Genomic DNA, 55749 nt, shown 5'->3' on the forward strand with positions numbered 1-55749 from the left:
TGGTTTGACCGCCACCCTGCACGATCTGGATGGAGTCGACGGTGCCGTACATGGCGGACTCAGGCTGGTTGGCCGGGTAATATTGTTGTGACTGGGTAGGGCCGGTGGCGCAACCGCTGAGTACGGCGGTGGCGGCGAGCATCAGTGCAGCCAAGGTGGCGTTGGTTTTCATTTTATTCTCCTGACGAGGTGAGGGTGTAGTGCCATCTTAGTCACGCCCCTGTCCTTGGTCTGTACGCTGCCGCACGCACTTATTTGCGGTCGAACTGGCATTGTGGGCTCGAGCGATCCAGCAAAACGTTGTTATTTCTCCCTGTCTGCCTTCTGCTTTCAAAATAAATTACTTGTGTACGGCAGCGTACAGAAGAGCGGCGACTATCCACGTAAAACGGTAGTCATGCCAAGCAGACATGCTTGGTGCCACCAGGGAGAAATACAATATGAACAAGAATAAGCTCTTCACCGCCATCGTCGTCAGCCTGGCATGCGCCGCCTGGGGCGGCCAGGCCGTGGCCGCCACGCCGGAAGCGAAAGCAGCCTACAAGGCAGCCAATGAACAGGCGGGCCTGAATTACAAGCTGGCGCATGCCGAGTGCGAAAAAATCACGGGCAACCCGAAGGATGTTTGCATCGCCGAAGCGAAGGCCGTGCGCACCTACGATGAAGCGGTGGCTCAGGCGCAATATACGAATACCCTGCGTGCCTACACCAAGGCGCGTATCAAGATTGCCGATGCCAACTACGACGTCGACCTGGCGCGCTGCAATGCGCTGACGGGCAACGACAAGGATGTCTGCGTCAAGCTGGCCAAGTCCACCAAGGTGGCGGCCCTGGCTGACGCCAAGGCAGACAAGAAAGTCATCGAAGCGCGCAGCGATGCGCGCGAAGCAAAGAGAAAAGCCGAGTACAAGGTCGCGACAGAAAAATGCGATGCATTGGCCGGCGCAGCCAAGGATGACTGTATCAAGGCTGCAAAAACCCAGTTTGGTTACTGAGCGCCATCCAGCGCGCAGTCACCACACTGGTATAAGAAGCTCATTGTGAGCACATTGATTGACCACTTCTAAGGAAAAAACCATGAAATTCACTAAATCTATCGCTACTGGCCTGTTCATCGCTTCCCTGTTCGCCGTTGCAGGTTGCGCTTCGACCCCAACCAAAGAAGGCACGGGCGAGTACATCGACGACGCGGCCATCACCACCAAAGTGAAAGCCAGCATCTTCAATGAGCCTACCCTGAAATCGACGGAAATCAACGTTGAAACCTTCAAGGGCGTGGTTCAGCTGAGCGGCTTCGTTGCCCAGCCAGCCGATGCCGCCAAAGCGGGCGAAATTACCCGTGGCGTCAAGGGTGTGAAGTCGGTGAAAAACGACATCCGCGTCAAGTAATAGCCTGACCTGCCGCAGCGGCCAGCCCCAGGGCTGGTCCTGTGGCCCTCCACCGACCGTCGCGGGAATCGCATGCATATCCAGCCTACAGATACCCCGCCCGAGCCGGTGGCGGCTGTCTCCACCGAGCCTGCCGGGCCACCTCCCGGCATGCCAGGGGAGCACCTGGACGCATCCTTGCGTCTGCCGCTGCATGTCAATGCGCGCGGCCTGGCCCTGGGCATCATCGCCACCGTCAGCTTCATCTATGCGTTGCAATGGGCGCAGAAATTCCTCATTCCCGTCCTTTTCGGCATTTTTATTGCCTATACCCTCAATCCCGTCGTCGCCTGGCTGGAAAAGCTGCGCTTGCCGCGCGCCATCGGCGCTACCGCCGTGACGGCCCTGATCCTGTTCGGCTCTGTCGTCGTGATCGAGCGCGTGCAGGGCGAATTTGAATCCATCGTGGAAGAGTTGCCGGCCGCCACACAGAAACTGTCGCGGCTGATCGCCGAGAATACGGGTGGCAAGAACAGCACCTTCCAGAAGATGCAGGCCGTGGCCAATGCCATCGAGCAAGTGGCCGCTGGCGCCGAGGCCCGCCGCAACAACCGCCGCGCCGCCGCCGCCGAGGCGCCCAACTTCAAGATCATGGACTGGGTCTGGGCCGGTTCGCTGGGCCTGGTGGGCTTTCTCAGCCAGGCGACCATGGTCATCTTCCTCGTGTTTTTCCTGCTGCTGTCGGGCGACACCTTCAAGCGCAAGCTTGTCAAGCTGACGGGACCGTCGCTGAGCCGCAAGAAGGTCACCGTGCACATCCTGGAAGACATCAATACCTCGATCCAGAACTATATGTTCATGCTGCTCGTCACGAATGTCTTGCTGGCCGTCCTGATGTGGATCGCCCTGCGCGTGATTGGCCTGGAAAACGCGGGCGCCTGGGCCATCGTGGCCGGCTTGCTGCACATCATGCCGTATTTCGGTCCCTTGCTCATCACCATCGCCACTGGGCTGGTGGCTTTCTTACAGTTCGAATCGCTGGAAATGGTCTTGCTGGTGACGGGCACGTCGATGGCCATCGCCACCCTGGTGGGTACCTTTGTCACCACCTGGATGACGGGCCGCATTGCCCGCATGAATCCCACGGCCGTCTTCATCAGCCTGCTGTTCTGGGGCTGGCTGTGGGGCGTCTGGGGCTTGTTGCTGGGCGTGCCCATCATCGTCATCGTGAAGGTGGTGGCCGAACGTGTGCAAGGCATGGAAGCGGTGGCCGAGCTGCTGGGTGAGTAGTTTTCTAGAATGCAAACGGCGCCCGCGGGCGCCGTTTTTATATGCGTCAGCCTGCTCAGGACTGGTGGCGTTTCAATATCTTGACTTGCACATCGCCATCGTCCGTCTTCGGCATATCCTTCATGCTGCCCAGTTGCAGGGCGAACTGGCGCGTGAATTCGGCGCCCAGGAAGAAGATTTGCGCCGAGTAATACACCCACAGCAGCAGGGCCACCAGCGAACCGGCCGCGCCATAGCTGCTGGCCACGCCGCTATTGCCGATATACACGCCAATCGCATATTTTCCCAGTGAAAACATGAAGGCCGTGCCGATGGCGCCGATCAGCACGTCGCGCCAGGACAGGCGCACGCGCGGCAGCATTTTATAGATGACGGCAAACAGGCTGGCGATGACGGCAAAGCCGATCAGGTTCGACAAAATGGTAAACAGCACGGCCGTGTCTTTCCACACGCCTTCCCAGAAGTTGGCCAGAATGGCCATGGCGGCGTTGACTACCAGCGACACCATCAGCAGGAAGGCCAGTACCAGCACCAGGCCGAAGGACAGCAAACGCGTGCGCAGCATGTCCCAGGCGCCCGCTTCCTTCAGCGGTGGTACTTGCCAGATTTCATCGAGACTGGCTTTCAGTTCGGCAAACACGCTGGTGGCGCCAAACAGCAGAAGGGCGCTGGCGATAAGGGTGGCGATGCGGCCCTGATCATGGTTCTTCGCGCCGGCCAGCACCAGCTGGATGGCTTCGGCGCCTTGCGTGCCCAGCAAGCCTTGTAGTTGCCCCATCAGTTCACCGCGCGCGGCGGCCGGACCATAGAAAAAGCCGGCGATGGCAATCACCAGCACGAGGATGGGGGCGATGGAAAACAGGGTGTAGTAGGCGAGGGCAGCGCCCTTGCTCGAGGCGCGGTGTTCCAGCCATTCGGTGACGGAGCAGACGATGACACTGCGCATTTGCTTGCTGAACGGCACCAGGCCGGCCAGTCGGGGATAACGGGTAGAAAAATTCATGCTGGCTTTCAATGCAAAAAAGGGGCGCGAGCCCCTTTTTTTTATTCACAAGTGGCGTACCACTGTTAGCTTACTGCACGCGGCGTTCGATGGTGATTTGTTCCACTTCAACGCGGCGGTTTGGTTCCAGGCACTTGATCAGGTCGGCACGCTTCTTGTTATCGCAGGTGACGACAGGATTGGTGGAACCCTTGCCTTCGGCTGTCAGGCGGTTGGCGGCGACACCGTGGGCGACCAGGTATTCCTTGACTGCATCAGCGCGCTGCTGCGACAGTTTCAGGTTGTACTTGGGCGAACCGATGCGGTCGGCATAACCGCTGATGACGACGTTGTTGACGTCCGGTGCAGCGTTCAGCACGCGGGCGATTTCGTCGAGCTTGGTCTGTGTCGGGCCCAGCTTGGCGCTGTCGAACGCGAACAGTTCCGTTGCCGCCATCGTCACTTTTTCAAAGCGTGGTGGCGGTGGTGGCGGAGGTGGCGGCACGACCACGACGACTTCTTCACGCACTGGCGGCGGTGGTGGCGGTGGTGGCGGCGGTGCAGGTGGTTTGTCGAACGCGAAGTTCAGGCCCACAGTGACGTAGTAGTTGTTCGACTTGCTGCTTGGGTCGAAGGTATTGCCGCGCAGGAAACCGTGCACATTGCGTACGTCAGCCTGGAGGGACAATTGATCGGTGATGCTGGACTGGAAGCCCAGGCCCACGCTGGCGTATGGCGAACTCTTCGTGCGTTCACCGAAGGCGAAGCTGGTGTCCTTGTCGCGCTGCATGCCGGCACCGACCAGCAGGAAGGGACGGAAGGCTTTACGCGAGAACATGTACAGGCCGTCTACACCCAGCGTATTTTGCTGGTAGCGCTGACCGCCATCCTTGGAGCGGGCGTACGTGGTGCCCAGCTGGATATCCCAGTCCGGGGAAACAGGCTTACCGAAACGCAAGCCTGCGCCATAGCCGGTTTTATCCGTGGAAAAATCGGAATCTGGCTTGAGTGCGTTGATGCTAGGTTGAATGTACCAGGAGGGATTGATTTCCTGGGCCTGCGCGCCGAGGGCGGAGCACAGTACTGCGGCGGCAACGGCGATTTTTTTTAGATTATTCACAAGTAACTCCCAACGTTGATAAGAGATTTTCTCTGCTGCATCAATGCGACAACTGCCAGACATGCTATTGCTAGAGATAGACAACCATTCCAGGTGCGCTATCTTGCGATAAATGCACTGCTGTTGGACTAGAGAATACGATGGCAGGTTCGCAACGTCCGTGCGTTAGCGCACAAAGCATTGTGGTATATCAATGGTGTTGCGGATTCACGACAACTACTTTGCTGTTGAAAAAAACTAATTCGCCTCGGGAAAATTTTGCTATCACGGCCACTTCCGGGCGCCGCGACGCGAGGCAATCGTACGACTTGTTACTGGCATGCCACTGTATATTAGCAACAATGATGAGCTTGATAACTAATATTACATTGATGTTGTATTCCTGCCGCGTTCGCTTGCCTTGTGTTGCTTCCTCCAGGCAACTTTTGCGCGCCGCAGCCAGCTCCGCCACTTTTCATCAAGGAGTCTCCCGTGCCTGACCTGTCCCGTGTCGTTTCTTCCCCGCTATCTGGCAAACTGGGCCGGCTATGTCTGTCGCTGTCGCTGGGCCTGGCTATGCCGGCCTGGGCCGATAGCGGCGTGGCCCTGTTTTCACCGAGCGGCACGGTCAAGGCCGTGCGCCAGGTGCGGGCCCAGTTCGCCACTCCGATGGTGCCGTTCGGCGACATGGGCTTGCCCGCACCGTTCGCCATCGATTGCGGCAAGGCCGAGCCAGCCTTGGTGGCGGGCGCGGGACGCTGGGCCGACGAGCGTAACTGGAATTATGATTTCGAGCGCGACTTGCCGGCCGGCGTGGCCTGCAGTTTTAGCCTGAAGCCGGGGCTGAAGGATCTGGCAGGCAAGCCTTTGCAGGGGACGGCGTCGTACCGCTTTTCCACGGGCGGCCCGGCCATCGTCGAGGCCGTGCCGTATGACGGCCAGCCGTATATCGATGAAAACCAGATCTTCGTGCTGGGCCTCGATGCCGCGCCGAACGAGGCCAGCGTGGCCGCGAACGCGTATTGCCGCGCCGATGGCATCAATGAAAAGATTCCCGTACGTCTGTTCAAAGGCAAGGAACTGGAGCAGGTATTGACCCTGCGCAAGAGCTTCCTCGACCGCTACCTGACTGTCTACTTCAAGAAGCGGGGCACGGTCTGGAAAGTGGGCATGCCCGTCGCCAGCAAGGGCGCGCCGCCGCTGCCCGTCACCGTGCTGCAATGCAAGCGCAGCTTCCCCGCCAACGCCAAGGTGTCGCTCGTGTGGGGCGAGGGCATCGCCAGCGCCAGCGGCATTGCCACCGACAAGGCGCAAACCCTGCAGTACAAGACGCGCCCCGATTTCACGGCCAAATTCAGCTGCGAGCGCAGCAATCCGAAGGAACAGTGCATCCCCTTCCTGCCCATGCGCGTGCAGTTTTCCGCGCCCGTGAGCGCGGCGCAGGTGCGCGCCATGACCCTGAAGGGCGGCGGCAAGACGTATGCGCCGACGATTTCAAAAGACGAAGAAAAGGCGGAATTCCTGTATGGCGCTACCTTCAATGGCCCCTTCCCCGTGCAAGCCAGTTTCGTGCTGAACCTGCCACCGAAGCTGACGGATGACGCGGGCCGTGCCTTGCTCAACCGCGCGCGCTTTCCCATGACGGTGCGCACGGGTGAACAGCCGCCGCTGCTGAAGTTCCCGGCCCCGTTCGGCATCATCGAAGCGAAGGGCGACGGCTTGCTGCCCGTGACGGTGCGCAATATCGAGCCTGTGCTGTCGGGCAAGGAAGTCGCGCAAGCCTCGGCTGCCGCCACGGGCGCCACCTTGCGCGTGCCCGACAATGACGACAAGTTCATCATCGAGTGGATGCAGCGCCTGGCCGGCAATGGCGACGGCGGCGAATACTGGCAGCCTTACGCCCAGTATGCGGGCAACATGAGCAGATCCGTGCTGGCCGATGCGTCCGGTACGCGTCCCATCAGCCTGCCCCGTCCCGATGGCAAAAAAACCTTTGAAGTGATCGGTATTCCTTTGCTGAAACCGGGCTTTTATGTGGTCGAGCTGGCCAGCCCCATCCTCGGCAAGGTGCTGCTGAGCAAACCGACCACGGCCTACATCCGCACGGCCGCGCTGGTGACGAATCTGGCGGCCCACTTCAAGCATGGCGCGCAATCGTCGCTGGTGTGGGTGACGACCCTGGACAAGGGCGCGCCAGTTGCGAAAGCGCAAGTGGCCGTGCGCGACTGCGGCGGCAAGCTGCTGTGGCAAGGCGCCACAGGCAGCGACGGCGTGGCGCAGATTCCCGGCGAGCTGGCCGCTTCCAGTTGCAAGAACAATGGCCGCTACTTTATCAGTGCGCGCAGCGGCGGCGACATGACGTTCACCCTGTCGGACTGGGTGGGCGGCATCGAAGCCTGGCGTTTCAATTTGCCCACGGACGACACGCGCGCCGACAACACCTTGCTGGCCACGGTATTCGACCGCACCCTGCTGCGCGCAGGCGAAACCGTGCACATGAAGCATTTCATCCGCAAGCACACGGCCGAGGGCATGAGCCTGGTCGACAAGAACAACGGCCCCGGCAGCGCCACCTCCATCGTCATCACGCACCAGGGCAGCGACCAGAACTATCAGCTGCCCCTGCGCTGGTCCGCCAGCGGCACGGCGGAAAACGACTGGGTCATTCCCGCCGACGCCAAGCAGGGCGAATATAGCGTCACCATGGCGGGCCGCCCGTCCGGCAGCTTCCGCGTGGAAGCGTTCCGCGTGCCGACCATGAAAGCCGTGCTGCAGGGCCCGAAAGCACCCGCCGTGCAGGTGAAACAGCTGGCCCTCGATGCGCAAATCACGTATCTGGCCGGCGGCGCCGCCACGAATGCGCCCGTCAAGCTGCGCACGGTGCTGCAAGACAAGAGCGTGACGTTTGCCGACTATCCCGACTATAGCTTCAGCAATGGCGACGTGAAGGAAGGCCTGGTGAAACAGGGCACGGGCTACGACGACGACGAGGGCGAATGGCAGGACGAAGGCCATGGCGGACGTGTCGGCGCCGGCGCAGCTGCCGCGCGCACGCAAAGCTTGACCCTCGACAAGGCTGGCGGCGCGCGCATCGTCATCGACCAGCTGCCGCAGCTGTCCACGCCGCGCGACCTGGTGGCGGAAATGGCGTTCCAGGATGCAAATGGCGAGACAGCCTCGGTGGCCACGCGCGTACCGCTGTGGCCATCGAACTATGTGATCGGCATCAAGCCCGACGCCTGGGCCTTGAGCAAGGATGCCTTCAAGTTCACGGTGGCCGTGCTCGGCACCAATGGCAAGCCCGTGGCGAATGCCCCGGTTGCCGTCGATTTCTTCCAGCGCAACAGCTATTCGCACCGCCGCCGCCTGATCGGCGGCTTCTATGCGTATGAAAACAGCAGCGAAGTCGTCAAGCTGGGTCAGGCGTGTTCGGGCAAGACGGACAACAAGGGCCTGTTGATTTGCGACGTGAAGGCGCCCGCCAGCGGCAATCTGATACTGCGCGCGCGCACGCAGGATGCAGCCGGCAACGCGGCCGTCGCCAACCGCGAAACCTGGGTGGCCGGCAGCGGCGACTGGTGGTTCAACGCCAGCGACAACGACCGTATCGACGTGCTGCCGGAAAAGAAACGCTATGAACCGGGCCAGGAAGCAAGCTTGCAGGTGCGCATGCCGTTCCGTTCGGGCACGGCCTTGATCACGGTCGAGCGCGAAGGCATCCTCGACACCTATGTGCGCCAGCTCAATGGCCGGGAACCGGTGGTCAATATCCCTGTCAAAGCGAATTACGCGCCGAATGTGTACGTGTCCGTGTTTGTCGTGCGGGGGCGTGTCGATGGCGTGCAGCCGACGGCTTTGGTGGACCTGGGCAAGCCGGCCTACAAGATGGGCATCGCACCGCTGAACGTGGGGTGGCAGGCGCATGAGCTGAACGTCATGGTGGTGTCCGACAAGGAAGTGTATAAAACGCGCGACAAGGCGGAGGTATCGGTGCGCGTGCGCCGCGCCGACGGCAAACCGCTGCCAGCGGGCGCCGAAGTGGCGCTGGCGGCCGTCGACACGGGCTTGCTGGAACTGATGCCCAACGATAGCTGGAAATTGCTCGACACCATGATGGCGCAGCGCAGCCTGCAGGTGGAAACGGCGACGGCGCAGATGCAGGTGATCGGCAAGCGCCACTTTGGCCGCAAAGCCTTCCCGGCCGGCGGGGGCGGCGGCAAGGGCGCCAGCCGCGAGCTGTTCGACACCCTGCTGTTCTGGAAGGGCACCGTCAAGCTCGACGCCAAGGGCGAAGCGACGGTGCAAGTACCGCTCAACGATTCCTTGACGGGATTCCGCATCGTTGCGATTGCCAGTGCGGGCAAGGAATTGTTCGGCACGGGCAGCACGGACATCCGCAGCTCGCAAGACTTGATCCTGATGTCGGGCTTGCCGACGCTCGTGCGCGAAGGCGACCAGTTGCGTGCGGGCTTTACCGTGCGCAACACGTCGGCAGCGTCCTTGAACGTGGACCTCAATGCCAGCGCGGGCGGCAAGGCCTTGCCGCGCCAGAGTTTGACGTTGGCGGCGGGCGAAGCGCGCGAAGTGGGCTGGGATTACCAGGTGCCGCTCGGTGTGCAGAATATCGTGTGGGAGATAGGCGCGAAGGCGGGTAGCCATACCGATAAACTCAAAATCACGCAAAAGGTGGGCCAGGCCACGCCCGTGCGCACGTATCAAGCCACCTTGCTGCAGATCGACAAGCCCGTCAATATGTCCGTGCAAATGCCGGCCGGCGCCTTGCCGGGCAGGGGCGGCGTCCAGACCAGCTTTGTCGCCAGGCTGGGCGGCGAGCTGCCCGGCGTGCGCGAGTACATGGCTGCGTATCCATACACTTGTTTCGAGCAAAACACGTCGAAAGCCATCGCCCTGCAAGACCAGGAGGCGTGGAACAAGCTGGCCGCCAGCTTGCCCGCCTATCTGGATAGCGACGGCCTGCTGAAATATTTTCCCATCATGGAGCAGGGCAGCGACAGCCTGACGGCCTACGTGCTGTCGGCCACCAGGGAAGCGGGCTATGCGATTCCCGAACAGACGAAGAACCGCATGGAAGCAGCCTTGACGGCCTTCGTGCAGGGCCGCATCGTGCGCCATTCCGCGCTGGCCACCACCGACCTGGCCGTGCGCAAGCTTGCCGCGCTGGAAGCGCTGTCGCGCTCCAATAAAGTGCCGCCCGATGCGCTGGAGAGCATCAGCATCAGCCCTAACCTGTGGCCGACCTCGGCCGTCATCGACTGGAGCTTGTTGCTGCAACGCACGCCAAGCCTGGCGCGCCGCGATGCGCTGCTGGCCGAGGCGCAGCAGATCCTGCGCAGCCGTTTGAACTTCCAGGGCACGACCATGGGCTTTTCCACCGAGCGCAAGGATAACTGGTGGTGGCTGATGGTGTCCGGCGACGTCAACGCCAACCGCTTGTTGCTGGCCGTGATGGACGACCCGGCGTGGAAGGATGACATCGGCCGCCTGGTGCGCGGCAGCATGGGACGCCAGAAGAAGGGCCGTTGGGATACCACGGTGGCCAACGCCTGGGGCACGCTGGCCATCAGTAAGTTCTCGGCCAAGTTCGAATCCACGCCAGTGACGGGTGCCAGCGCCGTCAAGCTGGGCGGCGATACGCAAGCGCTCGTGTGGAATGGCGCGGCGAAAGTGGGACCCGTGCTGCAAGCGTGGCCGAAGGGCATGGACACCCTGGGCCTGGCGCACAGCGGCACCGGCAAACCGTGGGCCACCGTGCAAAGCCTGGCGGCCATCCCGCTCAAGGCGCCCGTCTCCAGCGGCTACACGATCAAGAAAACCATTACGCCAGTGGAACAGAAAACCACTGGCCACTGGTCGCGCGGCGATGTCTACCGCGTGCGCCTGGATTTGTCGGCGCAGGCGGACATGAGCTGGGTGGTGGTCGACGATCCGATCCCCGCCAGCGCCACGGTGCTGGGCAACGGCCTGGGCCGCGATTCGCAGCTGCTGACGGCCGGTGAAAAATCCACGGGCTGGGTCTGGCCCACGTTCGAGGAGCGGGCCTTCGACGCTTTCCGCGCGTATTACGCGTTTGTGCCAAAAGGCACGTGGAGCGTGGAATACACGGTGCGCCTGAACAATGCCGGGGATTTCAGCCTGCCGGCCACGCGCATCGAAGCCATGTATTCGCCCGAAATGTTTGGCGAGTCGCCGAACGCGAATGTGAAGGTGGCGCAGTGAAAGGGTTTGCTTTACTGATGGGCTGCCTGCTGGCCGGCCCGGCCGTCGCCGAAGCGATATTGACGCCGGCCCAGGTGCAAGCGGCCTACCGCAGTTCGGAAGCGCAGTTGCTGGACCGCAGCGGCGCGCCGCTGCAATCGTTACGCGTGGACATGAAGGTGCGGCGCTTGCCGTGGGTGCCGCTGGCGGACATATCACCGGCCGTGCAGCAGGCCGTGCTGCTGGCGGAAGACCAGCGCTTCTTGCGCCATGGCGGCGTGGATGTGTCCGCGCTGGCCACGGCCGCCTGGGACAATCTGTTTTCGAAAAAGCCCCGGGGTGCCTCGACCATTACCATGCAGCTGGCGGGCCAGCTCGATGCGGACTTGCAGGCATCCTCGGGCGGACGCAGCCTGCGCCAGAAATGGGACCAGATGCGCGCCGCGCAAGCCATCGAGGATAGCTGGAGCAAGGCGCAGATTTTTGAAGCGTATTTGAACCTGGTGTCGTTCCGCGGCGAGCTGCAAGGCATCGCGTCCGCCTCGTACAGCCTGTTCGGCAAGGCGCCGTCGGGCCTGAACCAGACGGACGGCATCATCCTGGCCAGCCTGGTGCGGGCACCGAATGCGCCGCCTGCCACCGTCACGCGCCGCGCCTGCGCGCTGGCCAAAGAGTGGCGCATGGACAGCAGTTGCCAGCTGATCGGCCAGCGCGTGCAGACGGCCTTGCAGCGCACGGCCCTGTACGCCGACCTCGCGCCGGCGCCGCAAGTGGCGCAGCAGCTGCTCAAGCAATCGGGCGCCTCCGTGCGTAGCACCCTCGACGGTCCCCTGCAGCGTTTCGCGCAGGAAAATCTGCGCCAGCAACTGGCGTCCTTGCGCGAGCGCAATGTCAACGATGGCGCCATCATCGTGCTCGACAACCGCAGCGGAGAAGTCCTTGCCTATGTCGGCAACGCGGGCGGCAACCACGTCGATGGTGTGACGGCCCTGCGCCAGGCCGGTTCCACCTTAAAACCTTTCCTGTATGAACTGGCCATCGAGCGCCGGCTGATGACGGCCGCCTCCGTCATGGACGACTCGCCGCTCGACGTTGCCACGGCGTCGGGCATGTATGCGCCGCAAAACTACGACCGCAATTTCAAGGGTTACGTCAGCGCCCGCACCAGCCTGGCCAGCTCGCTCAACATTCCCGCCGTGCGCACGGTGCTGCTGACGGGGCAGGACGGCTTTTACAACCGTCTGAAGGACGTGGGCCTGTCCAGCCTGACGGAACCGGCCGAATATTACGGCCCTTCGCTGGCCCTCGGCTCATCGGAAGTGACCTTGCTGGAACTGGCCAACGCCTACCGCGCGCTGGCCAATGGCGGCCTGTACAGCACGGCGAGCCTGCAGCCGGGGCAGGCGGGCAAGGAAAGGCGCCGCGTGATGGAAGCGGGCGCCGCCTTCATCGTGGGCGACATCCTGGCCGACCGCGCCGCGCGCAGCATGACCTTTGGCTTGCGCAACGAACTGGGGACGAATTTCTGGAGCGCCGTCAAGACGGGCACCAGCAAGGACATGCGCGACAACTGGTGCATGGGCTACTCGGCGCGCTACACGGTGGGCGTGTGGGTGGGCAATTTCGATGGCAAGCCGATGTGGGACGTGTCGGGTGTGACGGGCGCCGCGCCCGTGTGGCGCGACGTGATGGATTATCTGCACAAGAACGTGCCCAGCCATGCGCCGAAGGCACCGCCCGGCGTGCTGCAGCAGATGGTGGCGTACCAGCCCGCGTTGGAAGCGCCGCGCCGCGAATGGTTTATCGCTGGTACGGAAAGCCCCGTCATCGCCGTATTGGGCGACACCGTGAAGCCACCCGCCATCGTGTATCCGGCCGAGGACAGCATCCTCGCCATCGATCCCGACATCCCGCCCGCCCTGCAGCGCGTGTTCTTCCAGGCGCAAGGCAGCCATGCCTTGCGCTGGGTGCTCGACGGCAAGGATATGGGCGCGGCTCTTGATAGCATCAGCTGGCGTCCCGTGCCGGGCAAGCACGCGCTGGCTCTCGTCGACGTCGCTGGCAAGACGGTGGCGCAGGTGGCGTTTCAAGTGCGGGGAAATGCGCTGGCGTCGCTGAACTAGGCGGGGCGATCCGTGCCCTTGGCCAGCTTGCTGTCCGCCAGTGCCGGTGCGCCCCACAACAGGCCCATCCAGATGCAGAACGACAGGCCGCGGTGCAGCGATGTGAAACACAGGCCGAAAATCAGGCCGCGCGCGAACGGGTTCGTGTTTGGCACGTTGGCACTGTCGAGCAGGAACAGGGTAGCGACGGCGGCGACCGTCATGACGGGCAGCATGAACCACCATTTGCGTTCGATCGGCGACATAGTTTCCTGATAAGACGTGTGTCACCGATTCTAGCGCAATATTGTCAAAGTATTTATGGTGCGCTGAGGATATTCGTCAGTGCAATGCGATACGCCGGCTGCACCTCGCCATCCTGGTCCAGCTTGTCCGTCATGATTACGCCGTAGCCTTGCGCGTACCACACGTATTCGCCGCTTTTGCCCTTGCTCTTGCCACCGACGTCGCGCAGTTCGAACTTGCAGGCGTCGGGGAAGCGGCGCCCGCCCAGTTCCAGGCGTTCCCAGCCGAGGAAAGTGATCGAGAAATCGCGCTTGTCCGTACGCGTGGAGGTGGTGATCTTGTCGGACAGGCCCGCCAGCGGGTAGTGGGTGCTCGTTTGCGTGTCCGTGAACTGCACGCGCACTTCCTGGCCGGGGCGCATGGCGGCGGGGATGGCGGACTGCGGCGCGTAGACGTTCTTGCTGCGCACGCTGCCGTCTTCGTTGTAATGGACCGTGCCCGTCAGGAATACCTGGCCGTCGCGGATGTCCTGGTAGGACGTGGCCAGCAGGACGCCGCCATCGAGGATTAGCTGCGTACCCTTGAGTTTCTTGCCCTCGAAGGTTTCCTCGACGTTGACTTGGGCGTCACCATTGTTCTTGCTGAACTTGATGCCCGTCGTCAGTTCCATGCACTCGCCCACCGTGGGCGCCGCCTGTGCACCGGCGGCGGCCAGTACGCCTGCCGCAAGCATCGTTTGCCATGCTGCTTTCATTGCCATCCTTGTTATTTTGAATGATGCGATGATAGCGTGCGGCTACTGTTCATGAGTGCACGATTGCCTTATGCTCGAGATGCGGGCGGCATCAGGACCACCTGCGACTGGCATCAGCGGGCCGCGCGTTTCGCGGCATGGATTGTTGCAGGAGTTAGCCCATGACATTACGCTTATCGATATTGCTGTCCCTGCTGTGCGGCGCGCTCGCGCTGCCAGCCGCGCAGGCGGAAGATGCGCCCTATGCCATGCGCGCCGCTTCGCCGCCTGTGCCAGGCGCGCTGGATCTGGGCTTCATGAATGAGGCGCCCAACCGGAAATTCAAGCGGCGCGTGGACTTGTCCGCCATCACCCGTGCCGACGACCTGGCGGTCGTCAAGGCGGCCATCAATCCTGTCGTGGTTTTTTTTCAGGTAACAGGGGCGGTACGCCAGCCTGCGCATGCGATACGGATGGTGACGACCCGCAACGGCGAACTGGCCTTGATCAAGCCGCCGCGTATCGATGACTACAATTATCTTCTTGCGCGCCGCTTATGGAACTGGACCGTGCATGACGCACAGACCATCAGCTTGACGGTCGAGTTCGTGGGACTCAGTCATACTCAACCCCGCTATTCCAACACCTATGTCTTTGTCGAACGCTATGGCACCTGGCTTTTCGACCGCCACGTGCTGTAGTTCAGCGCGGTGTCGCTGGCGGCGAGGTGGCCGCTGCGCTGGCGGCCGGGGTGTCCGGCGTGGCCACGGGCTTGCCACTATATGGCTTGTCCACGTCATCCGCCGTGGGCTTGCCACGCCGCGTGCGCTTGTCCGTGCGCGCCTTGGCCGGCTTGGCGTCGTGCACCAGCTTGCCTTTGTTGTCGAGTTTGTCTGACTGGTCCGATTTCTGTCCCGGATCATTCGGGTTATTGGTGTGGTTGCCCGTCTGGTTGACATTCGTCGTCGACTGGGCTTGGACCCAGGCGCCGCCGACGGTCATCAGGGTGGCGGCCAGCAAGAGAGCGGCGGTTTTCATGGCAGTGTCCTGTGCAAGTGTTGATGTGAGCTGGCATTCTCACACAGGAGGCCGACCGCACGGGTAGGACGGCGCCGCATGGCTGTGTCGGCTATTTGCTTATGATTATCGAAATTGCTCCGTCGAGATATCAAATCGCTTGAGCTTGTCGTACAGGGTTTTCTTCGGGATATTCAAAGCAGCCGCCGCCTCGATGACGTTGCCATTGTGGCGGCGCAAGGCTTCCTCGATGATGGAAATCTCGAACGTGTCGACTTGCTCGGCCAGCGACGCTTCGCGGCAGCCGGCCGGACTCAGGGTATCGTCGAGCAGGCCCAGCACGAAGCGGTCGGCCACATTGTGCAGCTCGCGCACGTTGCCGGCCCAGCGCTGCGCCATCAGCGAGGCGATCAGTTCGCCGCTGACGAGGGCGGCCGGCTGGCCGTAGCGCAAGGCCGCCTGCAGCACGAAAAATTCGAACAGCAGCGGGATATCCTCGCGCCGGTTGCGCAGGGCGGGCAGGGTCAGGCTGGCCACGTTCAGGCGGTAATACAGGTCGGGCCGGAACTTGCCCTGTTCCGCCAGCACGCTCAAGTCTTCCTTGGCGGCGGCGATGACGCGAAAATTGACGGAAATGAGCTTGTTCGAGCCGAGGCGCTCCACTTGCCGTTCCTGCAGCACGCGCAGCAGTTTCACTTGCAGGGCCAGCGGCATGCTTTCGATTTCATCGAGGAACAGGGTGCCGCCATTCGCGTATTCGATCTTGCCGATGCGCTGGCGCTGCGCACCGGTAAATGCGCCTTCCTCGTGGCCGAACAGTTCCGATTCAAAAATCGATTCGGGCAGGGCGCCGCAGTTGATCGCCACGAAAGGGTGGTCGCGCCGCTCGCTGAAGTCGTGCAGGCAGCGCGCGATCAGTTCTTTTCCCGTGCCCGTTTCGCCGAGGATGATGATGTCGGCCGACTTCGGCGCCAGGTTCAGCACCAGCTGGCGCACCTTGGCCATGGCCGCGCTGCGGCCCACGATGCGCGCCTCGATGCCGACCCGTTGTTCGAGCTGGCGGCGCAAGTTCATGTTTTCCAGCACCAGGTGGCGTTTATCGAGCGCGCGGCGGCACACTTCCACCAGCAGATCTGCGGAAAACGGCTTTTCGATGAAATCGTAGGCGCCACGGCGCATGGCGCCCACGGCCATCGACACGTCGCCGTGGCCCGTGACGAGGATGACGGGCAGGCTGGCATCCTGTGCCACGGCGATATCTAGCAGTTTCAAGCCATCCATGCCGGGCAGCTTGATATCGCTCAATAAAATGCCGGCAAATTCGGGCACCAGCCAGGGCAGCGCTTCCTCGGCCGTGGCGACGGCCGTCACTTGCAGCCCTGCCAGTTCCAGCGATTGCCGGGCGCCCTTGCGCACGACGGCATCGTCTTCCACCAGCAGCACTTGCATGCCTTCAAAATTATTCTCATGCATCAGATGGTTCCTTCGTCTCTCTCCCCCGGGTCGCAGCTCAGGGTGATGGTAAATTGTGCGCCGCCCCCTTCCTGCGCGCTGCGGTTGCGTACGGCCAGTGCGCTGCCGGCCGCGCGCAGTATGCCTGCACTGATCGACAATCCCAAGCCCAGCCCGTGTTCCTTGGTGGTATAGAAGGGGTCGAAGATCTTGTCGAGCGAGGCCAGCGGGATGCCGGGGCCATTATCGGTGATATGCAGCACAGCAAGGCTACCTTCGCGGCGCACCTGGAACCATATCTGCACGGGCTCGCTTTCCGGCACGGCATCCATGGCGTTGGTGATCAGGTTGGTAAACACCTGTTCCAGGCCGATGGCGTTGCACAGCACGATGATGTCGTCCTCCTGCCAGCTTTCATGCAGGGTCAGGCGTTGCGAATGCTTGCGCGTGCGGATTTGCAGCATGGTTTGCGCAAACGCCTGGCGCACGCTGACGGGTTTGCGCGCATCGTCGCTGCGCCGCGCAAAGCCTTTCAGTTGCGAGGTGACATAGCCGAGACGCTTGACGAGGTCGGAAATGGTCGACAGGTTGTCGAGCGCGTCATCGATCTGGCCGCGTGCCAAAAAGACCTTGGCATTGTCGGAAAACGTTTGCAGGGCGGCCAGCGGCTGATTCAGCTCGTGCGTGACGCCGGCCGCCATCTGGCCGATGGCCGCCAGCTTGCCGCTTTGCACCAGTTCCGCCTGGGCATAGCGCAAGGTTTGCTCGGCCCGCTCGCGCTCGGCCACTTCCGCCTGCAGCCGGCCATTCGCGTGCACCAGGTCGGCCGTGCGCTGCTCGACCTTGATTTCCAGCTGTTCATAGGCGCGCGCCAGGGTTTGTTGCGCATTGAGTTTGTCGGCGATGCGGCGCCGGCGCTGGCGCGCATACATCAGCGCCAGCAGCAGCAAGGCCCAGCCCAGCGCGGCGGCCATGGCCGCGTTGCGCGCCGCCTCGTTGACCTGGTCGAGTTCGGCCAGCACGGTGATTTGCCATTGCAGCGGACCAAGAGCGCGGTTCACGGCCAGATAGTCCGCCTTGTCGGCGCTGCCGGACAGGGCCGGCGTGTCGCCCGACTGCTGGCGCTCCAGGGTCATCACGCTGGCGCCGTCGGCGAACTGGCGCAGCACCTTGTGCGGCAGGATGGGCAGGTTTTCCTGCAGGAACTGGCGCTGCGCGCTGATATCGTTCTTCGCGGCCGGCGACAGCGGGGCCAGGGTCTTGAACTTGAAGGCGGGTGTGGTGGCCAGGATGATCACGCCATTCGCATCCTTGACCCAGATCTGTTCGCCCGCACCGGGCGTGCGCCACGATTGCTCGATCCAGTCCAGGTTGACCTTGGCGGCGACGATGCCGATGATGCGTCCGTCGCGCTGCACGGGCTGGGAAATGAAATAGCCGGCCTCGAAGGTGGAGAAGCCGATGCCGTAGAAGCGGCCGATGCCGCCCGCAATCGCGTTCTTGAAATAGGGGCGGAAGCCGTAGTTGACGCCCACGTAGGAGCTGCGGGCTTGCCAGTTGCTCGATGCCAGGGTCGTGCCCTTGTCGTCGAGCACGTAAACGGCAAAGGCACCTGCGCGGCGGTTCATGTCGACCAGGTAGGCGTTGATCTGCGTGACTCTGTCGGCGCTGGGCTGCTCCAGCAGTTGCGCCACGGCATCGCTCTGGGCCACGGCCAGGGGCAGGAATTCGTATTTGTTCAGGGCGCCGCCGATGGACGCCGCATACAGTTCCGCGCGCGAATCCAAGGTGCGGTGCAATTCATCGAGCTGGCGCTGCTTGACCCAGGCATACGACGCCCACGTCAGCAGGACCAGCGACCCCACGGCCAGCAGGGGGGCGAATAGCCTTGGGGTCTGACCCGCCGGGTCAGACCCCAAATAAGTTTGCAGTCGCTTAATCAAGCTCCCTCAATCGGCGGTACTTGCCATCGTTTCGGCGTTGTGATGACGCTGCTGCTCTTCCATCACCATCTCGCCCAGCATGCGCTTGAGGTGGTTGAACTCGGGGGCGCTCGGGTCGCGTGGGCGGGGCAGGTCGATGGCCACGTCGCGCTTGATGGTGCCGGGACGGTAGGTCATGACGATGGTGCGGTCGGCCAGGTAGACCGATTCCTCGATCGAGTGCGTGACGAAGACGATGGTGGTGCCGAAGACTTTCCAGATTTTCAGCAATTCATCTTGCAGGTTGCGCCGCGTCAAGGCATCCAGCGCGCCGAACGGTTCATCCATCAGCATGATGGGCGAATCGAGGGCCAGCACGCGGGCGATGGCCACGCGCTGGCGCATGCCGCCGGACAAGTCTTTCGGGTAGCGGGCACGGAATTCCGTCAAGCCCAGCATGCTCAGCAGCATGTCGACTCGTTCCTTGATCTCGGCTGGCGTCTTGCCGGCGATTTCCAGGCCGAAAGCGATATTGCTCTCGATGGTCATCCACGGGAACAGCGCGTATTCCTGGAATACCATGCCGCGGTCGGGGCCGGGCTCGGTGATCAGCTTGCCGCCGGCCAGGATCTGGCCGGAAGTCGGCTGCGAGAAGCCGGCGATGGCGTTCAGGAGGGTCGACTTGCCGCAGCCGGACGGCCCCAGCAGGCAGATGAACTCGCCGCTGGCGATTTCCAGGTTGATGTCTTTCAAGGCGATGACGTCGGCGCCGCCCGTGGTGAAGATTTTATTGACTGCATTGATATTGATCGTGGTCATGACCGTTCCTCTCAGTGTTCCAGGCCGCGGTGCCACTGCAGCAAATGATTATTCAGGGCATTCATGGCCATATCGATGGCCAGGCCGAACAGGCCGATGGTAAACATGCCGGCGATAATCTTGTCAGACCAGAAGTATTCGCGCGCTTCCAGGATGCGGAAACCCAGGCCGCTGTTGACGGCGATCATTTCGGCCACGATCACGACGATGAAGGCCGTGCCCATGCCGATGCGCGCGCCGGCCAGAATATATGGCGTGGCCGCCGGCAGGATCACGCGGCGGAACATCGTCATCTGGCTGGCGCCCAGGTTGCGCGCGGCGCGAATGTAGATGCCGTCAACCTGGCGTACGCCGGCGATGGTATTCATCAGCACGGGGAAGAAGGAACCGATGCTGATCAGGAAGAAGGCGGGCGGGTTGCCCAGGCCGAACCACAAAATCGCCAGCGGGATGTAGGCGATTGGCGGAATCGGGCGCAGCACCTGCACCAGCGGGTCGAACAGTTTATAGATGGTCTTGTTGGTGCCCATCAGCAAGCCCAGCGGCAAGGCCAGGCCGGCGCCGATGGCGAAGCCGCCCAGCACGCGCGACAGGCTGGCCCAGGCGTCGTGCGGCAATTCGCCGGAGAACATCCACACCAGGTAATTGCCCGCTTCGGGCGTGTACGCTTGCATGGGGATCAGGTATTCATACCACTTCACGACCACGGCCACGGGCGAGGGCAGGATTTGCGGGTTGATCCAGCCGAACGTGGACAGTGCTTGCCAGAATAGCAGCACGACCACGGGCACGATGGCACCGTGCGCGAAGCGTTTCATCATTTGAATATTCATCGTGACACTTTCAGATTAGCGTGGAGCGTAGGTTTTCTTGGCTTTTTCCAGCAGGTCGAGCTTGACCCAGTCCTGAGCGGCAGGCGGCTTGGCCATGCGGCCCACGCCGAATTTCACCATGTAGTCGGTGGTCAGCTGCACGTGGCTCTGCGTGATGTCTTCCGTGAAGATGGCGTTGTCGATGGCATCGCGGTAATCGTCGGACGTGATCTGGTTCTTGAACATGGATTCGCGCACGTATTTTTCCGCCAGTTTCGGGTCGGCCAAAAACGCCCGGGTGGCGGCGACGAAGCAATCCATGAAGCGCTGGGCCACGGCCGGCTTTTCCTTGTACATCTTTTCCGTCATGACGAGGGCGCGTACGGGCTCGCCCAGCGGCGTGTCATACGGCTTGAGGATGGCTGCGCCGTATTTCTTGTGGATCGCCTGCGTGGAGTAGGGCTCGGACTGGCTCATCACATCGATGTCCTTGGTCAAGAGAGCCTGGTTCAGGTCCGGGTAGCCCATATACAGGATCTGCACGTCCTTGCCCGGCTTGTCGGACCAGGTCAGCTTGGCCTTGGAGAGTTCGGCAAACAGCAGGATTTCCTGCGGGCCGCCGCGCGTGACGCCGACTTTCTTGCCTTTCAGGTCGGCAATGCCCTTGATGTTCAGGTCGGGCCGCCCGACGATTTGCACGCCGCCCTTGGCGAAGCCGCCCACCAGGTACACGGGCAAGCCCGTGGCGCGGCCCGTGATGGCCGCTTCCAGCGCGCTGGCGGAGACGTCGATTTCGCCAGCGATCATGGCCGGCACGATGTCGAGGCCCTTGGCGAAGATGCGTTCCTCGATTTTCAGGTCGTATTTGGGTGCGATTTCCTTCATGTAGGCGACGGCGCCGTAATGGGCGAATTTCAGGTTGCCCAGGCGGACCAGGTCGGCCGCATGCGCGGCCAGCGGGAATTGCGCGGCCAGTGCGACGGCCACGGCCATTGCCTTGGTGTTCAGGAAGGACGAGATACGGAAGGTGCTTGCCATGCTGTTGTCTCCAAAAGGTAGATGGTTTTTATATTGGGTCAGGCTGCCGCTCTGGTGGCGGTTATGAAAATATAAAAGCATCTTCCGTGCCAGTGGAGCGCATTTTGGCGTTTATTGCAAGTGATTGTTTATAAAGGTTTAATTTGATTCTATTGAAAATGGGAAATATTGATATTCCGCCTTTCCGCACGGCGAGGGGAAAGCTTGTGCGGATTGCCGCATTCCGGGCGCGGCGCATGCGGGACGGCAGCGGGTGAACCTTCACGGCGCGGCCGACTCCAATCGTAAAAAAACGCGTTGCAAACAGGCTGGCAACGCGTAACTCCCCCGTGGAGTAGGGGCGGCGCCGCGCGGGCGCCTGATCGATCGCCAGTTGGCGGGTTTATTTCGGCGCCGTGGCGGGCGGCAGTGCCGGCGCGGTGGCTGGGTCGGTCAGCGGCGCGGGCGGCGTCACGTGGCCGGGACCGGCTTCCGGCATGGCCGGTGTGACGGGGGCGGGCATCACCTGCGGGGCGGAAGCGGGGTTCGGTGCCATTTCGGGCAGGGGCGCATCTGCCGGTTTTTTACAGGCGGACACAGTGACGAGCAAGGCGGCGGCCAACAGGGCAGGTATTTTCATGATGATTCCTTTGCAAGAGTCGAGGTATCGCGATGCGGGCGGCGGGCGCCGCGCGTGAAGCTTGAATTTATGGCAAGAATGCCGATGCTTCTGTTCGCCACTTCACCTTGAGCGCAGAAATGTCACTGCATGTAGATGCTTTTTAGAAATAATTCAGTGAGGAAATATTTTTCACTTTCTTGTTCCTAATGTTCGTTAACGCACAGACCAGGGAAGAGCAGGGTGGCATTCTGTGTCCAGACGCTCAGGATTCGTGGTGTTCTGGTATAAAAATTGCCAAGAACTTAACAATCCGGGCTACCGGCAATCGTTTAAAAGGAGTATTCAAATGCATGCAATGACTCAGTCTCACGTGAAGAGCGAATTAAAGGCAGCGCACCAGGAACTTCGTAGCCCCGAAAAAGGCTCGCAAATGGTAGAGCGCGCAGCACCCATCCCCCCGGAGCGCCTGAATCCCATTTCCATGGCACCGATCGAGCGCGTGCGTTCGACGTCGGCCACCCTGCGCCGCATCGAAAACATGCAAAAGCTGATCGGCGAATTGTCGCTGCACGAGATGCTGGCCGATGAAATCGCCTGGTTCCTCAAGTTTTCGCCATCGGGCGCCCGCAAATACATCCGCGACTTGCGCGAAGCGGGCGTGATCGAACTGGCCCGCTACATCGAAGGTACCGCCACCTACCTGGGCAAGGCAGTGTACCAGCTGACGCCAGACCCTGAGCGCGTGCGCGCATTCCTGGCCGCCATCGTCCAGCCGAAACGCGAAGGCGCGCCACCGCGCAAGGACCGTCCCGGCCTGCGCGAGCAAAGCATGGCAGGCAGCGGCCGCCACTTCCACATCCTGGCCGATGACACGCATTACGCCATCCGCGTCAATCGCGGTCCCGTGACGCGCGATCCGCTGGTCGCCGCCCTGTTTGGCGCCCCACAGCAAAAATCTGCCGAGTAACACCTGACCAAACCTCACGCGGCGTGCGGCCTGCGATGCTCACCGGCTCGGCGCCCCCGTACTAAAGTACGGTTGCGTTTCTTAGCCACAAATCATCGCCGCTCGCTACGGTTTTGGCAGGTGTTGTTATGTTGCAATGAAAGCCGGGTTACACCCGGCTTTTGGCGTTGCAGCTCGCCCTTTGATCCTGGCGGATTGAAAAGATGTTAATCAACCCCATGTGGGCTGGACTGCCCGCCCGTTCCGCTGCGGGTTCATTCGAAGGAGCTGTCCTTGTCTGCCTACACCGTCTCCCTTGGCCTCATTGCCATCGCTGTCCTGAAGCGGGCCGCCGCATGAATCCGCTGCTATGGATCGCCCTCGTCACGGTCGCTATCGTCTTGTCGCTGTGGTTTCCCCGCTGGCGCTTGAAGCGGGCCCTGTCCAGGCCCTTGCCGGCCGAAGGACTGGCCGTGCTGGAAAAGAATATTCCCGTCTATCCCCGCATGCCGGCCCCGTTGCAGGAGCAGTTGCGCCGGCTCGTCGTGCAATTTTTGTACCAGAAGAAATTCGTCGGTTGCGGCGGCCTGGAGATCACGGACGAGATGCGCTACACCATCGCCGGCCAGGCTTGTTTGCTGCTGCTGAATCGCCAGACCCAGGTGTATCCGGAACTCGATACCATCCTCGTGTATCCCACGGAATTCATCGTCACGCGCGATGAAGTGGGGCCGGGCGGCGTGGTCACGCCATCGGCCAACGGATTATTGGGTGAATCCTGGGGTGATGGCCGCGTGGTGCTGGCCTGGGACCATGTGCAGCGCGGCGCGGCCGACTGGACCGATGGCCACAATGTGGTGCTGCATGAATTCGCCCACCAGCTCGACAGCGAATCGGGCGCCGCGAATGGCGCGCCGTATTTGCCCAGCGTGTCGAGCTACCGCAGCTGGGCCACGGTGCTGTCGCGCGACTTCGACAACCTGCGCCATGACGCCATCTACCAGCAGCACAGCGTGATGGACCATTACGGCGCCACGAATCCCGCCGAATTCTTTGCCGTGGCCACGGAAACCTTCTTTGAGAAGCCCTACCAGATGGCCGAGCACCACGAAGAACTGTATGCGCAATTCTTGCAGTACTACAAGGTCGACCCGCGCGACTGGATGGCGCCGCCTGTCGAGCCCGAACACATGGCCTCGCCATTTTCCAACTTTGTCCAGCACTGGTAAGCGGGGACTTTAGCCCAGCAGCCGCTGTTTCAGCGCGGGATAGCTGCTGCGCGAGACGGGAATGCCCGTGCTGGTCTGCGTGTCGAGTGCGTATTTGCCACCCGCCGCGATCTGCAGCCGCTTGAAACCCAGGCTGTTGACGATGTAGGAGCGGTGCACGCGCAGGAAGTGTGGCGGCAGCAGGGCCATGAGCTTGTCGATGGCCAAGTCATGAAAGCACTGTTCGCCGCTGCGCAGCACGATGTTGCTGTAGTGGCCATCGGCCTGCACATGGTCGATATCGGCCAAGGCGATCCATTCCAGCGCGCCCCGTTTCTTGACGGCCAGCGAGGCCGCTTCCGTGTGCCGCCCCGTATAGCGTTGCAGCGCCTTGTGCAGCCGTTCGCGGCTGAACGGCTTGGCAACGAAGTCGAGCACGCCAAACTCGAAGGCCGTGATCGAGCGTTCCGCGTGGGCCGAGACGATGATGGTCTGGAACGGGGCGTTTTGGGCCAGGCGCAGCAAGTCATAGCCGTCCGCGCCGTGCAGGTGCAAATCCAGCAGCAGCAAGTCGACCTGCTTCTGTGCCAGGGAGGCCAGGGCTTGCGGCACATTGTCATGCAGCGCCAGCGCCGTCAGGCGCGCGCCGAAATGCGCGCGCACCTCGCGTTCGAGGCCTTGCGCGATCAGCGGTTCATCTTCCAGTATCAATATGTTCATGGCGCCACCGGCAAGGTAAAGGTGAGGCGCCAGCCTGTTTTCAGCTGCTCGCTGGCATAGCTGGCCATGTCGCCAAACACGGCGTGCAGGCTGGCGCGGATGTACTGTTCCCCCACGCCGCTACCCGCATGCGGGCGCGCTACGCCTTCGGGCAGGAGCAGGGTGAGCACTTGCGTTTGCGCATGTTGTGCGATGCGCAGGATAAAAGCTGCGCCGTGGCGGTAGCGGTTGTGGCTGAACGCATTTTCCAGCGCCGTCAGCAACATGGCGGGCGGCACGGTAATGCCCGCCGCCTCGCCATCGAGCTGCAGGCCGCACGGTTGCTGCAGCCGCGTGCCCATGATGCTCAGGTAATTCTGGCACAGGGCCAGTTCCTGCGTCAGGGCAATGCTGGGCTGCTGGGCAAACTCGTTGAGCATGCGCAACTCAGCGCCCAGCGCTTCGATGAAGGTTTCGGCCGCCTGCGGCGATTGCGTATTGAGTTCGCTGATCAGGCTCAGGGAATTCATCAGGAAATGCGGTTGCATGCTTTTGCGCAAGAGCTGGTTTTCCAGCTGCTGGGCGCGTGCCGCCTTGCCGCGTTCGCGCAGCAGCTGCGCCAGCAATTGTGCACACAGGGGCAGCAGCAGGAAGCACACGACGAGGGCGAAGCCGCCTTCGGCGAACTGGCTGCCCGTCAGCAGGAACAGGGCGCATGAAGCGAGCGCGATCAAGGTGCCGGCGCGGCTGCCCGGCAGGCGGCGCCACAGGGCGCCCAGGTTGAGCGCCAGGCTCGCTGCCAGGGCCGTCAGAAACATCCACCAGCAGCGCGCGTCGAAATGCGTGGGCAACGCGCCGGCCAGCGCGATGCACGCCAGCAGTACTGCCGCCGCCAGCGGCCAGCGTGGCAGGCGGTAAGCCGTATAGAAATACAGGGGCAGCAAGGCGGAAAACAGCCAGGTCAGGGTGCTGACGGCGTACAGGCGCGGCAAATGCATGGGGTAGGCATAACCGGCAAAGCTGCGCCAGAGTTCCACCACCAGCAGCAGCGCCGCCACCAGGCACAGCGCGGCAAACATGGCCCAGTGCCGCTGCCGCTGGTACAGCACCGTCAAGGCGAGAAACAGCAGGGCGACGGCGCCCAGCGCCCCGGCCAAGAGCAGCGGCGGCAGCCGGTACCAGGCCAGCGCCGCGCGATAGTCTTGCCGGTCGACCAGGTACAGCGCATAAAATGGCGACGCCAGGTGCGCCGGCACCTGCTGCGTCGACAACAGCAGGCGCAGGTGGTGCGTGCCCATGGCCAATTGTTGTGGCGTCAGGTGGATGGCGAAATCGATGTCGCCCGGCCTTTCATCGACAGCCTGGCGGGCAGGTTGGCCATTGCTGCCGATTAAGTCGCCATCGAGCCAGAGTTCGCTGGCGGCCAAGGCCGACAGCACCAGCAGCTGCGTTGACGAGGGCGTGGCGGCCAGGGTGACCTCGCGCTCCACGCATAGCAGCTGGCCCGGCTGGAGCAGATGGTGCAGCGCGGCGGCGGGCGCGGCGCTTGTTGTGCCGCAGGTGCGCCAGCCTTCGTCCAGCGATAACCTGTCCATGCCCATGGCGAAACAGGGCAAGGCCAGGCAGCACAGCAGAAGGTAGCGGAAGAAGGAGGGCATGGCGGGCATTGTAGCTGCTCATTTGCCAACCCTTTGCAACATTTTCATCGTCTTCGGTGCCGTTCGTGCGGGCCGCGTGCATTTCGTGCACCGCTCGCCAAAAGTGTGTGAAAGACAATTACCATGCATCAGCGCCGTGCTGTGCACACGGCCCTCACCATGGAATAATGACTATGCAAAGCAGCAAATACTACGCTTTCGCCGGCGCGCTGGCACTGCTGTGCGGCGTGGCGCAGGCCGCCTCCGCTCCCTCATCTGCTCCCTCCGCTGCGCTGGCCGCGCGCCTGGCGGACTTCGACGGCTGGGTGGCCCGGCGCATGGCCACGCAGCGCTTGCCGGGCGTCACCGTCGGTTTTAGCCAGGGCGAGGTGGAATGGGTCAAAGGCTATGGTTATGCCGACCTGGAAAACCGGGTGCCGGCCACGGCCCGGTCCAGCTACCGGCTGGCGTCCGTCACCAAGCCCATGACGGCGGTGGCCATCCTGCAACTGGTCGAACAGGGCAAGGTCGACCTGGATGCTCCCGTGCAAACCTATGTGCCGTATTTCCCCGTGAAGGCGTTTCCCATCACGGTGCGCCAGCTGCTGGGCCACCTGGGTGGCATCGATGCCTACCGCGACAGCCAGGTGGAACAGCACTTCAAGGAGCACAAGGATACGCGCCAATCCATCGCCGTCTTCGAGCAGTTCGACCTGATCGCCGAACCGGGCACGCGCTTCCGCTACACCAGCTATGGCTACAACTTGCTGGGCGCCGTCATCGAGGGCGCCTCGGGCGAAAGCTATGGCGGCTACATGCGGCGCCACGTATGGGGGCCGCTGGGCATGGACGCTACCGTGCTGGATGATCCGGATGCCGTGATCGCCCATCGCGTGCGCGGCTACCGGCTGGCCGGCAAGGAGTTGAAGAATTCGGAATTCGTCGACATCAGCAGCCGCTTTTCGGCTGGTGGCACGCGCGCCAGCGTGCCCGACATGCTCGCGTTCGGCAGGGGCGTCCACGCAGGCAAGATCCTGTCGGCAGCCAGCGTGGCCGCCATGGTGAAGCCGATGGCCACGCGTGCGGGCCGCTTGACGAATTACGGCATGGGCTGGGAAGTCCTGCCGACGGGTGGGCGCTACGCCATCGCCCACAGCGGCCAGCAGCCGGAAACCGTCACTTATCTGTACAGCTTTCCCTCGCGCAAGCTGACCATTGCCGTCGCCGCCAATCTCGAGCGCGTCAATCCCGAGGCCTTCGTACAGCGCCTGTTCGAGGTCGTCACGGGCGAGCCGTGGCAGCTCAATACGTATATCGCCGAGGCCGGCGCACAGCACGCTTATCAGGTGGCGCAAGGCCTGTTCGAGGAGGGCAGGGCGCATGCGGAGCGCACGCATGAAGCTTATGCGGATGCGGCCGCCACGCGCGAGGCCTTTACGCAAATCAACGGACAAGCGCTGGCACCGGACGCCAAGGCGGCGCGCGCTTTCATCGAGGTGGCTCGCCATCCCGCCGGCGGCCGCGTCTTCCTCACGGCCGGCGCCAGCATGGCCGCGGCGCTGCGCCAGTCGGGCATTGACCTGGACAAATACTCGCGCGGCGGTGCGCTGGCGTTTGCGCGCGACTATGTTTTGTTGTCGCAAGGCGCGGCGGCCGGAGCGCTGCCACGCTTCGATCCTGCCTTCGAGCAAGCCGTCGTGACCCTGGCCGCCAGCTGGGACCGCACGGCCGCCATCGCCTGGCCGGCCACACCCGCCTCCGCCTCCATCGCCGCACTCGATAGCCAGCTGCGCGCGGCCTTCCGCGACCAGCGCGCCTATCCCGATTTCGTGCCGGAACTGCTGGAGCTGGCGCAAGCGTCGGCCGCGCGCGGCGAGGCGGAATCGGCGCTGGCGGCCAGCCGCCTGGCCGTGGCGCTGTATCCGCTCAGCGACCGCGCGCATGCGCTGCAAGGCTTGATCTTGCTGCGCGCCGGCAAGGGGGAAGCTGGCCTCGCCGCCCTGCGCCTGGCGCTGGAGCGCGACCCGCTGGGCGCGGCCAGCCCGGCGGCGCTGAACCTGGAAGCGTATCGCCTGAAAGGCAGCGGCGCCGTGGCGCAAGGCATGGCTGTGTTGCAGGCGGCCGCCAGCCTGCATCCGCGCGATGCGAATCTGCACGACAGCCTGGCCGAGTTTTATGTGGAGCAAGGCTTGCGCCCGCAGGCCGTCGCGGCGTATCGGCAGGCGCTGCAGCTCGATCCCCGCTATCCGGGCGCCGTGGGCGCCAGGGCGGCGATCCTGCGCCTGGGCGGCGAGTCGAAGGCGCTGGTGCCTTAGATGAAATCTGCATAAACATGGGTGAAAAGATTCCTTTTTGGAAATAAGGGCGCTGCGGTCTAATGGCGGCATTCTTTATCCACCAGAGGAATCTCATGCAGACCCGCCTTCACTTCACCGCGCTTCTTTTCACCTCCATCGCCTTCACCCAGGTGGCGCAAGCGGACCAGCTGGCCGCCATCAAGGCGAAAGGCGAGCTGGTCTGCGGCACTCTGGGCACGGACGAACCAAACAGTTTCATCGACGCCAGGTCGCGCCAGCTGGTCGGCTATGAAGTGGACCTGTGCCGCGCCATCGCCCAGGGCCTCGGCGTCAAAGCGGTCGTGAAACAGCTGGCCGTGGCGGCCCGCATTCCCGAATTGCAGCAGGGGCGCATCGACATCCTGACGGCGTCCTTGACGCACAACAAGGAGCGCGAAGCGCTGATCGATTTTTCCCTGTCCACGTTTTACACGGGCCAGCGGGTGCTGGTCAAAAAAAGCAGCAATATCACGACGGTCGCGGGCCTGGCCGGCAAGAAAGTGCTGACCGTCAAGGGCGGCACGCAGGAACCGAACATCCGCAAGGCCGTGCCCGGCGTGGATGTGGTGACGTTCGAGACGGCGGGTCAGGCCTATCTGGGCTTGCAGCAAGGCAAGGGTGTCGGCTATGTCGACGATGAAGTCTCGCTGCTGAACAACTACGCCAAGCTGGGCGCCGCGCAAAAGGATTACCTTGTGCTGCCGCAAAACATCAGCCAGGAAGTGTTTGCCTTCGGTATCCGCAAGGGAGAGAAAGGCGTGAAAACAGCCGTCGACCAGGTGTTGCGCGGGCTGGAAAAATCGGGCGAGGCGGAAAAACTGTTTTTCAAATGGTATGGCCCGACGAGCAATGTGAAATTCCAGAAGCGCACTTTCAAGATCGAATCGGACAAGATCTACGCCTGAACCTTGCCTGACGCTTCCGCATGTTTGATCTGAACTTTTTGCTGTCCGGCGACTACCGCGACTGGCTGGTCTCCGGCTTGCTGCTGTCCCTGCAACTGATGGGCATTACCTTGCTGTTTGCCCTGCCGCTGGCGTGCGGCGTGGCCATGCTGCGCCTCGCGCCGTCGCGCTTGCTTAATGGCCTGGGCGCCGCGTACGTTGAGCTGATCCGCAACGTGCCCTTGCTGGCGCACTTCCTGTTCTGGTATTTCGGCGCGCCCGAATTGCTGCCCGACACGTGGAAGGAGCGCTTGTATGCCGGCAATATCGAAGCGGCCAGCGCCATCGCGGCCCTGACTTTATACACGGCCGCCTACATGGCGGAAGACATCCGCAGCGGCATCCGTGCCATTCCCGCCCAGCAATTCGAGGCGGGCCGGGCGCTGGGCTTCAGCTTTCTCGCCACCATGCGCCTGTGCATCGTGCCGCAGGCGCTGCGGCTGGCCGCGCCGCCGCTGCTGTCGCAAACCCTGAACCTGTGGCAAAACACCAGCATCGCCACCGTCATCGGCGTGGCCGAGCTGATGTACCAGACGCAACGCGTGGAAGCGGCCTCATTCCGCAGCGTGGAGGCGTTCGTCTTCGCCAGTGCGGCCTACCTGGCCGTTTCGCTGCTGATCGCGGGCCTGGCGGCCTTGCTGCAAAGGAAGGTGTCCTGATGCTGGAACTCATCCACGATTACTGGCTGTATTTCCTCGTGGGACGCTATCCCGAGGGGCCGCTGGGCGGCCTGGCGCTGACGGTATTGCTGGCCAGCCTGGCGCTGGTGCTCAGCTTGCCGCTCGGCCTGCTGCTGGGGCTGGCGCGCCTGAGCCCCTGGCGCCTGCTGCGCTGGCCCGTCGCCGCGCTGATCCACGTGGTGCGCGGCATCCCCTTGCTGCTCGTCATCTTCTGGGCATATTTCTTCCTGCCCAGCATCACCGGGCATGAAAGCGGGCAATTCGGCACCATGCTGGCGGCCCTCGTCATCTTCGACGGTATTTACTTGGCGGAAATTGTGCGCGCGGGTGTGCAAGCCGTGCCCAAGGGACAGGTGGAGGCGGCCCGTTCGCTGGGTTTGAATTACCTGGACAGCATGCGCACGGTGGTGCTGCCGCAGGCGCTGCGCCACATGCTGCCCTCGCTGGTCAACCAGTTCGTCTCGACCATCAAGGAAACCTCGCTCGGCACCATCATCGGCCTGGCGGAGGTGTCGTTCATCGCCTCGCAAGTCAATGGCCTGGTGCTGACCAAGCCCGTGCAAGTGTATTTTTTGCTGGGCATGACGTACTTTGTTTTATGTTTCAGCCTGTCGCGCGCCGCCTTCTGGCTTGAGCGGCGCCAGGCGCGTCTTTTGAAAGCGGCAGCATGATCACCTTTGACAACGTCAACAAATACTATGGCGACTATCACGCCTTGAGCGATATCAATGAACACGTCGCCAAGGGCGAGGTGCTGGTCGTGTGCGGGCCGTCCGGCTCTGGCAAGTCGACCCTGATCCGCACCATCAACCGCCTGGAGGCGATCGCTTCGGGCCGCATCACGGTGGCGGGCCAGGATATTTACGCGCCGGGGCTGGACGTGAACGCCTTCCGCTCGCACATCGGTTTCGTCTTCCAGCAATTCAACCTGTTTCCCCATTTATCGGTGCTGGACAATTGCGCGCTGGCGCCGCAGCGCTTGCGCGGCCTGACCCGGCGCGAAGCCGAGGAGCGGGCGCTGTCCCTGCTGGAACGGGTGGGGCTGGCGCACAAGGCGCGCGCCATGCCGGCGGCCCTGTCGGGCGGCCAGCAGCAGCGCGTGGCGATTGCCCGCGCGCTGGCCATGCAGCCGCCGCTGATGTTGTTCGATGAACCGACCAGCGCGCTGGACCCGGAAATGGTGGGCGAGGTGCTGCAAGTGATGCGCGACCTGGCGCAGGGCGGCATGACCATGGTGTGCGTGACGCACGAGATGGGTTTCGCGCGCGAGGTGGCGGACCGCGTCTGGTTCATGGACCACGGGCATGTGCTGGAGCGCGCCACGCCCGAGGATTTCTTTGCGCGGCCACAACATGTGCGCGCACAACAATTCCTCTCCGATATACGCAGCCCCTTCGGTGTGTCGGCATGAGTGGGCACAGGAGTGAGCGGCTGTGTGCGTAAGCGAACGGTATTTCGTGGCGGTCAGGCGCACGCTGGAACGGTGGCGCACGGTGCGCCCGCAGCCGACCAGGAGGGCCGTATCATGTCACGCATCATCGCAGGTCATTTTCAGTTGCAGGAACAGATAGACGCCGCGCGCGCCGCCCTGAACCAGGCGGGTTTTTCCGATAGCCGCATCAGCGCCTTCTTTGTCAACCAGCCGGGGCAGCACGATTTGCACGCGCTCGGCGGCGACCGCGACATGTCGCCCGGCGCCAAAGAGACGCCGGAAGGCGTGGTGGAAGGCGTGGCCGTGGGCGCCGTGGTGGGCGCGGGCATCGGCGCCGCCGCCACCCTGGCGACAGGACCGCTCGGTCCCGTCGTCGGCGCGCTGGTGGGCGCCCACGTGGGCTCGCTCTACAGTTTCAATAAAATGAAGGAGGCAGGCGAGTCCGAAGAACATGGCGAAAACAAGGGCGAAAACCGCCGCCAGCCGCGCCACCCTGGCATGCTGATCGCCGTCGCGCTGGGCGGCCTCGACGAGCGCGAACGGGCGCTCGAGGCGCTGCACCGGCTGGGCGCCGAGCATATCGAGGAAGCGCAAGGCACGATCGCCAATGGCGACTGGCTCGATTTTGACCCGCTCAGCATTCCCGTGCTGGTGGCGTGATCCGGCGCGCCAGCCGCGCAACATGCATAAATGCCGCGCTGCATGCAATTTTAGGTATGATACTTGTTAGTATTGGTAATTATTGGTAAACAATGCCGACAGGGATAGTTTCCGCGCGCCCGTAGTGACACTGGACCAAGGTGACTGCCTGTAGTACTTGCCTCGCATGCTAACGAGTATGGATAGGAGGGCGCGTCATGACACAGGCATGGTTCATTCTGACACGGGCCGATGGGCGCGACATCTGCGCGCCCTCGCCGGCACAGCTGGCCGATGCGCTGGCCGAGGTCTACCGCGGCGCCACGCCGGACGGCAGCCCGGCCGCCGTCTTGCTGCGCTTTGGCTACGACGATGGCTTGATGTATCAGGTCGAGGTCGCTAGCGGAGGCGAAGTCACTTTCGAGGAATGGTCGGACCGCGATTGCGAAATCGCCCTGGCCAGCCCGCGCCACATGTCGGCCTTGCCGCAGGGCGACGCGCTGCAGCTGTGGCAGTGGCTGGCGCAGCGCCAGGTGGCGAAGATCCGCAGCCAGCCCTGGCAGGGCGGCTAGCCCGCCGTTTTCAACGGACCTTAGTGCGCCATCAGCACGGGGATCGTCATGCTCTGCAAAATCGTGCGGGTGACGCCGCCGAGGATGGTTTCGCGCAGGCGCGAATGGCCATACGCTCCCATCACCAGCAAATCGGCCGACAGGTCGGCCGCCTGCGACAGCAGCGCCTCGCCGATATCGCCGCGCCGCACGCCGCCGCCATCGAGCAGATGCAGCCGTGCTTCCACGCCGTGGCGCGCCAGGTAGTGCGTCAGCTCGGCGCCCGGCTGTTCGCCGTGTTCGGCCGCATGCACCTGGGCATCGAAGATGGCGACGTGGACTTGCCCGGCACGTTGCAGCAGGGGCAGGGCGGCACTCACGGCGCGGCTCGCTTCCTTGCTGGCGTTCCAGGAAATGAGCACATTGCGCGCGGCCGCCGGCGGCGCCAGCAGGGGCAGCGGCGGCGCATACGGCACGATCAGCACGGGGCGGCCAGAATGCAGCAGCACGTAGGCGGGAAAGTCGCGCATCACGGACGGCGATTTATCCTTGGCATTGTATTGGCTGATGACGACCAGGTCCGCATAGCGGGCCAGCAGGCTGATGCCGCCCGCCGCCTCGTCGTCGAGCACGCGCTGTTCGAACGAGGCGACGCCGGCCGCGCGCACCTGTTGCTCGAAACCGTCAAGGGCGCGCGTCGCGCGTTCGCGCAGGAAGTTCAAATGCAAGCTCAGGTTCGGGTCGGCGTCGAGGTCGGGCTGGTTCTGGTACAGCAGCCGTGACACGCCCGTCAGCGCCACGCCCGTCAGGTGGCCGCCGCACGCCTGGGCGATGCTGGCTGCCGCGTCGATGCGGGCGGCACGCCCGGCGCTGTCGTCGATGTGGAGCAATACGGTCTTGTACGTCATGGCCTGTCCTCTCGCTGTGCGGTAGGGGGCCATTCTGGCACAGTCCGGGGTGCCGGCCGCGCACGACTGCATCAGGCTGAGCACTTGATCTGGCGCAAAGCTGGCGATAAAAACTGCTCCTACACTTGATCCCACGCAGAACAACCATAACAAGCGGGGAGAGACAGCAATGAAGGAACAAAAAGTAGCGCTGGTCACGGGCGGCATGGGCGGCCTGGGCACGGCCTTGTGCCGCCGCCTGCATGCGGCGGGCTTTGCCGTTGTGGCGGCACATACGCCGGGCAATGCGCGCGTGGCAAGCTGGCTCGACGAGCAACAGGCGCAGCAATATTATTTTCACCCGCTGGCCATCGATGTGAGCGATTTCGCTGCCTGCAGCGAAGCTGTGGCAAGCGTGCTGGCGAAGTTCGGCCGCATCGACGTGCTGGTCAACAATGCCGGCATCACGCGCGACCAGAGCATGCGCAAGATGGAATTGCCGCACTGGGCCGAGGTCATGCGCACCAATCTCGACAGCCTGTTCAACATGAGCAAGCAGGTGCTCGAACCGATGCTGGAAAAAAAATGGGGCCGCATCATCAATATCTCGTCCGTCAATGGCCAGAAGGGCGCGTTTGGCCAGTGCAACTACGCGGCCGCCAAGGCGGGTGTGCATGGCTTCAGCAAGGCGCTGGCGCTGGAAGTGGCGCGCCACGGCATCACCGTCAACACGGTCTCGCCCGGCTACCTGCGCACGCAGATGGTGACAGCCGTGCCGGCCGATATCCTGGAAACGAAGATCCTGCCGCAGATTCCCCTGGGCCGCCTGGGCGAGCCGGACGAGGTGGCGGCCCTGGTCGCTTACCTGGCGTCCGACGAGGCGGCGTTCGTCACGGGCGCGAACATTGCCATCAATGGCGGGCAGCACATGAGTTAACTAGCGTACAGCTGGATACTTGAAGCAGGGCAATGGCAGTAGAGGAGACCCGTCCACCCAGCCGGCACGCACGATGCTGGCGGAGGACGGAAGGCAATGGTAGTCACGCTGGAAAACGGGGGGCAGGGCAGCGATGCCTTGCCCTTTGTTGTTGCGCAGCGGTCATGGTACGCTCACGCTGCTCAGCGCTGGGCTTTTTCCAGCCGCGTCTGGCAATCGATGCACAGGCGCGCTTCCGGGCGCGCGTTCAGGCGCGACAGGCCGATGGCTTCGCCGCAGTTGTCGCACTGGCCGTAGCTGCCATCGGCAAACTTGGCCAGCGCGTGCCTGATGATGGCCAGCTGCGCCAGGTTGTGCTCGGCCGCTTCGCTGACGAGGGCGTTCAATGTGTGCACGCTGGCGTTGTCGGCCGGCGAGGCTTCGATTTCATTGAGCAGCGAAGCGCGCGCATCGGCTTCGGCCGCCTCGTTCTCGATCTGTTCCAGCAACGCCAGCTTGCGTTGCTCCAGCACGCCTTGCAGGCGTTGCAACTGATCTTGCGGCAATTCATTCATGGTTGTCACCCGGTAGAGGTTACTTCCATTATGGTAGTCCAAGATTGGCTACTCTGCTTGCGCTACTGCCTGCGCCGCGTTTGACGCGGCGCAGGCAGGCACGGGCCGTTCTATGCTGGCTCCTTCAGGCAGTTGACCATCCAGGCCACGCCGAACTGGTCTTTCAGCATGCCGAAACGCTTGGCCCAGAACGTTTCTTCCAGCGGCATCTGGATGTCGCCGTCACGCGCCAGCGCGTCGAAGGCCCGTTCCGCCTCCTCCGGCGTGTCGAGGGTCAGGCAGACCGAGCTGCCGCTCATGCCCTTGGCGCCATCCTCGGTGCAGCCGCCGTCCGAGCCCATCAGCATGGTGGGCCCCAGCTGCACGGAGCCATGCATGATCTTGTCGTACCAGTCTTCCTTGACCTGCTGCTTGCCCGGCGAGCCGCGAAACGGCATCAGGCACAGGTCTGTGCCATGCAGGTGCTGGCGGTAGTATTCCAGCGCTTGCGCGCAATTGCCATTGAATTGCAAATACGGTTCGATACGCATATTGGCCTCCTCTGGTGGTTCCGCCGGCACGATTGCCAGGCAGGGACGTCCCAGTATAGGCGCTGGCCGGCCAAATTCAATCAGTCCGGCGCCATCTCTTGCAGCCGCTCACGCACCTTGCCCAGGGTGCCGAGGATGCGCTCGGGATTGCCGGCCAGGACGGCGCTGCCCAGGTGTAACAAGCTCGTCGCCAGGCTGATCCAGTGCCGCACGTCGTCGTTGCGGGCGATGCGCAGGCGCACCGTGTCGAGCAGGCCGCTGAGCTGGCGCTGCGCCGTTTCCAGGCCGGCCACCGTATGCCCGGCGGCATCGGCATACAGCTGGTTGGCTTGCTGGCGCAAGGCCACTTCCAGGGCGAAGACGGCTTGCGCCTGACTGTGGCTGATACCGTTTTCTCCCTGGCTGGCGCGCTTGCGGATGGCGCGCATGACGGCGCCATGCAGGGTGACGGCCGCCTGCGACAGGCTGTCGGCCAGTTGCTCGACGCGCATGGCGCTGCTCAGAGCCGCTTCGCGGCGTTCGCTGCTGCTCCTGTCTACCGATCCGTCCATCGTGCCTCCGTGGTGGTGAGGGCGGCAGCGAGCCGGGCGTGTTCGCGTCCCAGTGCCGCCAGTTGCCGGCGCGCCAAGGTATGGCGCAATCCAAGCAGGCGATATTCCTCGGTTTTGCTTTGTTGCATGTTTTTCGCCAGCACGGCCAGCAGGCGCTGCTGCGGCGTGTCTGCATACGCGATTTCCACGTCCAGCAAGCCGAGCACCATGTCGCGCTCGTTGTCGCCGCTCTTGTCGTACAGCGCCAGCAAGCTGTCGAGCGCGGCCAGCAGGGCTTGCAGCGGCGCATCGCCGTCGTGCAGTACCTGCGCCAGGTGCGCCTGCTGGCTGGCCGCGCCGGCCAGGCGCGCGAGTTGCTGCAGCAGCACGGTGTAGGCGCTGACATGGCGGTCATCGATGCCGCTGCCCGGCCAGGCGCGGATGGCGGCGCCGGCACTGCTCAGTTCCGGCTGCACGTCATACGCGTCGTCCTGCGCCAGCCGGCCCAGCGCCTGTAGGTACAGGCGCACGGCTTGCGCCAGGCGCGCGACATCGGCTTGTGCGGCACGGCGCTGGGCATCGAGCAGGCGTTCGCGCGCGTCTTCGGTGGGCGACAGATAGGGACGGGCGCGCCGGTAAGTGTCGACGTGGCGCTGCGACAGTTCGCTGAAGGCGTTCAGGGCATCGGTGCCGGCGGCCAGGGCGCGCACCTGCGCCAGCTCGGGGCGTGAAGTGGCGCAGCCGCACAGCACGGCAGCCAGGAAGAGGCTCAGGTACAGGTGCAGGCCAAGGGCGCGGCCATGGCGGGCGGGCAGGGAGGACACGTCACCTCTCGACAGGAAATACTGTATGGAAAGGTATTGTCGTGCCGGCCTGCGCTGTCCGCCTTGTGCCGGCGCAAGCGTGCTGCGATCAGGCGCCGCTTGTGCCCGTTAATTGTTCGCGCCAGCCCAGTCCGGCCACGGTATCGCCCGCGGGACGGTATTCGCAGCCGACCCAGCCAGCGTAGCCGACCTGGTCGAGCAGATTGAACAGATGGCGGTAATTGATTTCGCCCGTGCCCGGTTCGTGGCGGCCCGGCGTGTCGGCGATCTGGATGTGGCGGATCAGGGGCAGCAGGGCGCGGATGGTGTTGCTCAGTTCGCCCTCCATGCGCTGCATGTGATAGATGTCGTACTGCAAGAAAATATTGCTGCGCTGACAGTCGGCGATGATGTCGGCCGCTTGCTGACTATGGTTCAGAAAATAAGCGGGCATGTCGTAGCGGTTGATGGGCTCGATCAGCACGTGGATGCCATGCGGCTGGCAGGCGTCGGCTGCATATTGCAGGTTGCCGATCAGGCTTTGCCGCGCCCGTTCCAGGCTCATGCCGGGTGGCACGATGCCGGACATGCAGTGCAGCTGTTTTGCGCCCAGCGCCAGCGCGTAGTTGAGCGCCAATTGCACGTTGCTGCGGAATTCTTCGCCCCGGCGCGGATCGCAGGCGATGCCCCGTTCGCCGTTTTCCCAGTCGCCGGGTGGAAAATTGAAGACGGCCAGCTGCAGATGGTGGCGTTCCAGCCGCATGGCGATCTGCCGCGCCTCGACGGCATAGGGAAACAGGAATTCGACGGCATCGAAGCCCGCTTCCCTGGCGGCGGCAAAGCGGTCCAGGAAGGGCAGTTCGGTAAACATCATGCTGAGGTTGGCAGCGAAGTTCGGCATGGCAGTACGCAGGTGAGGATGATGGACACTATCCTAGCCCAAATCGGCAATCGGTGGCGTGCATAAAAAAACCGTTCCAGAAACAAGTCCTGGAACGGTTTTTTTGTCGTCTTTCTGATAAAGACAAACGCCGCCGGAAAGCGTGGCGAGCGGGAGTGATATTGCGTCGAGTAGCGCAGCCGTACAAGAGTACGGCGAGCAACGCAAACGCAATAGCGCCCCGCGCAGTAGCTTTAAGGCCGCGTTTTAGCGGCCGCGGCCGCCGGAGCGATGCGAAGCTGCAGAACGCGGCGCATTGCCGGAACGGTTGCCGCCGCCACCGCCGCCCGCCGGGCCAGCGCTGCGTGGCTTGGCGCCGCTGCCGCCGGTTTTCACGCGCACCACGGCGCCCGCTGGCGCGCGGCTGTTGTTGCGGTGACCGCCGGTGCCGCTGCGCAATTGCACAGGCTGGGCGCGTGCGTTCAGGTCTGGCTCGAAGCCTGCGATGACTTCGCGCGGCAGCGTTTGCTTGATCAGCTTTTCGATGTCTTTCAACATTTCGTGCTCATCCACGCAGACCAGCGACACGGCTTCGCCCTTGGCGCCGGCACGGCCCGTACGGCCGATACGGTGCACATAGTCTTCCGGAATGTTCGGCAAGTCGTAGTTGACGACGTGCGGCAACTGGTCGATATCGATACCGCGCGCGGCGATGTCGGTGGCGACCAGCACTTGCAGGGTGCCATCTTTAAATTCCGACAGGGCGCGCGTGCGCGCCGACTGGCTCTTGTTGCCGTGGATGGCCAGGGCGCCGATGCCGTCCGCGCCCAGTTGCTCAACCAGTTTATTGGCGCCATGCTTGGTGCGCGTAAATACCAGTACTTGCGTCCAGTTATTCGACTTGATCAGGTAGGACAGCATCGGGTGCTTCTTGTCGCGGTCGACCGGATGGATCTTTTGCTGGATCACTTCCACGGTCGAATTGCGGCGTGCTACTTCGATCATGGCTGGCTTGTTCAGCAAGCCGTCGGCCAGGGCCTTGATCTCTTCCGAGAACGTGGCCGAGAACAGCAGGTTCTGGCGTTTCGGCGGCAGCACGGCCAGCACTTTCTTGATGTCGCGGATGAAACCCATGTCGAGCATGCGGTCGGCTTCATCCAGGATCAGGATTTCCACTTTCGACAGGTCAACCGTGCCCTGGCCCATATGGTCCAGCAGGCGGCCCGGCGTGGCGACGAGCACGTCGACGCCGTGTTTGAGCTGCTTGATTTGCGGGTTGATGCCGACGCCGCCGAAGATCACGGTGGAGTTCAGCTTGGTGTATTTGCCGTAGGTGCGCACGCTTTCCTCGACCTGCGCGGCGAGTTCGCGCGTCGGTGCCAGGATCAGGGCGCGGATCGGGCGCGTGGAAGTGTTGCTGGTAATGGCTGCGCCATTCGCGTCAGTCGACAGGCGGTGCAGCAAGGGCAGGGTGAAGCCGGCCGTCTTGCCGGTACCGGTTTGTGCGCCGGCCAGCAAATCGCCGCCAGCCAGCACGGCGGGAATCGCCTGCGTCTGGATCGGGGTCGGCACGGTGTAGCCGTGTTCGGTAACGGCACGTACGATAGCGTCGGACAATCCGAGGGAGGAAAAGGACATGGTAACTTTATTGTGAGATCGGCCTGTCGCCATCGGGGGGCGCCAGTCGCAGGCAATCAGATTAGGGGTCGAAAGACAGCGGCAAGGGGACTGGTCATATGTGCCGCACACGCGAAGTATAACAGCATGGCAAAAAAGCGCCGAGTTTGTTTCAGCTTTGCAATGTCGCAAGTAAAGAAAAAGGGAGGACTGGCGCGCCTCCCCTTGTTGCTGGTCATTCCATGGCGCCTAGTCGCATGGCGCCTAGTCGTCGATCTCGTCGACGGTGTAGCGCACGCCTTGGGCATCGAGCCAGGCGCGCAAGGTCTCCAGGCCGTGCCACGGATCCGGGCGCAGGTGCTGGCATATATACAGGCCGGCATCCGTCAGCCGGATATCGGTCTCCGGCATGGCGCTGCCGGGTGCGCGCGGCGCCTGCGGCAGCGCCGTCAGCAGCTGCGCGATGTGCTGGCGTTGGTCCTGCGCCAGGCTGGCCGTGATCCTGAATTCAAATCCCATGTTCTTCCCCTTGTGTGTATGTCGGTGGCCTATTTTATATCATCGAAAAAATTGACTATAACTTGGTATTCTTTCCGTTTTTGTTTTCGTTTTTGTGCGCGCATACTGCATGGCACTGGCCCGGAATGCACAGCTTCTCCGTATATCAGGAGCAGAAGCGCCACACGGTACCATCTTTTTTCATATTCAATTATTTTCACCAAGGAAAACATCATGCCTATCGCCACCGCCCAAGCCGCCCAAAAACTGCTGACCCCGAACGACCATACCCTGATCATGATCGACCACCAGTCGCAGATGGCGTTCGCTACCCGCTCCATCGACCTGGCCCTGTTGCGCAACAACGCGGCCCTGGTGGCCAAGGCGGCGTTTGAATTCAAGGTGCCGACCATCCTGACGACGGTGGCCGCCAAATCGTTCTCCGGCCCTATTTTCGACGAAATCCAGTCCGTCTTCCCGGAACAGGCGCCGATCGACCGCACCACGATGAACACCTGGGAAGATGCGCGCATCGCCGACAAGGTGAATGGCTACGGCAAGGGCAAGATCGTGCTGGCCGGTCTGTGGACCTCCGTCTGCATCGTCGGCCCCGCGCTGTCGGCGCTGGAGCAGGGTTTTGACGTTTACGTGATCGCCGACGCCAGCGGCGACGTCTCTGACGAGGCGCATGCGATGGCGATGCAGCGCATGATACAGGCGGGCGCGCAGCCGCTGACGTCCGTGCAATACTTGCTGGAACTGCAGCGCGACTGGGCCCGTGGCGAGACCTATAACGAGACGGTGGCGACGGCCGTGGCGCACGGCGGCGGCTATGGGCTGGGCCTGATCTACGCCAAATCCATGTTCAACGCCAGCGAAGGCCATTGAGATTTTATTGATATCGCGCCACCGCTGCCTGCCGGCGGGGCCGTGTTTTCATTTGATTCGGGAGTTTCCATGCACGCACACACGATCTTGCTCAATGGCCGTTTCCACACGGTCGACCGGACGCAGCCGCTGGCGTCCGCCGTCGCCATCGCCGATGGCACATTCCTCGCCGTGGGCGACGTGGAAGACGTGATGCGCCATCGCGGCCCCGACACACAGCTGATCGACCTGGCTGGCCGCACCGTGATTCCCGGCCTGAACGACTCGCACCTGCACCTGATCCGGGGCGGCTTGAACTACAACCTGGAATTGCGCTGGGAAGGCGTGCCCTCGCTGGCCGACGCCTTGCGCCTGCTCAAGGAGCAAGCCTTGCGCACGCCGAACCCGCAATGGGTGCGCGTGGTGGGCGGCTGGACCGAATTCCAGTTCGCGGAAAAACGCATGCCGACGCTCGACGAAATCAACGCGGCCGCGCCCGATACCCCCGTCTTCATCCTGCACCTGTACGACCGTGCCCTGCTCAACCGCGCCGCCCTGCGCGCCGTCGGCTACGATAAAAATACGCCGAACCCGCCCGGCGGCGAAATCGTGCGCGATGGGGCCGGCAACCCGACCGGCTTGCTGATCGCCCGGCCGAACGCCATGCTCCTGTATGCGACCCTGGCGAGAGGCCCGAAGCTGCCTCTCGACTTGCAAGTCAATTCCACGCGCCAGTTCATGCGCGAACTGAACCGGCTCGGCATCACCAGCGCCATCGACGCGGGCGGCGGCTTCCAGAATTATCCCGAGGATTACGCCGTTGTCGACGAGCTGGCGCAAAAGCAGCAGCTGACCATCCGCATCGCCTACAACCTGTTCACGCAAAACAAGGGCGCGGAACTGCAGGACTTCCAGAAGTGGACCGGCATGGTCAAACCGGGCGACGGCACGGATTACTATCGCCATAACGGCGCCGGCGAAATGCTGGTGTTTTCCGCCGCCGATTTCGAGGATTTCATTGAGCCGCGCCCCGAGCTGGCGGCCGGCATGGAAGACGAGCTGGAAAAGGTCGTGCGCCACCTGGTCGAGCAGCGCTGGCCTTTCCGCCTGCATGCCACCTATGACGAATCGATCAGCCGCATGCTCGACGTGTTCGAAAAGGTCAACCGCGACACGCCGTTCGGCGGCTTGCACTGGCTGTTCGACCACGCGGAAACCATCAGTGCGCGCAATATCGACCGCGTCAGGGCACTGGGCGGCGGCATCGCCATCCAGCACCGCATGGCTTTCCAGGGCGAATATTTTGTTGAGCGTTATGGCGCGGATGCAGCCAAGGCCACGCCGCCCGTGCAGCGCATGCTGGACGCGGGCGTACCGGTCGGCGGCGGCACGGATGCCACGCGGGTCGCCAGCTACAACCCGTGGACGGCGCTGTACTGGCTGGTGTCGGGACGCACCGTGGGCGGCCTGGCCCTGACGGACGCGGCGGGCAGATTGTCGCGCGACACGGCGCTGGAACTGTGGACGGCGGGCAGCGCCTGGTTTTCCAGCGAGCAAGGCAAGAAGGGGTGCATCCGCGCGGGCATGCTGGCCGACCTTGCCGTACTGTCGGCCGATTATTTCGCCGTGCCGGAAGAGGCGATCAAGTCCATCGACTCCGTGCTGACCATGGTGGGCGGCAAGATCGTCTGCGGTCAGGCGGAATTTGCGACCCTGGCGCCGCCACCGATTCCCGTGCTGCCGGAGTGGTCGCCCGTGCGCGCGGTGCCCGGTCATTATCGTCCTGCTGCCAGGCCGGCGCAAGCCTTGCTGCCGCACCAGTGCGCGGGCGCCTGCGGCGTGCATGCGCATGCCCACGACCGGGCGCGCAAGTCGGCCGTGCCGATCAGCGATTTTTTCGGCTTCTGGGGTGCGCTGGGCTGCAGCTGCTTCGCCTTCTAGGCGGCCGGGCCTTATTTGGAAATGCGCAGGATGGCCGAGGCGAGCCGCGTGAAACAGGGGCTCAGGTCGCTCTCGGTGGCCGCATAGCAGTACAGGCCCATGGGTTCGGCCGGCTTGCGGCAACGCGTAGGCGCATCGCTTGTATTGGCCATGCAGCGCAGCAAGTCTTCGCCCAGTTCGCTATCCGGCCCTTCCTTGGCTTTCAGCGATGCGCCCATGCCCAAGGTAAAGACGTAAATGTCTTCCTGGCGCGACTTCGCTGCGATGGCTTCGGCCAGGTTGCGCGAGGCGCGGTGCACATTGTTCCACTGGTCCTGCGACGAGGATACGGATGCCGTCACGGGGCGCGGGGTGCTGGTCACGATGGGAAATTCGCGTGCATTCGGATCGTTGGGCTGGGTGTCCGGGTTATTCGCGTTATACCAGAGAGGGAGGGAAGTAATCGTGCCGGAGTCGCAGTCACCCTTCAACAGAGTGTTGGTCGTGCGCATCTTGTACAGGCCGGCCAGGGCGTCCGATTGAAATTTGGTGTAGGTGGCGAGTCCACCGGCGTCCTTGCATCTATTGTTCGAGTTCGGAAAGTACCCGGAAAAGGCGGCCGGCGAACCATCGGAAAAAAACACGATGACGCGCAGGCTGGAACGGTTGATCTGGTCGATACCTTTCAGCTGCTTGCGCGCCTGCCACATGCCTTCGGCCGAATTGGTGCCGCCTTCAAAGGAAAAATTTTTGATCGCCGCCGTGGTCGTGGTGCGGTTGAAGCCGCGCGTGATGGGATTGATGGCCAGATCGGTTTGCGCATCCGAGGCGAAATGCAGCAGGCCTACGCGGTCCACGGTGGAATTGAATTTATTCAAAAAGGAAATGCCCGCCGCCCGTACGGCGGCGGCATTGGGTTCCAGCGACCCCGAGGTATCCATCACCAGCACCATGTCGAGATCCTTGCGGATGGTTTGCGCGCTGGCCGCCACGTTCAGGGTCTCGAAGCCGAGTATGCCCATCAGCGAGACGGGCAGGGAGGCGGTGGCGGAGACGTCGATGGTGACGGTGCCCTTGTCGAAGGTCACACCGACGGGGTTGAGTACGGGAGTGGAGAGCAGGAATTTGTCGGGATAGTTGATATCAAAAAATTCCTTGGCCGATTGGCGCGCGTTGGCCGCCTGCGCTGCCTGTGTATCTCCCAGGGTCACGCCGCGCGCCGCCGCCAGGCTGGCTGAATCGACTGCCGCATTGAGCTTGGCCTTGACGAAATAGCCGAGCGCCGAATCGATGGCCAGGCCCACGGAGGCGACCAGGACGATAGCCGACAGCGCCACCATGATCAGCACTTGCCCGTTCTGTTTCTTGTGTGGGATGCGCATCAGAATACCGTCATCGAATTAAGGTTGGGGCCGAGGACAGGCGTTGTGCTGTCGCCAATTTTTAATGTGCCGAACAGCATGTCGAAATTATAGAAAGTCTCCACGGCATAAATCAGTTCGCCATCGGACAGCTGGCCCGACATCAGTGACACTGCGGGGGCACTGTCGGCCTTGGCGATATTGGTGCACGTGCCATTGCTCCAGCTACCGCATTGCCACACCTGGCTGGCGGGCAGGTAGCCGCTCACTTTCGCGCCGGCGTCCCAGCGGTACTGTTCCAGCACGATATTGCGCAAGCCGCTCTTCGCCGTGTAGCCCATGATCTTGGTAATGTAGATCATGCCGCGCTTGTTCATGTCCAGCGGCGGCGTGCTGGCAGCCAGCGCATTCATGATGGTCTGGCTCGATCCGCTCAGGTCGGACGTGGCGCGCGAGGCCAGGTTGGCACCTTCGCGGCTGATGTTGAGCAGGATGATCTTGGCCTGGATGGCGCGCGACAGGTCGACCACCATGAACAGCAGCAGCGCCAGCAGCGGCAGCACGATGGCAAATTCCACGGCGGCGATGCCGCGCGCGCCGCGCCGCGCAGGATAGTGGGAGCGCATCATAGGCCGCCAAAGCTTTCGTTGCGCATGGTGGCGGCCACCACGAAATGCGTCTTGCCATCCTTGAAAATGGCCGCCATCAGCGGGGTGGCAAAGGTCCAGCTGCAATCGATCGAGATAACCACGATATCGCCAGCGTTGCCGAACATGCCGGTGCTGGTGCCGCTGGTGCCGTTCACCGTGATGACGGGATTGACCTTGTCGTAGATGCCCATCGAACTATCCTTCATTTTTTGAATGACGGCCTGGTAGCGCTGCTGGTTGCTGGCGTTCGGATCGAGGTCACTATTGCCCGTCACTGCATAGCGCGCGCCTTCGCGTACCGCATGCTGCATGGTGAGATTGGCAAAATATGCCATGCTCAGCTCGATGATGCCTATCATGAGCAGCAGGAAAGCCGGGGCGATGATGGCGAATTCGACGAGGGTGGAGCCACATTGCCTGAATCTGCCTTGCGGGGGCCGGAAGGGGGTGGCCTGGTTGAGCATCATGTCTGGTATCCGTATCAAGGCTCGCGCCGGCATCGGTGTGATTGTGGGCCTGTCGCCCATGGTGCGGGCTTTTATTGTATCTCGCTTCGAGTGCGCAAGGTTGGCACCAAAGTGTATGTAAATCAAGTTTCTTGTAATAAATGTAGTTAATTGATTACGCCATACCCCTGAGTAACGTTCCTGAGGGTAAGATGCTGAGGCTTAATAAATTAAAAAATATTTAACCATTATCCTGGCGATCCAGCCGATGGTGTTTTTGAAAAGTGAATAAATCAGCATGCTGCAACAGCAACAACTGCAAGAGGAACCAAATGCCGATACGGTATTGCCATTGGTCGATCAGGCAGATTTGATCATGATCTCTGGCATGCGCCTGCTGTTGTCGGTGACGGCCTTATTGACGCTGATTATCAACCCCGGCAAGCTGGGTGTGCCAAATCAGCTGGCCTGGTTGATCTTGTGCTCGTATGTGCTGCATAGCGCAGTGCTGTTTGTTTTTCTTTACTTTAAGCATCCGGTGCTGCATGGCAAGCTGATATCCTGGCTCGACGTGCTGTGGTGCGGCTTGATCGTGTATGGTACCGGTGGTGCCGATAGCTATTTTTTCCCCTTCTTTTTCTTCGTCATCCTGGCGGCCTCGTTTCAGCGCGGACTCGATGAAGGCGCGCGCATCACGCTTGCCTCCTGTGTTCTGCTGGTGCTGGCATCGGTGGCATCGACCCCTGAGCTGATCATTTCGCACCTGTTGCTGCGCACGACCTTTGTCATGGCGCTCGGCTACATGATTGCGTACTGGGGTGGCCTGGGGCTGTTGCAGAAGCGCCGCCTGGCGTTGTTGCGCGAGGTCAGCCAGCAATCGAATCCCCGCTTTGGCGTTGACCATACGGTGGCGTCGGTCTTGCAGAAAGCGCGAGTTTTTTTTGACGCCAGCAGCTGTATCCTCGTCATGCGCGAGGGCGATGCGGCGCAGTGGCAGTTGCGTACGGCGCTCGAAGACAGAGGCGGACACGCGGGGCGTGTCAGCCAGCTGAGCGAAGCCGCAGTGGCGCCGCTGATGGTGTTCAATGCCAGCCAGAGCGTGCTGTACGCGCCGTCGTTGCGCGCGCGCCTGGGGCTGGCGAGCGTGCTCACGGGAGTCGAACGCGGCAGTGCGAAGTGGCAGCGGCTCGATGCGCATGGGCCGCAGGGCACGGCGCTGGCCGAACTGCTCGATGCGCGCTCCTTCATCAGCGTGCCCCTTCCTTTGCATAAGGGACTGGGCCGCATCTACGTGATCTCCGCGAAGAGCCGGCTGACCCGGGCCGACGCCAGGTTCCTGCTGCATATCGTAGCGCAAGTGTTCCCCCTGATTGAAAACATCGCCATTCTCGACAAGCTGGCCTCCGGCGCGGCGTACCGCGAGCGGCAAAAGATTGCGCGCGACTTGCACGATTCGACCATTCAGCCGTATATCGGCCTGCGCCATGGCTTGAGCGCCTTGCGCGCCAAGGCGGCCGCCGACAGCCCTTTGCTGGCCGATCTCGACAAGCTGATCGACATGAGCGGCCAGGTGATTGGCGACCTGCGCCGGATGGCGCAGACAGTGCGCGGCGGCGCGGAGCGGGAACAGGTGATCTTGCTGGTGGCGTTGCGGCGCCAGGCGGAGCAGCTGAAGAAGTTTTTTGGCATCACGATCGAGATCGTCTCGGACAGCGCGTTTGATCTCAGCGACCGGCTGGCAGCCGAAGTATTTCAGATCGTCAATGAAGGCATGAGCAATATCCGCAAGCACACCACCGCCCGCGAGGGCCGCGTGACACTCGTTTGTGATGCGCATGCCTTGTCGATCTCGATAGAGAATGCCGGCGATACGTCGTCCCGCGTCGACTTCATGCCTGCCTCCATTGCTGAACGCGCCATGGCGCTGGGCGGTCGGGTGCGGGTCAGCCAAGGCGCTGATGGCGCCACCGCCGTGCATATTGAAATTCCAGTCTGACGGCAAGAGCGTCACCACTGACCCGTTAAAGGCCATCGTATGTCAAGTCTGCATCCCATCCGCGTCATGCTGGTTGATGATCATAAAACCATGTTGTGGGGACTGGAAAAACTGCTGGAAGAGGCGCAACCGGCGATGCAGGTGGTCGCCAGCACCAGTACGATAGGCGGCGCGCTGGAGCTTGCCGAGAGTTTGCGCCCCGATATTGTCGTGCTGGACGTGGACCTCGCCGGCGTGTGTTCCGTCGATTTCATCCCCGCGCTGTTGGCCAATGGCGTCACGCGGGCGGTGATGTTCAGCGGCACGCGCGACCAGGAAGTGCTGGGCCGCGCCGTGCGCAGCGGCGCGCGCGGCGTGATCGGCAAGGAGGCGGCGGCGGACCAGGTGATCGATACCATTGCCAGGGTACATCGGGGCGAATTGTGCCTGGACCAGGCCTTGCTGGGCAGTCTGCTGGGAGCGCTGATCAAGCCGGCGCCAGCGCCGGCGCCGCCCGATCCCGAAATGGCGCGCATTGCCCAACTGACCCTCAAGGAACGCAAGATAGTCGCGATGATGGTCGAAGGCAATGGGGCACTCAACAAGACCATCGCGCAGCGCGCTTTCATTTCCGAGCAAACCTTGCGCAATCACCTGACGTCGATTTACAACAAACTGGACGTTGCCAACCGCCTGGAACTGTATGTCTACGCGGTGAAGAACGGGCTGGCGGCGCCCCGGGAATACTGACATCAGTACAAATGTACTGATGTCATGTAGGAAAAAAGGCTCTTTTGTACCGGCAACAAAATGACTTTTGTCTGATTGGTATCAATATGTATTTCCATACAATACCATTATCAGCAATCGGTGATCGTCGCTGAGTTAGCTAGATTGAAAATGCGAACGGTGACAGGAGCTGGAAATGCGCTTGAACGATGGTGGGACGGGTGAGCTTGCGTATTTCTTGCAAGATCAAAGTGGTAACTCATTTTTCGAACACGCTTTGCTGCTGTCGCTGATGGCCGTGGTGTTCCTGCTTGCGCTGCTGGCCATATGCAAGGGTTCATAAGCGATCGATTTACTGCTTGCATCAGCAGTCCTACATGACGTTGTTAACACTTACTCTGAATGGATTAATCATGAATTTCATCAAAAACTTTATCGCTGAAGAAGATGGTGTGACCGCAATTGAATACGCACTGATCGCTGCGCTGGTCGCTGCAGCGCTGGTGGGCGGCGTTACCCTGTTCACGGATGGCCTGAAAGATGCGTTCGGTAAAATCGGCACGAAGCTGAAAGCCACCACCCTGTAATTTTCGTTCGAGGCGCGCGGTCACTGTTGTCTGTACGCTCGCGCCCCTTCAACAAGCCCTGCTTCCACGCCTGGACCAGGGCTTGTTGAGTTTTAGGTGCCAGTGTTGTGCGATGCGATGTATTGGCTTCATGAGTTCCGCCTGTATTCGAAGAAATGATGAATGCTCACTCTTTTTGGATGTTTTCGCCTGCCCTTGTCCTATGGGGCTTGCTTGCCGCTGCCGTCTGGCATGACGTGCGCAGCCGCCGCATCCCGAATCGCCTGGTGTTTCCCGGCGCCCTGATGGGCCTGCTGCTCAATAGCCTGCCGGTGCACCTCGACGGCGTGCTGGCGCCGGTCTCCGCGCCGCTGGGTTTGCCAATGGCGCTGGCCGGCTTTGCCGTGGGCCTGGCGCTGCTGCTGCCCATGTATGCTATAAAGGCGATGGGGGCCGGCGATGTCAAACTGATGGCGATGGTCGGCGCCTTTCTTGGCCCCTATCCGGTGGCCATCGCCTTGCTCTTCAGCTTGCTTGCAGGCGGCGTGATGGCGGTCTTTGTTGCGAGCTGGAATGGCACTCTGCTTAGGGTGACGAGCAACAGCTACCATTTGCTGTTGCAAAGCCTGATGCGCGGCGTGGCCGGCGACTTGCCGCGCATCGATGCGCCAGCGCTGCCTAGCGGCAAATTACCGTATGCGATTGCCATTGCTACCGGTACATTCATCTATCTTGCCCTGGCGGCGCGCGGCAGTCTCGGAGTGTTTGCGTGACGCCTGTCGCCCCACCTGCCTTGCCTGTCTTGCCAGCTGACGCCAGGGCCCCGCGCACCGTCGAAGAGACGGGATTGCCCTTCTTTTTCCTGGTCGAACTGCTGGTGAAGGTGCTGTTCCAGCGGGGCCAGCTACACCTGCCCGAGCTGGCCAGCTACGTCAAGCTGGGCCTGGGCGTGATCGATCCCGTCATGGCCTTCATGCGGCAGGAAAAAATGTGCGAGGTCATGCGCCGCGGCGCCAGCGGCACGGATGCCGACATCCATTACCAGTTGACGGACAGCGGCCGCCAGCGCGCCCTCGAGTGCCTGGCGCGCAATGCTTATGCGGGCCCATGCCCCGTGCCGCTGGCCGCCTACAATGCGCAGGTGGCGGCGCAAAGCGTGGCCAACATGCATGTCACGCGCCCGCAGGTACAGGCCAGCTTCGACGGCGTGGTAGTTAATCCTGCCGTGCTCGACCAGCTGGGCGCGGCCATGAATTCCGGGCGCGCCATTTTCATCTACGGTGCCGCCGGCAGCGGCAAGACGTATCTGGCCGAACGCTTGCAAGACTTGCTGCAAGGGGCCATTGCCCTGCCTTACGCCATCATGGTCGATGGCGAAGTCGTGCCCTTTTATGATCCGGTGCTGCATTTGCCGGCGGCGCAGCAGCCGGAAGCGCCGGCCGGCATCGAGCGCGCCGTGCAGCTCGACGCGCGCTGGGTGCGCGGCGTGCGCCGTCCGGCCGTGCTCACCGGCGGCGAGCTGACCCTGGAAATGCTGGACCTGCGCTTCGACAGCGTGACCCGTCTGTACCGCGCGCCGCCGCACCTGAAGGCCAATAACGGCATTTTCATCATCGACGACCTGGGACGCCAGCGCTGTTCGCCGCTGGAACTGATGAACCGCTGGATCGTGCCGATGGACCGCGCCATCGATTACCTGTCGCTGCACAACGGCCACACCTTCCAGGTGCCGTTCGACGTGGTGGTGGTGTTTTCCTCGAATTTCCTGCCCGAGCGCCTGTCGGATGCGGCCTTCCTGCGCCGCCTGGGCTACAAGATCGAAGTGCCGGCGCTCAGCGCAGCGCATTACGAAACCGTGTTTCGCCAGACTTGCTCCACCTATGGTGTGGCGTTCGACGCGGCTGCCTTTGCCTTCCTGCTGCAGCGCCATGCGCGCGGCGCGACACCCTTGCTGGCCTGCTATCCGCGCGACCTGCTGCGCCAGGTACGCGACCTGGCCCGATACGAGGGCACGGCGGTGCAACTGAATGAGCAGGTGCTGGACTGGGCCTGGAATAATTATTTTGCCGGCGCGAATCAGCGTCATGGCGCGGATGACATGGCCGTGCAAGAGCGGCGTGAACCGAAATCAAGCTGAAGTCAGAGGAAAAACGATGCGAAATACCCGTGCTTTACTCATGTTGCTGCTGGCCCTGGTGCTGGCCGGTGCCGCCGTGCTGACGGCGGCGATCTGGATGGGCGGCCAGAGTACGCCGTCGAACCAGAAGATCGTCGTGGCCCTGGTCGATATCGGCGTGGGCACGAAGATCACTCCGCTCATGTTGCGCAGCATGGACTGGCCCGCAGGGGCGCAGCCGCCCGGCGCCTTTGCCGACAGCAAGGCGCTCGACGGGCGCATCACGCGCACGGCCATCAGCCTGGGCGAACCTGTGCTGGAAAGCAAGCTTGCGCCACCGGGCACGAGTGGTGGCCTGTCGTCCATCGTGGCTGATGGCAAGCGCGCCATGACCGTGCGCGTCAACGATGTGGTGGGGGTGGCGGGCTTTGCCTTGCCTGGCAACTTTGTCGACATCCTCGTCAATACCCAGGATGACCGTGCCAAGGTCAGCGGTGGCGCCGAACTGGCCATTTCCAAGATCGTGCTCGAACGCATCCTGGTGCTGGCCGTGGCGCAGGAATCGAACCGCGACGACAACAAGCCCAAGGTGGTCAATGCCGTCACCCTGGAGTTGACGCCGGACCAGGTGGAAAAGCTCGACCTGGCGCGCAGCGTGGGCACCTTGTCGCTGGTGCTGCGCAACCAGATCGATCCGGCGCCCGTCAACACGGGCGGCGCCACCAAGGAATCGCTGCTGGGACTCAAGCCGCTGGTGCCGGTCGCCGCGCCGCGTGCGGCTGCGCCAGCGCCAGCGCGGCAGGCGCCGCGTGCTCCCGCACCACCGGCAGAGAGCGTCAAAGTGATCACGGGCATGGACACGCGTGTCCAGCAATTTTAAAAATTTCAGAACCAGGGATAGTTGATGACCTCATTTCGTACCCGTATCGTCAGGCCCCGCTTGACCTTGGCCCTGGCCCTGAGTGGCTTGACGGCGAGCTTGCTGTGGCAGCCCGGCGCCAGTGCCGCGCCCGCCTTGCGCAAGGTGGACGCCGTTAGCCAGGCGGCCCCGCTGTCGCTGGGGGCCGATATCGCCCGGCTGGGTCCGCCGATCCGCTTGTCCGTTGGCAAGTCGACCTTGCGCAGCCTGACGCGTGCCGTCTCGCAGATCGCCGTGAATGATCCGAAGGTGGCGGGCGCCAGGCTGCTGGGCAGTTCCAGCGAGCTGTATATCTGGGGCCTGGCACCGGGCAGCACCAATCTTATTCTGTGGGACAAGGATCACCGTCCCGTGATCGTCGATATCGAAGTCGGTGTCGATGCCGACGGCTTGCAGGCGCAACTGGCGCTTGTATTCCCGCGTGAAACAGATCTCAAGGCCAGCTCGGCCGGTGGCGCGATCGTGCTGACGGGTATGGTCTCGGATGCCGTCAAGGCCAGCCAGATCATGGCCATGGCCACGGCGTTCGCACAGCGCGGCGCCGGCGAAGCTGCGGCGCCCGTTGCCACAGCGGGTGTGATCCCAGCGCCCGCTGTCACCGGTGCCGCCGGTGCTGGCGCCGCAGGTGTGAGCGTGATCAATATGCTGACCATCGCCGCGCCGCAGCAGGTGATGCTGGAAGTGAAAATTGCCGAGGTCTCGAAAACCCTCGTCGACCAGCTGGGCGCCAGCATCGGCGCGCGCGCCAGCAGCGGCAACTGGACCTACAGTTTCCTGTCGAACTTGTTGAGCGGCAATCCCAGCATGATCGATGGTTTTAATGGTAAAAACGGCAATTTCCTCACGCTCGATGCGCAAAAGCGCGACGGCCTCGTGAAAGTGCTGGCCGAACCGAACATCATGGCCATCAGCGGCCAGGAGGCCAGCTTCCTGGCCGGCGGCAAGATCTACATTCCCGTCTCGCAAGACAGCGCCACCAACAAGATCACTCTGGAAGAAAAGGAATTCGGTATCGCCGTCAAGTTCACGCCCACCGTGCTCGATGGCGGGCGCATCAACCTGAAGGTGGCGCCGGAAGTGTCGGAACTGAACAAGGACGGCATCGGCATCACCACGGGCGGCACCGCCGGCAGCGCCATCCTGCCGGCGTTTACCACGCGGCGCGCCACCACCACGGTGCAATTGTTCGACGGCCAAAGCTTTGCCATCGGCGGCTTGATCAAGAACAATGTGACCACGAATATCAAGGCGCTGCCGATGCTGGGCGAGATTCCCGTGCTGGGCGCCTTGTTCCGCAGCAGCGATTTCCAGACCGACCGCACCGAACTGGTGTTCATCATCACGCCGCACCTGGTCAAGCCGCTGGCCGGCGACTACGTGCTGCCGACGGATGCCTATGTGGCGCCCAGCCGCGCGCAGTTTTTCCTGCAAGGGAAGATGGAAGGCGATGCCACGCCGCCGCCCGCCGCAAACAAACAACCGGGCGCCGCAGCGGCGACCGGCTTTGACCTTCAATAGGAGAGTGAGCATGCAGCGTCCTCCAATTCTTCCCCTGCTGTGCGTGCTGCTGGCGTCGTTTGCCGCCAGCGGTTGCAGCACCACGCCGCACTTCGACCGCAACTTTGGTCGCAGTGTCGATTTGCTGCTTGCCCAGCAAGTGATCAACCCACAGGCGGGATTGAACCGCGACCCGGTGACTGGCCTTGATGGCAAGGCGGCGGTGGCGGGCTACAACGCGTACCAGAAGTCGTTCAGCGCGCCGGTGCCGCAATCGAGCACCTTGACGATCGGCGTTGGCGGACGCTAATGAAGATGTCACCGTTACTACAGAACAGGCAAGGCATATTGTGAAAATCGCCATCATATCCCGGGATGAAAAAGTATTGGCAGAGCTGGGCCGCCTGGTCGGCAACCGCAATCCGGCGGACGACGTCGATGCGCACAGCGGACCGCTGGAGCAACTGTATTCGGCGCAAGAGCTGCCCGATGTGCTGATGTTCGACCGGCCCGGCAACGATGGTGCCGACCTGGCCGCCATCGAGCGCCTGAGCAATCAGTTTCCGCGCCTGGCCGTTATCCTGCTGTGTCCGCAGCAGTCGCCCGACTTCCTGCTGCAAGCCATGCGTGCCGGCGTGCGCGAAGTATTGCCGTCGCCGGCCGCAGCCGCCAGCATCTACCCGGCGCTCGAGCGCATCGAGGAAAAACTCGAGCGGCGCGACAATGGCAATGGCAAGGTGCTGGCCTTCATTTCCTGCAAGGGCGGCAGTGGCGCCACCTTCATCGCCACCAACCTCGGCTATGCCCTGGCGGCCAGCGGCCACAAGCGTGTTGCCCTGCTGGACCTGAACCTGCACTTCGGCGATGCCTCGCTGTTTGTCTCCGAGAGCAAGCCGCTGGCCACCCTGGCCGACGTGACGCGCGACATCCACCGCCTGGACCCGTCGTTCCTCGCCTCGAGCATGCTCAATGTGCTGCCCAATTTCAGCGTCCTGGCGGCACCGGAAGACCCGGCCCACGCCAGCGAAGTGCTGCCCGAACATATCGACGCCATCATCAAGCTGGCGCGGCGCCAGTATGATTTCGTGGTGCTCGACGTGGGGCGCAACCTCGATGCGGTCAGCGTGCGCGCGCTCGACCACGCGGACCTGATTTTCCCCATCCTGCAAACGACCTTGCCGTACATCCGCGATGGCAAGCGCCTGCTGGGCATGTTCCGTTCGCTGGAATACGACAAGGACAAGGTGCGCCTGATCGTCAACCGGCACGACAAGGGCGGCGAAATCCGCCTGCAGGACCTGGAGGCGGCGTATGGCACCACGATCGACCGCACGGTGCCGAATCATTATGCGTCGGCCGCCGCATCGGTCAACCAGGGCATGCCGATCTTGCAGCTGGATAAGAACAGCCCCATCACGCACTCGCTGCAGGAGTTTGCCGCCAGCCTGACGGGCGTCAGCGTCGAAGCCGTGCCGCAGGGCTGGCTGAGTCGCATGCTGCGGCGCGCCTAACATCACTCGAACAGGAATTCTCATGGCAACCTCTCCCGCCTCCAGTCTGTCGATCCGCGAGCGTCTCGGTAACGGCAAGATCGCCACCCTGACGCCGCAGCGCGCGCCGGCCATCGACAACCGCAGCTACCGCGAGCTGAAACAGCGCATCCATTCGCTGCTGCTAGAGCGCGTCGACCTGGAAAGCATGCAGCGGCTGACGCAGGAACAGATCCGCGACGAGTTGCGCAGCCTGGTCGAGCGCCTGCTCGATGAAGAAGCCGTGGTCATCAATGATGTCGAGCGCAAGAACCTGACGCGCGACATCCGCAACGAGATGCTCGGTTTTGGCCCGCTGGAAACCTTGTTGTCGGACCCGACCGTGTCGGATATCCTCGTCAATGGTCACAAGCAAGTGTACGTCGAGCGGCGCGGCAAGCTGGAATTGACCGATGTCGTGTTCAATGACGATGCCCATCTGATGAAGATCATCGACAAGATCGTCTCGCGCGTGGGCCGCCGCATCGATGAATCGAGCCCCATGGTCGATGCGCGCCTGCCCGATGGGTCGCGCGTCAACGCCATCATCCCGCCGCTGGCCATCGACGGGCCCGTGATGTCGATCCGACGTTTTTCCGTCGATCCCCTGCGCCTGGCCGACCTGGTCTCCTATGCCAGCATGACGCCCGAGATGGCCGAGGTGCTGCAGGGCCTGGGCAAGGCGAAGATGAATATTCTCATTTCCGGCGGCACGGGCAGCGGCAAGACCACCATGCTGAACGTGATTTCCGGCTTTATCAGCCATACCGAACGCATCGTCACGGTGGAAGACGCGGCCGAGCTGCAATTGCAGCAGCCGCACGTGGTGCGCCTGGAAACGCGCCCGCCGAATATCGAAGGCAAGGGGGAAGTGTCGCAGCGCGCGCTGGTGCGCAATGCCTTGCGGATGCGTCCCGACCGCATCATCCTGGGTGAGGTGCGCGGCGCCGAAGCGCTCGACATGCTGGGCGCGATGAACACGGGCCATGAAGGCTCGATGGCCACCATCCACGCCAACACCCCGCGCGACGCCATTACGCGACTGGAAAACATGATCAGCATGGCGGCCGCCAACCTGCCCAGCAAGGCCATCCGCCAGCAGATCAGCTCGGCCATATCTGTGGTGGTGCAAGTGTCGCGCCTGATCGACGGCAAGCGCAAGGTCACGT

Annotated in this window: 54 protein-coding genes (2 of these 54 running past the window's edge); 29 read left to right on the forward strand and 25 right to left on the reverse strand. The window is 62.7% G+C overall.

Annotated elements, in window-relative coordinates:
* Positions 1-172: the 5' portion of an outer membrane lipoprotein gene (locus FJQ89_RS26555; RefSeq protein ID WP_099760047.1), read on the reverse strand. Its footprint begins 275 nt before the window's first position; 172 of the gene's 447 nt are visible here — the first part of the coding sequence; its start codon is at positions 170-172; the stop codon falls past the left edge of the window.
* A gap of 268 nt (positions 173-440) precedes the next feature.
* On the opposite strand from FJQ89_RS26555, the gene FJQ89_RS26560 reads away from it, so the two are divergent.
* The 3 genes from FJQ89_RS26560 (at position 441) to FJQ89_RS26570 (ending at position 2658) form a co-directional block, all read left to right on the forward strand.
* Entirely contained in the window at positions 441-995 is a 555-nt protein-coding gene (locus tag FJQ89_RS26560) for a hypothetical protein (RefSeq protein WP_046682431.1), read from the forward strand.
* A gap of 82 nt (positions 996-1077) precedes the next feature.
* A complete protein-coding gene (locus FJQ89_RS26565) occupies positions 1078-1389 on the forward strand; it encodes a BON domain-containing protein (protein WP_096234579.1) in 312 nt (103 codons plus the stop codon).
* Positions 1390-1539: 150 nt separating this feature from the next.
* Positions 1540-2658, forward strand: coding sequence for an AI-2E family transporter (locus FJQ89_RS26570; protein WP_243136598.1), 1119 nt, complete (start codon positions 1540-1542; stop codon positions 2656-2658).
* 55 nt (positions 2659-2713) lie between these two features.
* Here FJQ89_RS26570 and FJQ89_RS26575 read toward each other — a convergent pair whose 3' ends face one another.
* Together FJQ89_RS26575 and FJQ89_RS26580 are read right to left on the reverse strand one after the other, a co-directional pair.
* Positions 2714-3661, reverse strand: coding sequence for a YihY/virulence factor BrkB family protein (locus tag FJQ89_RS26575; RefSeq protein WP_141172349.1), 948 nt, complete (start codon positions 3659-3661; stop codon positions 2714-2716).
* A gap of 70 nt (positions 3662-3731) precedes the next feature.
* A complete protein-coding gene (locus FJQ89_RS26580; protein ID WP_141172350.1) occupies positions 3732-4760 on the reverse strand; it encodes an OmpA family protein in 1029 nt (342 codons plus the stop codon).
* A 471-nt stretch (positions 4761-5231) separates the two neighbouring features.
* Here FJQ89_RS26580 and FJQ89_RS26585 point away from each other — a divergent pair, with 471 nt between their 5' ends.
* Positions 5232-10976, forward strand: a complete 5745-nt coding sequence (locus FJQ89_RS26585) for an alpha-2-macroglobulin family protein (protein ID WP_243136290.1) — start codon at positions 5232-5234, stop codon at positions 10974-10976.
* Between the two features lie 17 nt (positions 10977-10993).
* Positions 10994-13078, forward strand: a complete 2085-nt coding sequence (gene pbpC, locus FJQ89_RS26590; protein ID WP_141173008.1) for a penicillin-binding protein 1C — start codon at positions 10994-10996, stop codon at positions 13076-13078.
* On the opposite strand, the gene FJQ89_RS26595 is transcribed toward pbpC, so the two are convergent.
* Together FJQ89_RS26595 and FJQ89_RS26600 are read right to left on the reverse strand one after the other, a co-directional pair.
* The gene (locus tag FJQ89_RS26595; protein ID WP_141172352.1) at positions 13075-13323 is read right to left on the reverse strand and encodes a hypothetical protein; all 249 of its coding nucleotides are present in this window, start codon (positions 13321-13323) and stop codon (positions 13075-13077) included. The two genes, pbpC and FJQ89_RS26595, sit on opposite strands and share 4 nt — an antisense overlap.
* A 53-nt stretch (positions 13324-13376) precedes the next feature.
* Complete coding sequence (locus FJQ89_RS26600) at positions 13377-14057, reverse strand: hypothetical protein (RefSeq protein WP_141172353.1); 681 nt, start codon at positions 14055-14057, stop codon at positions 13377-13379.
* 161 nt (positions 14058-14218) lie between these two features.
* Between FJQ89_RS26600 and FJQ89_RS26605 the strand changes: the two genes are divergently transcribed.
* Positions 14219-14737, forward strand: a complete 519-nt coding sequence (locus FJQ89_RS26605; protein ID WP_141172354.1) for a hypothetical protein — start codon at positions 14219-14221, stop codon at positions 14735-14737.
* A gap of 1 nt (position 14738) precedes the next feature.
* Here the strand turns inward: FJQ89_RS26605 and FJQ89_RS26610 are convergent, their stop codons facing one another.
* The 7 genes from FJQ89_RS26610 to FJQ89_RS26640 all read right to left on the reverse strand — a co-directional run bounded on the left by FJQ89_RS26610 (position 14739) and on the right by FJQ89_RS26640 (position 21715).
* A complete protein-coding gene (locus FJQ89_RS26610) occupies positions 14739-15074 on the reverse strand; it encodes a hypothetical protein (RefSeq protein ID WP_141172355.1) in 336 nt (111 codons plus the stop codon).
* A gap of 105 nt (positions 15075-15179) precedes the next feature.
* A complete protein-coding gene (locus FJQ89_RS26615) occupies positions 15180-16526 on the reverse strand; it encodes a sigma-54-dependent transcriptional regulator (RefSeq protein WP_096234587.1) in 1347 nt (448 codons plus the stop codon).
* Positions 16526-18424, reverse strand: coding sequence for a sensor histidine kinase (locus FJQ89_RS26620; RefSeq protein WP_141172356.1), 1899 nt, complete (start codon positions 18422-18424; stop codon positions 16526-16528). Before FJQ89_RS26620 ends, FJQ89_RS26615 begins: the two co-directional genes overlap by 1 nt.
* A gap of 30 nt (positions 18425-18454) precedes the next feature.
* Entirely contained in the window at positions 18455-19246 is a 792-nt protein-coding gene (locus FJQ89_RS26625) for an ABC transporter ATP-binding protein (protein WP_141172357.1), read from the reverse strand.
* 11 nt (positions 19247-19257) lie between these two features.
* Entirely contained in the window at positions 19258-20067 is an 810-nt protein-coding gene (locus tag FJQ89_RS26630; RefSeq protein ID WP_373629728.1) for an ABC transporter permease, read from the reverse strand.
* 27 nt (positions 20068-20094) lie between these two features.
* Complete coding sequence (locus FJQ89_RS26635) at positions 20095-21096, reverse strand: ABC transporter substrate-binding protein (RefSeq protein WP_141172358.1); 1002 nt, start codon at positions 21094-21096, stop codon at positions 20095-20097.
* Between the two features lie 382 nt (positions 21097-21478).
* Positions 21479-21715 (reverse strand): hypothetical protein, encoded by a 237-nt coding sequence (locus FJQ89_RS26640; RefSeq protein WP_141172359.1) that lies wholly within the window; start codon positions 21713-21715, stop codon positions 21479-21481.
* A gap of 412 nt (positions 21716-22127) precedes the next feature.
* Between FJQ89_RS26640 and FJQ89_RS26645 the strand changes: the two genes are divergently transcribed.
* A complete protein-coding gene (locus FJQ89_RS26645; protein WP_099760033.1) occupies positions 22128-22664 on the forward strand; it encodes a winged helix-turn-helix domain-containing protein in 537 nt (178 codons plus the stop codon).
* Between the two features lie 335 nt (positions 22665-22999).
* Positions 23000-23872: a M90 family metallopeptidase gene (locus FJQ89_RS26650; protein ID WP_141172360.1), complete on the forward strand. Its 873-nt coding sequence runs from the start codon at positions 23000-23002 to the stop codon at positions 23870-23872.
* Between the two features lie 9 nt (positions 23873-23881).
* Here the strand turns inward: FJQ89_RS26650 and FJQ89_RS26655 are convergent, their stop codons facing one another.
* Both FJQ89_RS26655 and FJQ89_RS26660 read right to left on the reverse strand, forming a co-directional pair.
* Positions 23882-24571, reverse strand: coding sequence for a LytR/AlgR family response regulator transcription factor (locus tag FJQ89_RS26655; protein WP_141172361.1), 690 nt, complete (start codon positions 24569-24571; stop codon positions 23882-23884).
* Positions 24568-26217 (reverse strand): histidine kinase, encoded by a 1650-nt coding sequence (locus tag FJQ89_RS26660; protein ID WP_141172362.1) that lies wholly within the window; start codon positions 26215-26217, stop codon positions 24568-24570. The genes FJQ89_RS26655 and FJQ89_RS26660 overlap by 4 nt, the downstream gene beginning before the upstream one ends.
* A gap of 164 nt (positions 26218-26381) precedes the next feature.
* Between FJQ89_RS26660 and FJQ89_RS26665 the strand changes: the two genes are divergently transcribed.
* From FJQ89_RS26665 to FJQ89_RS26695, 7 genes are all read left to right on the forward strand, one after another.
* Entirely contained in the window at positions 26382-28502 is a 2121-nt protein-coding gene (locus tag FJQ89_RS26665; protein ID WP_168208530.1) for a serine hydrolase domain-containing protein, read from the forward strand.
* A gap of 95 nt (positions 28503-28597) precedes the next feature.
* Positions 28598-29428, forward strand: a complete 831-nt coding sequence (locus tag FJQ89_RS26670) for a transporter substrate-binding domain-containing protein (RefSeq protein ID WP_141172364.1) — start codon at positions 28598-28600, stop codon at positions 29426-29428.
* Between the two features lie 20 nt (positions 29429-29448).
* Positions 29449-30126 (forward strand): amino acid ABC transporter permease, encoded by a 678-nt coding sequence (locus FJQ89_RS26675; protein ID WP_141172365.1) that lies wholly within the window; start codon positions 29449-29451, stop codon positions 30124-30126.
* A complete protein-coding gene (locus FJQ89_RS26680) occupies positions 30126-30818 on the forward strand; it encodes an amino acid ABC transporter permease (protein ID WP_116743669.1) in 693 nt (230 codons plus the stop codon). The genes FJQ89_RS26675 and FJQ89_RS26680 overlap by 1 nt, the downstream gene beginning before the upstream one ends.
* Complete coding sequence (locus FJQ89_RS26685; protein ID WP_141172366.1) at positions 30815-31558, forward strand: amino acid ABC transporter ATP-binding protein; 744 nt, start codon at positions 30815-30817, stop codon at positions 31556-31558. Before FJQ89_RS26680 ends, FJQ89_RS26685 begins: the two co-directional genes overlap by 4 nt.
* Before the next feature lie 114 nt (positions 31559-31672).
* Complete coding sequence (locus tag FJQ89_RS26690; RefSeq protein WP_141172367.1) at positions 31673-32239, forward strand: glycine zipper domain-containing protein; 567 nt, start codon at positions 31673-31675, stop codon at positions 32237-32239.
* Between the two features lie 197 nt (positions 32240-32436).
* On the forward strand, positions 32437-32790 hold the full coding sequence (locus FJQ89_RS26695) for a hypothetical protein (RefSeq protein WP_071078622.1): 354 nt from the start codon (positions 32437-32439) through the stop codon (positions 32788-32790).
* 20 nt (positions 32791-32810) lie between these two features.
* Here FJQ89_RS26695 and FJQ89_RS26700 read toward each other — a convergent pair whose 3' ends face one another.
* Positions 32811-33677, reverse strand: a complete 867-nt coding sequence (locus FJQ89_RS26700) for a universal stress protein (RefSeq protein WP_099760024.1) — start codon at positions 33675-33677, stop codon at positions 32811-32813.
* 169 nt (positions 33678-33846) lie between these two features.
* Between FJQ89_RS26700 and phbB the strand changes: the two genes are divergently transcribed.
* Positions 33847-34593, forward strand: coding sequence for an acetoacetyl-CoA reductase (phbB, locus tag FJQ89_RS26705; RefSeq protein ID WP_141172368.1), 747 nt, complete (start codon positions 33847-33849; stop codon positions 34591-34593).
* A 182-nt stretch (positions 34594-34775) separates the two neighbouring features.
* On the opposite strand, the gene FJQ89_RS26710 is transcribed toward phbB, so the two are convergent.
* The 7 genes from FJQ89_RS26710 to FJQ89_RS26740 all read right to left on the reverse strand — a co-directional run bounded on the left by FJQ89_RS26710 (position 34776) and on the right by FJQ89_RS26740 (position 40026).
* Entirely contained in the window at positions 34776-35147 is a 372-nt protein-coding gene (locus FJQ89_RS26710) for a TraR/DksA family transcriptional regulator (RefSeq protein WP_141172369.1), read from the reverse strand.
* Between the two features lie 110 nt (positions 35148-35257).
* On the reverse strand, positions 35258-35677 hold the full coding sequence (locus tag FJQ89_RS26715) for a VOC family protein (RefSeq protein ID WP_141172370.1): 420 nt from the start codon (positions 35675-35677) through the stop codon (positions 35258-35260).
* 80 nt (positions 35678-35757) lie between these two features.
* Positions 35758-36228: a hypothetical protein gene (locus FJQ89_RS26720; RefSeq protein ID WP_081344827.1), complete on the reverse strand. Its 471-nt coding sequence runs from the start codon at positions 36226-36228 to the stop codon at positions 35758-35760.
* Entirely contained in the window at positions 36213-37031 is an 819-nt protein-coding gene (locus FJQ89_RS26725) for a hypothetical protein (protein WP_141172371.1), read from the reverse strand. Before FJQ89_RS26725 ends, FJQ89_RS26720 begins: the two co-directional genes overlap by 16 nt.
* 88 nt (positions 37032-37119) lie before the next feature.
* The gene (gene otnI, locus FJQ89_RS26730) at positions 37120-37911 is read right to left on the reverse strand and encodes a 2-oxo-tetronate isomerase (RefSeq protein WP_141172372.1); all 792 of its coding nucleotides are present in this window, start codon (positions 37909-37911) and stop codon (positions 37120-37122) included.
* Between the two features lie 246 nt (positions 37912-38157).
* On the reverse strand, positions 38158-39528 hold the full coding sequence (locus tag FJQ89_RS26735; protein WP_141172373.1) for a DEAD/DEAH box helicase: 1371 nt from the start codon (positions 39526-39528) through the stop codon (positions 38158-38160).
* Between the two features lie 243 nt (positions 39529-39771).
* Positions 39772-40026: a hypothetical protein gene (locus tag FJQ89_RS26740; RefSeq protein WP_141172374.1), complete on the reverse strand. Its 255-nt coding sequence runs from the start codon at positions 40024-40026 to the stop codon at positions 39772-39774.
* A 213-nt stretch (positions 40027-40239) separates the two neighbouring features.
* On the opposite strand from FJQ89_RS26740, the gene FJQ89_RS26745 reads away from it, so the two are divergent.
* Both FJQ89_RS26745 and FJQ89_RS26750 read left to right on the forward strand, forming a co-directional pair.
* Positions 40240-40893, forward strand: coding sequence for a hydrolase (locus tag FJQ89_RS26745; RefSeq protein ID WP_141172375.1), 654 nt, complete (start codon positions 40240-40242; stop codon positions 40891-40893).
* A gap of 69 nt (positions 40894-40962) precedes the next feature.
* Positions 40963-42813 carry an amidohydrolase gene (locus FJQ89_RS26750; RefSeq protein WP_141172376.1) on the forward strand — a complete coding sequence of 617 codons (1851 nt, stop codon included), beginning with the start codon at positions 40963-40965 and terminating at the stop codon, positions 42811-42813.
* An 11-nt stretch (positions 42814-42824) separates the two neighbouring features.
* On the opposite strand, the gene FJQ89_RS26755 is transcribed toward FJQ89_RS26750, so the two are convergent.
* The 3 genes from FJQ89_RS26755 to FJQ89_RS26765 are packed head-to-tail and all read right to left on the reverse strand — an operon-like array spanning position 42825 to position 45270.
* A complete protein-coding gene (locus FJQ89_RS26755; protein WP_141172377.1) occupies positions 42825-44174 on the reverse strand; it encodes a vWA domain-containing protein in 1350 nt (449 codons plus the stop codon).
* Positions 44174-44782, reverse strand: coding sequence for a TadE/TadG family type IV pilus assembly protein (locus FJQ89_RS26760; protein ID WP_141172378.1), 609 nt, complete (start codon positions 44780-44782; stop codon positions 44174-44176). The genes FJQ89_RS26755 and FJQ89_RS26760 overlap by 1 nt, the downstream gene beginning before the upstream one ends.
* On the reverse strand, positions 44779-45270 hold the full coding sequence (locus FJQ89_RS26765; protein ID WP_141172379.1) for a TadE/TadG family type IV pilus assembly protein: 492 nt from the start codon (positions 45268-45270) through the stop codon (positions 44779-44781). The genes FJQ89_RS26760 and FJQ89_RS26765 overlap by 4 nt, the downstream gene beginning before the upstream one ends.
* A 277-nt stretch (positions 45271-45547) precedes the next feature.
* Between FJQ89_RS26765 and FJQ89_RS26770 the strand changes: the two genes are divergently transcribed.
* The 11 genes from FJQ89_RS26770 to FJQ89_RS26815 form a co-directional block, all read left to right on the forward strand.
* Complete coding sequence (locus FJQ89_RS26770; protein WP_141172380.1) at positions 45548-47245, forward strand: sensor histidine kinase; 1698 nt, start codon at positions 45548-45550, stop codon at positions 47243-47245.
* A gap of 39 nt (positions 47246-47284) precedes the next feature.
* Positions 47285-47974 carry a response regulator gene (locus tag FJQ89_RS26775; protein WP_243136292.1) on the forward strand — a complete coding sequence of 230 codons (690 nt, stop codon included), beginning with the start codon at positions 47285-47287 and terminating at the stop codon, positions 47972-47974.
* A gap of 175 nt (positions 47975-48149) precedes the next feature.
* Entirely contained in the window at positions 48150-48296 is a 147-nt protein-coding gene (locus tag FJQ89_RS28130) for a hypothetical protein (RefSeq protein WP_165829357.1), read from the forward strand.
* Between the two features lie 70 nt (positions 48297-48366).
* The gene (locus FJQ89_RS26780; RefSeq protein ID WP_141172381.1) at positions 48367-48540 is read left to right on the forward strand and encodes a Flp family type IVb pilin; all 174 of its coding nucleotides are present in this window, start codon (positions 48367-48369) and stop codon (positions 48538-48540) included.
* Positions 48541-48719: 179 nt separating this feature from the next.
* Positions 48720-49292 carry an A24 family peptidase gene (locus tag FJQ89_RS26785; protein WP_141172382.1) on the forward strand — a complete coding sequence of 191 codons (573 nt, stop codon included), beginning with the start codon at positions 48720-48722 and terminating at the stop codon, positions 49290-49292.
* Entirely contained in the window at positions 49289-50656 is a 1368-nt protein-coding gene (locus FJQ89_RS26790; RefSeq protein WP_243136294.1) for a nucleoside/nucleotide kinase family protein, read from the forward strand. Before FJQ89_RS26785 ends, FJQ89_RS26790 begins: the two co-directional genes overlap by 4 nt.
* Before the next feature lie 16 nt (positions 50657-50672).
* The gene (gene cpaB / locus FJQ89_RS26795) at positions 50673-51515 is read left to right on the forward strand and encodes a Flp pilus assembly protein CpaB (RefSeq protein WP_141172383.1); all 843 of its coding nucleotides are present in this window, start codon (positions 50673-50675) and stop codon (positions 51513-51515) included.
* 24 nt (positions 51516-51539) lie between these two features.
* On the forward strand, positions 51540-53072 hold the full coding sequence (locus tag FJQ89_RS26800; RefSeq protein WP_141172384.1) for a type II and III secretion system protein family protein: 1533 nt from the start codon (positions 51540-51542) through the stop codon (positions 53070-53072).
* A 10-nt stretch (positions 53073-53082) separates the two neighbouring features.
* The gene (locus FJQ89_RS26805) at positions 53083-53361 is read left to right on the forward strand and encodes a pilus assembly protein (RefSeq protein ID WP_141172385.1); all 279 of its coding nucleotides are present in this window, start codon (positions 53083-53085) and stop codon (positions 53359-53361) included.
* Between the two features lie 76 nt (positions 53362-53437).
* Complete coding sequence (locus tag FJQ89_RS26810; RefSeq protein WP_243136295.1) at positions 53438-54562, forward strand: CpaE/TadZ family protein; 1125 nt, start codon at positions 53438-53440, stop codon at positions 54560-54562.
* 46 nt (positions 54563-54608) lie between these two features.
* Positions 54609-55749, forward strand: the 5' portion of a protein-coding gene (locus FJQ89_RS26815) for a TadA family conjugal transfer-associated ATPase (protein WP_141173010.1). 206 nt of this gene lie beyond the right edge of the window; 1141 of the gene's 1347 nt are visible here — the first part of the coding sequence; its start codon is at positions 54609-54611; its stop codon lies beyond the right edge, outside the window.

Source organism: Janthinobacterium tructae (genome assembly GCF_006517255.1).
GTDB lineage: Bacteria > Pseudomonadota > Gammaproteobacteria > Burkholderiales > Burkholderiaceae_D > Janthinobacterium > Janthinobacterium tructae.

What these genes read in the sequence shown, in the direction of transcription:
- FJQ89_RS26560 (WP_046682431.1), top strand. Translation starts at nt 441, where the DNA reads ATGAACAAGAATAAGCTCTTCACCGCCATCGTCGTCAGCCTGGCATGC.
- FJQ89_RS26565 (WP_096234579.1), top strand. Translation starts at nt 1,078, where the DNA reads ATGAAATTCACTAAATCTATCGCTACTGGCCTGTTCATCGCTTCCCTG.
- FJQ89_RS26570 (WP_243136598.1), top strand. Translation starts at nt 1,540, where the DNA reads ATGCCAGGGGAGCACCTGGACGCATCCTTGCGTCTGCCGCTGCATGTC.
- FJQ89_RS26575 (WP_141172349.1), bottom strand. Translation starts at nt 3,661, where the DNA reads ATGAATTTTTCTACCCGTTATCCCCGACTGGCCGGCCTGGTGCCGTTC.
- pbpC (WP_141173008.1), top strand. Translation starts at nt 10,994, where the DNA reads ATGGGCTGCCTGCTGGCCGGCCCGGCCGTCGCCGAAGCGATATTGACG.
- FJQ89_RS26595 (WP_141172352.1), bottom strand. Translation starts at nt 13,323, where the DNA reads ATGTCGCCGATCGAACGCAAATGGTGGTTCATGCTGCCCGTCATGACG.
- FJQ89_RS26600 (WP_141172353.1), bottom strand. Translation starts at nt 14,057, where the DNA reads ATGAAAGCAGCATGGCAAACGATGCTTGCGGCAGGCGTACTGGCCGCC.
- FJQ89_RS26605 (WP_141172354.1), top strand. Translation starts at nt 14,219, where the DNA reads ATGACATTACGCTTATCGATATTGCTGTCCCTGCTGTGCGGCGCGCTC.
- FJQ89_RS26610 (WP_141172355.1), bottom strand. Translation starts at nt 15,074, where the DNA reads ATGAAAACCGCCGCTCTCTTGCTGGCCGCCACCCTGATGACCGTCGGC.
- FJQ89_RS26615 (WP_096234587.1), bottom strand. Translation starts at nt 16,526, where the DNA reads ATGCATGAGAATAATTTTGAAGGCATGCAAGTGCTGCTGGTGGAAGAC.
- FJQ89_RS26625 (WP_141172357.1), bottom strand. Translation starts at nt 19,246, where the DNA reads ATGACCACGATCAATATCAATGCAGTCAATAAAATCTTCACCACGGGC.
- FJQ89_RS26630 (WP_373629728.1), bottom strand. Translation starts at nt 20,067, where the DNA reads ATGATGAAACGCTTCGCGCACGGTGCCATCGTGCCCGTGGTCGTGCTG.
- FJQ89_RS26635 (WP_141172358.1), bottom strand. Translation starts at nt 21,096, where the DNA reads ATGGCAAGCACCTTCCGTATCTCGTCCTTCCTGAACACCAAGGCAATG.
- FJQ89_RS26640 (WP_141172359.1), bottom strand. Translation starts at nt 21,715, where the DNA reads ATGAAAATACCTGCCCTGTTGGCCGCCGCCTTGCTCGTCACTGTGTCC.
- FJQ89_RS26645 (WP_099760033.1), top strand. Translation starts at nt 22,128, where the DNA reads ATGGTAGAGCGCGCAGCACCCATCCCCCCGGAGCGCCTGAATCCCATT.
- FJQ89_RS26650 (WP_141172360.1), top strand. Translation starts at nt 23,000, where the DNA reads ATGAATCCGCTGCTATGGATCGCCCTCGTCACGGTCGCTATCGTCTTG.
- FJQ89_RS26655 (WP_141172361.1), bottom strand. Translation starts at nt 24,571, where the DNA reads ATGAACATATTGATACTGGAAGATGAACCGCTGATCGCGCAAGGCCTC.
- FJQ89_RS26660 (WP_141172362.1), bottom strand. Translation starts at nt 26,217, where the DNA reads ATGCCCGCCATGCCCTCCTTCTTCCGCTACCTTCTGCTGTGCTGCCTG.
- FJQ89_RS26665 (WP_168208530.1), top strand. Translation starts at nt 26,382, where the DNA reads ATGCAAAGCAGCAAATACTACGCTTTCGCCGGCGCGCTGGCACTGCTG.
- FJQ89_RS26670 (WP_141172364.1), top strand. Translation starts at nt 28,598, where the DNA reads ATGCAGACCCGCCTTCACTTCACCGCGCTTCTTTTCACCTCCATCGCC.
- FJQ89_RS26675 (WP_141172365.1), top strand. Translation starts at nt 29,449, where the DNA reads ATGTTTGATCTGAACTTTTTGCTGTCCGGCGACTACCGCGACTGGCTG.
- FJQ89_RS26680 (WP_116743669.1), top strand. Translation starts at nt 30,126, where the DNA reads ATGCTGGAACTCATCCACGATTACTGGCTGTATTTCCTCGTGGGACGC.
- FJQ89_RS26685 (WP_141172366.1), top strand. Translation starts at nt 30,815, where the DNA reads ATGATCACCTTTGACAACGTCAACAAATACTATGGCGACTATCACGCC.
- FJQ89_RS26690 (WP_141172367.1), top strand. Translation starts at nt 31,673, where the DNA reads ATGTCACGCATCATCGCAGGTCATTTTCAGTTGCAGGAACAGATAGAC.
- FJQ89_RS26695 (WP_071078622.1), top strand. Translation starts at nt 32,437, where the DNA reads ATGACACAGGCATGGTTCATTCTGACACGGGCCGATGGGCGCGACATC.
- FJQ89_RS26700 (WP_099760024.1), bottom strand. Translation starts at nt 33,677, where the DNA reads ATGACGTACAAGACCGTATTGCTCCACATCGACGACAGCGCCGGGCGT.
- phbB (WP_141172368.1), top strand. Translation starts at nt 33,847, where the DNA reads ATGAAGGAACAAAAAGTAGCGCTGGTCACGGGCGGCATGGGCGGCCTG.
- FJQ89_RS26710 (WP_141172369.1), bottom strand. Translation starts at nt 35,147, where the DNA reads ATGAATGAATTGCCGCAAGATCAGTTGCAACGCCTGCAAGGCGTGCTG.
- FJQ89_RS26715 (WP_141172370.1), bottom strand. Translation starts at nt 35,677, where the DNA reads ATGCGTATCGAACCGTATTTGCAATTCAATGGCAATTGCGCGCAAGCG.
- FJQ89_RS26720 (WP_081344827.1), bottom strand. Translation starts at nt 36,228, where the DNA reads ATGGACGGATCGGTAGACAGGAGCAGCAGCGAACGCCGCGAAGCGGCT.
- otnI (WP_141172372.1), bottom strand. Translation starts at nt 37,911, where the DNA reads ATGCCGAACTTCGCTGCCAACCTCAGCATGATGTTTACCGAACTGCCC.
- FJQ89_RS26735 (WP_141172373.1), bottom strand. Translation starts at nt 39,528, where the DNA reads ATGTCCTTTTCCTCCCTCGGATTGTCCGACGCTATCGTACGTGCCGTT.
- FJQ89_RS26740 (WP_141172374.1), bottom strand. Translation starts at nt 40,026, where the DNA reads ATGGGATTTGAATTCAGGATCACGGCCAGCCTGGCGCAGGACCAACGC.
- FJQ89_RS26745 (WP_141172375.1), top strand. Translation starts at nt 40,240, where the DNA reads ATGCCTATCGCCACCGCCCAAGCCGCCCAAAAACTGCTGACCCCGAAC.
- FJQ89_RS26750 (WP_141172376.1), top strand. Translation starts at nt 40,963, where the DNA reads ATGCACGCACACACGATCTTGCTCAATGGCCGTTTCCACACGGTCGAC.
- FJQ89_RS26755 (WP_141172377.1), bottom strand. Translation starts at nt 44,174, where the DNA reads ATGCGCATCCCACACAAGAAACAGAACGGGCAAGTGCTGATCATGGTG.
- FJQ89_RS26760 (WP_141172378.1), bottom strand. Translation starts at nt 44,782, where the DNA reads ATGATGCGCTCCCACTATCCTGCGCGGCGCGGCGCGCGCGGCATCGCC.
- FJQ89_RS26765 (WP_141172379.1), bottom strand. Translation starts at nt 45,270, where the DNA reads ATGATGCTCAACCAGGCCACCCCCTTCCGGCCCCCGCAAGGCAGATTC.
- FJQ89_RS26770 (WP_141172380.1), top strand. Translation starts at nt 45,548, where the DNA reads ATGCTGCAACAGCAACAACTGCAAGAGGAACCAAATGCCGATACGGTA.
- FJQ89_RS26775 (WP_243136292.1), top strand. Translation starts at nt 47,285, where the DNA reads ATGTCAAGTCTGCATCCCATCCGCGTCATGCTGGTTGATGATCATAAA.
- FJQ89_RS28130 (WP_165829357.1), top strand. Translation starts at nt 48,150, where the DNA reads ATGCGCTTGAACGATGGTGGGACGGGTGAGCTTGCGTATTTCTTGCAA.
- FJQ89_RS26780 (WP_141172381.1), top strand. Translation starts at nt 48,367, where the DNA reads ATGAATTTCATCAAAAACTTTATCGCTGAAGAAGATGGTGTGACCGCA.
- FJQ89_RS26785 (WP_141172382.1), top strand. Translation starts at nt 48,720, where the DNA reads ATGTTTTCGCCTGCCCTTGTCCTATGGGGCTTGCTTGCCGCTGCCGTC.
- cpaB (WP_141172383.1), top strand. Translation starts at nt 50,673, where the DNA reads ATGCGAAATACCCGTGCTTTACTCATGTTGCTGCTGGCCCTGGTGCTG.
- FJQ89_RS26800 (WP_141172384.1), top strand. Translation starts at nt 51,540, where the DNA reads ATGACCTCATTTCGTACCCGTATCGTCAGGCCCCGCTTGACCTTGGCC.
- FJQ89_RS26805 (WP_141172385.1), top strand. Translation starts at nt 53,083, where the DNA reads ATGCAGCGTCCTCCAATTCTTCCCCTGCTGTGCGTGCTGCTGGCGTCG.